62 protein-coding genes and 3 pseudogenes (1 of these 65 running past the window's edge) are annotated in these 54,473 nt (G+C 67.9%); 29 read left to right on the forward strand and 36 right to left on the reverse strand.

The features are described 5' to 3' along the window. Positions 1-76, reverse strand: a pseudogene (locus tag A5692_RS30320) (hypothetical protein); the annotation flags it as partial. Between A5692_RS30320 and A5692_RS03305 the strand changes: the two are divergent. Both A5692_RS03305 and A5692_RS03310 read left to right on the forward strand, forming a co-directional pair. Then, positions 75-1,229, forward strand: a pseudogene (locus A5692_RS03305) (acetyl-CoA acetyltransferase); the annotation flags it as partial. The pseudogenes A5692_RS30320 and A5692_RS03305 overlap by 2 nt on opposite strands. 110 nt (positions 1,230-1,339) lie before the next feature. Beyond that, positions 1,340-3,451, forward strand: a complete 2,112-nt coding sequence (locus A5692_RS03310) for an NAD-dependent epimerase/dehydratase family protein (RefSeq protein WP_068052021.1) — start codon at positions 1,340-1,342, stop codon at positions 3,449-3,451. On the opposite strand, the gene A5692_RS03315 is transcribed toward A5692_RS03310, so the two are convergent. From A5692_RS03315 to A5692_RS03350, 8 genes are all read right to left on the reverse strand, one after another. Continuing rightward, positions 3,440-4,681 (reverse strand): NAD(P)/FAD-dependent oxidoreductase, encoded by a 1,242-nt coding sequence (locus A5692_RS03315; protein ID WP_068052348.1) that lies wholly within the window; start codon positions 4,679-4,681, stop codon positions 3,440-3,442. The genes A5692_RS03310 and A5692_RS03315 overlap by 12 nt on opposite strands. Positions 4,682-4,729: 48 nt before the next feature. After that, the gene (locus A5692_RS03320) at positions 4,730-5,455 is read right to left on the reverse strand and encodes a DUF72 domain-containing protein (protein WP_068052024.1); all 726 of its coding nucleotides are present in this window, start codon (positions 5,453-5,455) and stop codon (positions 4,730-4,732) included. Beyond that, positions 5,452-6,087 carry an endonuclease gene (locus tag A5692_RS03325; RefSeq protein WP_068052027.1) on the reverse strand — a complete coding sequence of 212 codons (636 nt, stop codon included), beginning with the start codon at positions 6,085-6,087 and terminating at the stop codon, positions 5,452-5,454. Before A5692_RS03325 ends, A5692_RS03320 begins: the two co-directional genes overlap by 4 nt. A gap of 44 nt (positions 6,088-6,131) precedes the next feature. After that, positions 6,132-6,464, reverse strand: coding sequence for a TfoX/Sxy family protein (locus A5692_RS03330; protein ID WP_068052030.1), 333 nt, complete (start codon positions 6,462-6,464; stop codon positions 6,132-6,134). An 8-nt stretch (positions 6,465-6,472) separates the two neighbouring features. Beyond that, complete coding sequence (locus A5692_RS03335; RefSeq protein WP_156765908.1) at positions 6,473-6,862, reverse strand: nitroreductase family deazaflavin-dependent oxidoreductase; 390 nt, start codon at positions 6,860-6,862, stop codon at positions 6,473-6,475. Positions 6,863-6,940: 78 nt separating this feature from the next. Beyond that, positions 6,941-7,429 (reverse strand): hypothetical protein, encoded by a 489-nt coding sequence (locus tag A5692_RS29670; protein ID WP_231984165.1) that lies wholly within the window; start codon positions 7,427-7,429, stop codon positions 6,941-6,943. Positions 7,430-7,745: 316 nt separating this feature from the next. After that, positions 7,746-10,067: an endopeptidase La gene (lon, locus tag A5692_RS03345; protein ID WP_068052038.1), complete on the reverse strand. Its 2,322-nt coding sequence runs from the start codon at positions 10,065-10,067 to the stop codon at positions 7,746-7,748. Positions 10,068-10,189: 122 nt separating this feature from the next. Beyond that, positions 10,190-11,449, reverse strand: coding sequence for an alpha-hydroxy acid oxidase (locus tag A5692_RS03350; RefSeq protein WP_156765909.1), 1,260 nt, complete (start codon positions 11,447-11,449; stop codon positions 10,190-10,192). A 19-nt stretch (positions 11,450-11,468) separates the two neighbouring features. On the opposite strand from A5692_RS03350, the gene A5692_RS03355 reads away from it, so the two are divergent. Further along, the gene (locus tag A5692_RS03355; protein ID WP_068052040.1) at positions 11,469-11,906 is read left to right on the forward strand and encodes a DUF1810 domain-containing protein; all 438 of its coding nucleotides are present in this window, start codon (positions 11,469-11,471) and stop codon (positions 11,904-11,906) included. Here A5692_RS03355 and A5692_RS03360 read toward each other — a convergent pair. From A5692_RS03360 to A5692_RS03370, 3 genes are read right to left on the reverse strand one after another with little or no spacing between them, the layout of a single operon-like run. Then, positions 11,892-13,196 (reverse strand): alpha-amylase family protein, encoded by a 1,305-nt coding sequence (locus tag A5692_RS03360; protein WP_068052043.1) that lies wholly within the window; start codon positions 13,194-13,196, stop codon positions 11,892-11,894. The genes A5692_RS03355 and A5692_RS03360 overlap by 15 nt on opposite strands. Before the next feature lie 4 nt (positions 13,197-13,200). Next, positions 13,201-13,737 (reverse strand): alkyl hydroperoxide reductase, encoded by a 537-nt coding sequence (locus tag A5692_RS03365; RefSeq protein WP_067925697.1) that lies wholly within the window; start codon positions 13,735-13,737, stop codon positions 13,201-13,203. A 27-nt stretch (positions 13,738-13,764) separates the two neighbouring features. Continuing rightward, complete coding sequence (locus A5692_RS03370; RefSeq protein ID WP_067925694.1) at positions 13,765-14,352, reverse strand: peroxiredoxin; 588 nt, start codon at positions 14,350-14,352, stop codon at positions 13,765-13,767. 100 nt (positions 14,353-14,452) lie between these two features. Here A5692_RS03370 and A5692_RS03375 point away from each other — a divergent pair, with 100 nt between their 5' ends. Genes A5692_RS03375 through A5692_RS03390 form a run of 4 tightly spaced genes read left to right on the forward strand, consistent with a single transcriptional unit; the run spans position 14,453 to position 17,349 of the window. After that, complete coding sequence (locus tag A5692_RS03375; RefSeq protein WP_068052045.1) at positions 14,453-15,388, forward strand: hydrogen peroxide-inducible genes activator; 936 nt, start codon at positions 14,453-14,455, stop codon at positions 15,386-15,388. A gap of 39 nt (positions 15,389-15,427) precedes the next feature. Next, entirely contained in the window at positions 15,428-16,138 is a 711-nt protein-coding gene (locus A5692_RS03380) for a hypothetical protein (protein ID WP_068052048.1), read from the forward strand. Further along, complete coding sequence (locus A5692_RS03385) at positions 16,135-16,578, forward strand: TIGR03618 family F420-dependent PPOX class oxidoreductase (protein WP_068052051.1); 444 nt, start codon at positions 16,135-16,137, stop codon at positions 16,576-16,578. Before A5692_RS03380 ends, A5692_RS03385 begins: the two co-directional genes overlap by 4 nt. 18 nt (positions 16,579-16,596) lie before the next feature. Then, on the forward strand, positions 16,597-17,349 hold the full coding sequence (locus tag A5692_RS03390) for an enoyl-CoA hydratase/isomerase family protein (RefSeq protein ID WP_068052055.1): 753 nt from the start codon (positions 16,597-16,599) through the stop codon (positions 17,347-17,349). 12 nt (positions 17,350-17,361) lie between these two features. Here the strand turns inward: A5692_RS03390 and A5692_RS03395 are convergent, their stop codons facing one another. Continuing rightward, the gene (locus tag A5692_RS03395; RefSeq protein WP_068052056.1) at positions 17,362-17,550 is read right to left on the reverse strand and encodes a bacterioferritin-associated ferredoxin; all 189 of its coding nucleotides are present in this window, start codon (positions 17,548-17,550) and stop codon (positions 17,362-17,364) included. A gap of 355 nt (positions 17,551-17,905) precedes the next feature. Here A5692_RS03395 and bfr point away from each other — a divergent pair, with 355 nt between their 5' ends. From bfr to A5692_RS29675, 7 genes are all read left to right on the forward strand, one after another. Next, positions 17,906-18,385, forward strand: a complete 480-nt coding sequence (gene bfr, locus A5692_RS03400; protein ID WP_055405255.1) for a bacterioferritin — start codon at positions 17,906-17,908, stop codon at positions 18,383-18,385. A gap of 83 nt (positions 18,386-18,468) precedes the next feature. Then, a complete protein-coding gene (locus A5692_RS03405; RefSeq protein WP_068052058.1) occupies positions 18,469-20,541 on the forward strand; it encodes an MDR family MFS transporter in 2,073 nt (690 codons plus the stop codon). Positions 20,542-20,570: 29 nt separating this feature from the next. Next, entirely contained in the window at positions 20,571-21,065 is a 495-nt protein-coding gene (locus tag A5692_RS03410; RefSeq protein WP_068052060.1) for a carboxymuconolactone decarboxylase family protein, read from the forward strand. A 59-nt stretch (positions 21,066-21,124) separates the two neighbouring features. Beyond that, positions 21,125-22,012 (forward strand): TIGR03854 family LLM class F420-dependent oxidoreductase, encoded by an 888-nt coding sequence (locus A5692_RS03415; protein WP_068052062.1) that lies wholly within the window; start codon positions 21,125-21,127, stop codon positions 22,010-22,012. A gap of 41 nt (positions 22,013-22,053) precedes the next feature. After that, positions 22,054-23,406 carry a glutamine synthetase family protein gene (locus A5692_RS03420; RefSeq protein ID WP_068052064.1) on the forward strand — a complete coding sequence of 451 codons (1,353 nt, stop codon included), beginning with the start codon at positions 22,054-22,056 and terminating at the stop codon, positions 23,404-23,406. 11 nt (positions 23,407-23,417) lie between these two features. Then, complete coding sequence (locus tag A5692_RS03425) at positions 23,418-24,527, forward strand: amidohydrolase family protein (RefSeq protein WP_068052353.1); 1,110 nt, start codon at positions 23,418-23,420, stop codon at positions 24,525-24,527. 201 nt (positions 24,528-24,728) lie between these two features. After that, positions 24,729-24,884, forward strand: a complete 156-nt coding sequence (locus A5692_RS29675; RefSeq protein WP_231984179.1) for a hypothetical protein — start codon at positions 24,729-24,731, stop codon at positions 24,882-24,884. Positions 24,885-24,949: 65 nt separating this feature from the next. Here the strand turns inward: A5692_RS29675 and A5692_RS29680 are convergent. Next, positions 24,950-25,082: pseudogene (locus tag A5692_RS29680) on the reverse strand (hypothetical protein); the annotation flags it as partial. A 411-nt stretch (positions 25,083-25,493) separates the two neighbouring features. Beyond that, on the reverse strand, positions 25,494-25,937 hold the full coding sequence (locus A5692_RS03430) for a limonene-1,2-epoxide hydrolase family protein (RefSeq protein WP_068052066.1): 444 nt from the start codon (positions 25,935-25,937) through the stop codon (positions 25,494-25,496). 79 nt (positions 25,938-26,016) lie between these two features. Here A5692_RS03430 and A5692_RS03435 point away from each other — a divergent pair, with 79 nt between their 5' ends. Further along, positions 26,017-26,364 carry a hypothetical protein gene (locus A5692_RS03435; protein ID WP_068052068.1) on the forward strand — a complete coding sequence of 116 codons (348 nt, stop codon included), beginning with the start codon at positions 26,017-26,019 and terminating at the stop codon, positions 26,362-26,364. On the opposite strand, the gene A5692_RS03440 is transcribed toward A5692_RS03435, so the two are convergent. The 6 genes from A5692_RS03440 to A5692_RS03465 all read right to left on the reverse strand — a co-directional run bounded on the left by A5692_RS03440 (position 26,361) and on the right by A5692_RS03465 (position 30,655). Then, complete coding sequence (locus A5692_RS03440; RefSeq protein ID WP_068052071.1) at positions 26,361-27,692, reverse strand: cytochrome P450; 1,332 nt, start codon at positions 27,690-27,692, stop codon at positions 26,361-26,363. The genes A5692_RS03435 and A5692_RS03440 overlap by 4 nt on opposite strands. Positions 27,693-27,745: 53 nt before the next feature. After that, positions 27,746-28,165: a lipoprotein LpqH gene (locus A5692_RS03445; RefSeq protein ID WP_068052074.1), complete on the reverse strand. Its 420-nt coding sequence runs from the start codon at positions 28,163-28,165 to the stop codon at positions 27,746-27,748. 13 nt (positions 28,166-28,178) lie between these two features. Beyond that, positions 28,179-29,009, reverse strand: coding sequence for an SDR family oxidoreductase (locus tag A5692_RS03450; RefSeq protein ID WP_068052076.1), 831 nt, complete (start codon positions 29,007-29,009; stop codon positions 28,179-28,181). Positions 29,010-29,015: 6 nt separating this feature from the next. After that, positions 29,016-29,489 carry an SRPBCC family protein gene (locus A5692_RS03455; RefSeq protein ID WP_197514342.1) on the reverse strand — a complete coding sequence of 158 codons (474 nt, stop codon included), beginning with the start codon at positions 29,487-29,489 and terminating at the stop codon, positions 29,016-29,018. Positions 29,490-29,527: 38 nt separating this feature from the next. Further along, the gene (gene rpfC / locus A5692_RS03460; RefSeq protein ID WP_068052080.1) at positions 29,528-29,965 is read right to left on the reverse strand and encodes a resuscitation-promoting factor RpfC; all 438 of its coding nucleotides are present in this window, start codon (positions 29,963-29,965) and stop codon (positions 29,528-29,530) included. Between the two features lie 105 nt (positions 29,966-30,070). Further along, positions 30,071-30,655: a chorismate mutase gene (locus tag A5692_RS03465; protein ID WP_068052082.1), complete on the reverse strand. Its 585-nt coding sequence runs from the start codon at positions 30,653-30,655 to the stop codon at positions 30,071-30,073. A gap of 54 nt (positions 30,656-30,709) precedes the next feature. Here A5692_RS03465 and A5692_RS03470 point away from each other — a divergent pair, with 54 nt between their 5' ends. Then, on the forward strand, positions 30,710-31,327 hold the full coding sequence (locus A5692_RS03470; RefSeq protein WP_197514340.1) for a hypothetical protein: 618 nt from the start codon (positions 30,710-30,712) through the stop codon (positions 31,325-31,327). A gap of 86 nt (positions 31,328-31,413) precedes the next feature. Here the strand turns inward: A5692_RS03470 and ag85B are convergent, their stop codons facing one another. Further along, positions 31,414-32,406: a diacylglycerol acyltransferase/mycolyltransferase Ag85B gene (gene ag85B / locus A5692_RS03475; protein WP_068052084.1), complete on the reverse strand. Its 993-nt coding sequence runs from the start codon at positions 32,404-32,406 to the stop codon at positions 31,414-31,416. A gap of 421 nt (positions 32,407-32,827) precedes the next feature. On the opposite strand from ag85B, the gene A5692_RS03480 reads away from it, so the two are divergent. Then, positions 32,828-33,934 carry a hypothetical protein gene (locus A5692_RS03480; RefSeq protein ID WP_068052088.1) on the forward strand — a complete coding sequence of 369 codons (1,107 nt, stop codon included), beginning with the start codon at positions 32,828-32,830 and terminating at the stop codon, positions 33,932-33,934. An 18-nt stretch (positions 33,935-33,952) separates the two neighbouring features. Here the strand turns inward: A5692_RS03480 and A5692_RS03485 are convergent, their stop codons facing one another. From A5692_RS03485 to A5692_RS03495, 3 genes are read right to left on the reverse strand one after another with little or no spacing between them, the layout of a single operon-like run. Next, complete coding sequence (locus A5692_RS03485; RefSeq protein WP_068052091.1) at positions 33,953-34,501, reverse strand: YceI family protein; 549 nt, start codon at positions 34,499-34,501, stop codon at positions 33,953-33,955. A 13-nt stretch (positions 34,502-34,514) separates the two neighbouring features. After that, complete coding sequence (locus A5692_RS03490) at positions 34,515-35,528, reverse strand: alcohol dehydrogenase catalytic domain-containing protein (protein ID WP_068052094.1); 1,014 nt, start codon at positions 35,526-35,528, stop codon at positions 34,515-34,517. A 9-nt stretch (positions 35,529-35,537) separates the two neighbouring features. Beyond that, positions 35,538-36,824 (reverse strand): cytochrome P450, encoded by a 1,287-nt coding sequence (locus A5692_RS03495; protein WP_068052097.1) that lies wholly within the window; start codon positions 36,822-36,824, stop codon positions 35,538-35,540. A gap of 211 nt (positions 36,825-37,035) precedes the next feature. On the opposite strand from A5692_RS03495, the gene A5692_RS03500 reads away from it, so the two are divergent. The 3 genes from A5692_RS03500 (at position 37,036) to A5692_RS03510 (ending at position 38,041) form a co-directional block, all read left to right on the forward strand. Further along, on the forward strand, positions 37,036-37,434 hold the full coding sequence (locus A5692_RS03500; protein WP_068052100.1) for a hypothetical protein: 399 nt from the start codon (positions 37,036-37,038) through the stop codon (positions 37,432-37,434). An 11-nt stretch (positions 37,435-37,445) separates the two neighbouring features. Next, on the forward strand, positions 37,446-37,736 hold the full coding sequence (locus A5692_RS03505; RefSeq protein ID WP_068052103.1) for a hypothetical protein: 291 nt from the start codon (positions 37,446-37,448) through the stop codon (positions 37,734-37,736). Between the two features lie 74 nt (positions 37,737-37,810). Further along, complete coding sequence (locus A5692_RS03510; RefSeq protein ID WP_068052106.1) at positions 37,811-38,041, forward strand: hypothetical protein; 231 nt, start codon at positions 37,811-37,813, stop codon at positions 38,039-38,041. A 10-nt stretch (positions 38,042-38,051) separates the two neighbouring features. Here A5692_RS03510 and A5692_RS03515 read toward each other — a convergent pair whose 3' ends face one another. Together A5692_RS03515 and A5692_RS03520 are read right to left on the reverse strand one after the other, a co-directional pair. After that, on the reverse strand, positions 38,052-39,182 hold the full coding sequence (locus A5692_RS03515) for a nitronate monooxygenase (RefSeq protein ID WP_068052119.1): 1,131 nt from the start codon (positions 39,180-39,182) through the stop codon (positions 38,052-38,054). A 136-nt stretch (positions 39,183-39,318) separates the two neighbouring features. Further along, entirely contained in the window at positions 39,319-39,783 is a 465-nt protein-coding gene (locus A5692_RS03520) for a hypothetical protein (RefSeq protein WP_068052122.1), read from the reverse strand. Between the two features lie 180 nt (positions 39,784-39,963). On the opposite strand from A5692_RS03520, the gene A5692_RS03525 reads away from it, so the two are divergent. Next, positions 39,964-41,895: an NAD(P)/FAD-dependent oxidoreductase gene (locus A5692_RS03525; RefSeq protein WP_068052125.1), complete on the forward strand. Its 1,932-nt coding sequence runs from the start codon at positions 39,964-39,966 to the stop codon at positions 41,893-41,895. Positions 41,896-41,905: 10 nt separating this feature from the next. Further along, the gene (locus A5692_RS03530) at positions 41,906-42,931 is read left to right on the forward strand and encodes an alcohol dehydrogenase catalytic domain-containing protein (RefSeq protein WP_068052128.1); all 1,026 of its coding nucleotides are present in this window, start codon (positions 41,906-41,908) and stop codon (positions 42,929-42,931) included. Here the strand turns inward: A5692_RS03530 and A5692_RS03535 are convergent, their stop codons facing one another. Further along, positions 42,932-43,843, reverse strand: a complete 912-nt coding sequence (locus A5692_RS03535) for a class I SAM-dependent methyltransferase (protein ID WP_068052131.1) — start codon at positions 43,841-43,843, stop codon at positions 42,932-42,934. A 68-nt stretch (positions 43,844-43,911) separates the two neighbouring features. Further along, positions 43,912-44,343, reverse strand: coding sequence for a D-aminoacyl-tRNA deacylase (gene dtd / locus A5692_RS03540; RefSeq protein ID WP_068052134.1), 432 nt, complete (start codon positions 44,341-44,343; stop codon positions 43,912-43,914). Between the two features lie 51 nt (positions 44,344-44,394). Here dtd and A5692_RS03545 point away from each other — a divergent pair, with 51 nt between their 5' ends. Both A5692_RS03545 and A5692_RS03550 read left to right on the forward strand, forming a co-directional pair. Further along, the gene (locus tag A5692_RS03545; protein WP_068052137.1) at positions 44,395-44,700 is read left to right on the forward strand and encodes an MTH1187 family thiamine-binding protein; all 306 of its coding nucleotides are present in this window, start codon (positions 44,395-44,397) and stop codon (positions 44,698-44,700) included. Between the two features lie 47 nt (positions 44,701-44,747). Then, a complete protein-coding gene (locus A5692_RS03550) occupies positions 44,748-46,028 on the forward strand; it encodes a competence/damage-inducible protein A (protein WP_068052140.1) in 1,281 nt (426 codons plus the stop codon). A gap of 5 nt (positions 46,029-46,033) precedes the next feature. Here the strand turns inward: A5692_RS03550 and A5692_RS03555 are convergent, their stop codons facing one another. Beyond that, complete coding sequence (locus tag A5692_RS03555) at positions 46,034-47,386, reverse strand: sialate:H+ symport family MFS transporter (protein WP_369830255.1); 1,353 nt, start codon at positions 47,384-47,386, stop codon at positions 46,034-46,036. On the opposite strand from A5692_RS03555, the gene A5692_RS03560 reads away from it, so the two are divergent. From A5692_RS03560 to A5692_RS03570, 3 genes are all read left to right on the forward strand, one after another. Next, complete coding sequence (locus A5692_RS03560) at positions 47,385-48,449, forward strand: amidohydrolase family protein (protein ID WP_068052154.1); 1,065 nt, start codon at positions 47,385-47,387, stop codon at positions 48,447-48,449. The two genes, A5692_RS03555 and A5692_RS03560, sit on opposite strands and share 2 nt — an antisense overlap. A gap of 124 nt (positions 48,450-48,573) precedes the next feature. Beyond that, on the forward strand, positions 48,574-48,819 hold the full coding sequence (locus tag A5692_RS03565; RefSeq protein WP_068052157.1) for a hypothetical protein: 246 nt from the start codon (positions 48,574-48,576) through the stop codon (positions 48,817-48,819). Positions 48,820-48,880: 61 nt separating this feature from the next. Then, the gene (locus tag A5692_RS03570; protein WP_068052159.1) at positions 48,881-49,273 is read left to right on the forward strand and encodes a phage holin family protein; all 393 of its coding nucleotides are present in this window, start codon (positions 48,881-48,883) and stop codon (positions 49,271-49,273) included. Here A5692_RS03570 and A5692_RS03575 read toward each other — a convergent pair. From A5692_RS03575 to A5692_RS03600, 6 genes are all read right to left on the reverse strand, one after another. Then, a complete protein-coding gene (locus tag A5692_RS03575; protein ID WP_068052162.1) occupies positions 49,270-50,052 on the reverse strand; it encodes an enoyl-CoA hydratase/isomerase family protein in 783 nt (260 codons plus the stop codon). The genes A5692_RS03570 and A5692_RS03575 overlap by 4 nt on opposite strands. Continuing rightward, positions 50,049-51,020 (reverse strand): FAD-dependent oxidoreductase, encoded by a 972-nt coding sequence (locus A5692_RS03580; protein WP_068052165.1) that lies wholly within the window; start codon positions 51,018-51,020, stop codon positions 50,049-50,051. Before A5692_RS03580 ends, A5692_RS03575 begins: the two co-directional genes overlap by 4 nt. A gap of 16 nt (positions 51,021-51,036) precedes the next feature. Further along, positions 51,037-51,618 (reverse strand): hypothetical protein, encoded by a 582-nt coding sequence (locus A5692_RS29345; RefSeq protein ID WP_068052166.1) that lies wholly within the window; start codon positions 51,616-51,618, stop codon positions 51,037-51,039. Positions 51,619-51,721: 103 nt separating this feature from the next. After that, entirely contained in the window at positions 51,722-52,216 is a 495-nt protein-coding gene (locus A5692_RS03590; RefSeq protein ID WP_067924043.1) for an SRPBCC family protein, read from the reverse strand. Beyond that, complete coding sequence (locus A5692_RS03595) at positions 52,216-52,845, reverse strand: nitroreductase family protein (protein ID WP_068052167.1); 630 nt, start codon at positions 52,843-52,845, stop codon at positions 52,216-52,218. The genes A5692_RS03590 and A5692_RS03595 overlap by 1 nt, the downstream gene beginning before the upstream one ends. A gap of 13 nt (positions 52,846-52,858) precedes the next feature. Beyond that, positions 52,859-53,341 (reverse strand): carboxymuconolactone decarboxylase family protein, encoded by a 483-nt coding sequence (locus A5692_RS03600; protein WP_067743627.1) that lies wholly within the window; start codon positions 53,339-53,341, stop codon positions 52,859-52,861. Between the two features lie 127 nt (positions 53,342-53,468). Here A5692_RS03600 and A5692_RS03605 point away from each other — a divergent pair, with 127 nt between their 5' ends. Then, entirely contained in the window at positions 53,469-54,158 is a 690-nt protein-coding gene (locus A5692_RS03605) for a hypothetical protein (protein ID WP_231984174.1), read from the forward strand. A gap of 11 nt (positions 54,159-54,169) precedes the next feature. After that, a protein-coding gene (locus A5692_RS03610; protein ID WP_068052174.1) for a class I adenylate-forming enzyme family protein crosses the window boundary here: on the forward strand, positions 54,170-54,473 show its beginning. It continues 1,133 nt past the right edge of the window; only the first 304 of its 1,437 coding nucleotides appear in the window; the start codon lies at positions 54,170-54,172; its stop codon lies off the right edge, out of view.

The raw sequence follows: 54,473 nt of genomic DNA on the forward strand, positions 1-54,473 counted from the left end.
TGCCCCGCTGAATGTCCAGGCACGCCTGGTTGACCAGTGACTGCGGCACGTTGCCGCCGACGGGGCTGTACAGGGTGCTGCTGGCCGGCGCCGAGACCTGGCGCACACGCCGGGGCCTGCGCGCCAAAGGCGGCAAGCTCGAGTGGACCGCCCAGGACGAGTCCGTCCCGATGGCGCAGGTCAGCGGCGACGACGTCCCGATGGCAGGCGATGCCGAGATCAGGATTCGGCTGGACCGGCCGGCCTACGTGTATCCGCTGTTCGAACAGGCGTTGCGGATCGCGAACGGCGAGTCGGTCGAGCACCATCTCAAGCGCATCGGCGAACTGTGGGCCCGTTTCAACGCCGTCGCGGTCGACAATCCGCACGCGTGGATCCGCAAACGGGCGACCGCCGAGGAGATCCGCGAGCCCGGCCCGCAGAACCGGATGATCAGCTGGCCGTACACCAAGCTGATGAACTCCAACAACATGGTCGATCAGGGCGCCGCGCTGGTGCTGACCTCGGTGGAGCAGGCGAGGCGGCTGCAGGTCCCCGCCGATCGGTGGATCTACCCGCACGCGGGCACCGACGCCCACGACACCTCGGCCATCGCCGAGCGTGACGAGCTGCACCGCTCGCCGGCCATCCGGATCGCCGGCGGTCGGGCGCTGGAGCTGGCGGGCCTGGGCATCGACGACCTCGACTACGTCGACCTGTATTCCTGCTTCCCCTCGGCCGTTCAGGTGGCCGCGGCCGAACTGGGCCTGCCGGCCGATGATCCCTCCCGTCCGCTCACCGTCACCGGTGGATTGACGTTCGCGGGCGGCCCGTGGAGCAACTACGTGATGCACTCCATTGCCACCATGGCGGAGTTGCTGGCGGCCAATCCCGGGCGGCGCGGCCTGATCACCGCTAACGGCGGCTTCCTGACGAAGCACAGCTTCGGCGTGTACAGCACCGAAGCCCCCGCCGAGTTCCGTTGGGAGGACGCGCAACCCGCCGTCGACCGGGAGCCCACCCGGGACGGTTTGGTGGAATGGGAAGGTGTCGGCACGGTGGAAGCGTGGACCACGCCGTTCGACCGCGACGGCCGGCCGGAGAAGGCCTTCCTGGCCGTGCGCACGCCCGACGGTTCCCGCACCCTTGCCCTGATCACCGACAGCGCCGCGGCGGCGGCAACCGTGTGTGAGGACATCGGCGGCGCCAAGGTCGCCGTCGCCGCCGACGGCTCCGCCGCGCTGCAGTAACCCGGCGAACGGCTTTCCGCCAGCTCAGGGTCCCGTTTGGCCGGTAACGGTCGCGTAGGCGATGCCGCCTTGCCTATTGTTTAGTTTGAGGTCGGGGGAGGTGAGCCCAGGTGCAGATCCTGGTTACCGACGCCACCGGCGCACTCGGGCGGCTGGTTGCACGGCAGTTGATTGCTGCCGGCCACACGGTCAGCGGCATTGCTAAGGCCCGGCACCCCTGCCTGGACCGCAACGTCGAGTTGGTTTGCGCCCCGCTGCGCCACCCCGCCTTGCGGGAGCTCGCCGAGGAAGCCGACGTGGTGATCCACCTGGCCCCCATCGACACCACCGCGCCCGGCAGCGCCGATATCGACGGCCTCGCGCACGTGACGGATGTGGCCGCCCGCGCGGGCGCCCGGCTGCTGTTCGTATCGCACGCCGCGGGGCGGCCCGAGCTCTACCGCCCGGCCGAGGAGCTGGTCGCCACCAGCTGGGGGCCCAGCCTGGTCGTTCGCATCGCCCCGCCGGTCGGCCGCCAGCTCGACTGGATGGTGTGCCGGACCGTGGCGACGCTGCTGCACACCAAGGTGTCGGCGGAGCCGATGCGCGTGCTGCACGTCGACGACCTGGTGCGCTTCATGGTTTCGTCGCTGAACTCCGACCGCACCGGTGTGGTGGACCTCGCCTCCCCGGACACCGTCAACGTGGTCACCGCGTGGCGGATGCTGCGCTCCGCCGACCCGCGGTCCCGGATCAGCCGGGTCCGCAGCTGGCACCAGCTCATTCCGGACATGGATATCGCCGCGGTGCAAGAGGATTGGTCGTTCGAGTTCGGCTGGCAGGCGCTCGAAGCGGTGGCCGACACGGCCCGAGGACTCGTCGGGCGCCGGGTCGCGGCGGCGGGGGCGACCGGCGACGGGCGCCGGCTGGCGCTCCCGGTCGAGGTCGCCCCACGCGCCCACCCCTCCGACGGGGGACACAGCGCGGCACCGGAGGGCGTCGAAGGTGAATTCGACGACCGGATCGACCCGCGTTTCCCGATCTTCAGTGCGGGCAACCTCGCCCGGGCGCTGCCCGGGCCGCTCACCCCGATCACCCTGGATGTCCAGCTGAGCGGGCTGCGCACGGCGAATCGGGTGCTCGGTCACGTGTTGGCGCTCGGCGGCGTGGTGGGCGAGGAGTGGAGCAACCGGGCCATCGCGGTCTTCGGTCATCGGCCCTACGTCGGGGTGTCGGTCAACATGGTCGCCGCGGGGCAGCTCCCCGGGTGGGACCAGGACGCCGTCGCTCGCAACGCCCTGGTCGGACGGCCGCATGTGGGAGACCCACTCCCGTTCGGTGAGCCCGCGCTGTCGGGCGGAGCCCTCGGCTCGGTCGCCAAAGCCGTCGTCGCGGGACGATCGCTGGCCCTGTTGCGCCACCTCAAGGCCGACACCCGGGCGTACGGCGCGGCCGCCGAAGCAGAACAGCTCGACGCCGCACAGCTGGCGGTGCTGCCCGATCCCGGGCTCGAAGTTCGGATTCCCTTGCTGCGGGACCGCATTCACCAAGGCTGGATTCTCACCGCGTTGTGGTTGGTCGACACCGGTGTCACCGCGGCGGCGCTGGAGCGCAGCACGGCGGCTCCCGGCGTGCCCGGGGTGGACATGATCATGGACAGCACCCTGGTCGAGGCGGAGACCGCCCAGCTGGCAGCGGTGCTGCGGGCCGATCCGCCGCTGTGTGCGCTGGCCCAGGAAGGCAATCTCGACAGCATCCGCGCGTTGTCGCCCACCACCGCCGCCGCCGTGGACGCCACCGTTGCCCGCATCGGCCACCGCGGGCCGGGGGAGGCGGAGTTGGCCAGTCAAACCTATGCCGACGACCCGGCGATGCTGCTCAGAGCGGCCGGGGAGGTCGCCGTGGCCGCCGCCGCGTCGACGGAGCCGCCGTCGTCGACGCTGGCCCAACGGCTGGCCGCCAGCGCTCGCGACTCCCGCGAGCTCGCCCACGACACGACCCTGCGATTTACCCATCAACTGCGAATGATGCTGCGCGAGTTGGGCTCTCGTCGGGTCGCAGCCGACCTGATCGATGTCGTCGAGGACGTGTATTACCTGACGTGTGACGAGCTGATCACCATGCCGGGCGACGCCAGGCTGCGGATCAAACGTCGCCGCGCCGAACGGGAACGGCTGCAGGCGCAGCGCCCGCCGGAGGTCATCGACGGGGCGTGGACTCCCGTCGAAGGGTCAGCCCAGTAGTTCTGCCAGCGGGCACTCGGGATCGGCCAGCTTCGCGGAGTCGACGGAAGTCCTGGATCTGATCAGCGCCTTGACGTCGTCGAGCACATCCCAGATGTTGACGTTCATCCCGGCCAACACCCGGTTGTTGTCGTCGAGCCAGAACGCGACGAATTCACGCCCGGCCACGTCACCCCGGAAGACCACGCGCTCGACGCCGGCCGTGTGTCCGACATATTCCATCCCGAGGTCGTACTGGTCGGTGAAGAAATAGGGCAGCTCGGCGTATTCACCGGGTGCGCCCAGCATCCCGGCCACCGCCACCGTGGGCTGCTTGAGCGCATTGGCCCAGTGTTCGGTGCGGATCCGGCCGCCGAACAGGGGGTGTTCCGCGGCGGCGATGTCGCCGACCGCATAGATGTCAGGATCGCTGGTGCGCAGGGACGCATCGACCAGCACCCCGCCTTGAGAGCCTGAGCCTATCGCGAGCCCGGCCTGTTCGGCGAGTTCGACGTTGGGTTTGGCACCGACGGCCACCAGCACCGCGTCGGCGGCCACCGTCGACCCGTCGCGCATTTTCAGCCCGGTCGCCTTGCCGCCGGCCGTCGTGATCTCCTCCACCTGCGCCTCGAGCCGCAGGTCCACCCCGTGATCGCGATGCAGTCCGGCGAACACTTCGCCCACCGTTTCGCCGAGCGCGGCCGCCAACGGCTGTTTGGCCGTCTCGACAACGGTCACGTCGACGCCACGCTGGCGGGCGGCGGCGGCCACCTCCAGGCCGATCCACCCGGCTCCGACCACCGCCAGCGAGGACCCGTCGGCGAGGACCGAATCCAGGGCGACGGCATCGTCATAGGTGCGCAGATAGTGAACGGCGGCGGCGTCGGCCCCTGGTATCGGTGGGCGCCGGGACGCCGATCCCGTGGCCAGCAGCAGTTTGTCGTATCGCGCTGTGGCGCCGCCGGGAAGGGCGACGGCGTGGTCGGCGGGGTCCACGGTCGACACCCGCACACCAAGCCTGAGGTCGACGTCGTGATCGCGGTACCAGTCGTCATCCTGCACGGTGAATTCGGCCAGCGTCTTCTTTCCGGCCAGGTACTCCTTGGAAAGCGGAGGTCGCTCGTAGGGCAGATGTTGTTCGTCGGCGAACAAGGTGACCGGTCCGTCGAATCCTTTGTCGCGCAATGCTTCTACGGCTTTCGCTCCCGCGAGTCCGCCGCCGATGATGACGATTCCGCTAGAGCCGGCCATGATCGTCACTCCGTTCCGCCGTCGACATCCCCAGCCTACTCGGGCGGCTCACCGCAAAAGTTCCTGCAACGTCAGCGCATTGCGCACCGCGTGCCCGCCCAGGTCGTTGTTGAAATACATCCACACGTCCTTGCCCGCGTCCCGCCACGCGGCGATCCGGTCGGCCCAGCAGCGCAGCTCGTCGTCCGTGTAACTGCCGGCATAGATGGCGTCCTGATCCGGACCGTGCATGCGGACGTACACCAGATCGGTGGTCGCCCGCGGGACGTAGGCGAGCCCGGCGCCGCTCATCACCACATAGGCGGCGCGCCGGCGTTCCAGCAGGTCGTAGACGGCCTCGTCGTTCCAGGACGGATGGCGCAGCTCGACGGCCACCCGGATCGACGCCGGCACGCTGGCCAGGAAGGCGTCCAGGCGCGCGTCGTCGCGCTGCTGCTCGGGGTGCAGCTGAAGGAGCAGCACCCCGGCGCGATCACCCAGCAATTCCCAGCAGCGCTCGAAGCGCTCGATCCACGGCCCGGCGGACGCCAGGCGGCGGTAGTGGGTCAGCCCTCGGTGCGCCTTGACCGACATCCTGAAGCCGTCCGGCAGCTGTTGACGCCATCCGGCGAAGGTCGAATCTTTCGGCCAGCGGTAGAAACTCGCGTTCAGCTCGACGGTGTCGAACACCTCCACGTAGCGGGCCAGCCGGCGCGCGGCGGGAAGGCCCGGCGGGTACAGCACGTCCGCCCAATGGTTGTAGGACCACCCGGAGGTGCCAATCCGCACGGTCAACCGCTCACCTGCCGGCGTACGTCGTCGCCCAGCGACATCCTGATCAGCGCGGCGGCCAGCCGCGCGTTGGCCTGCGGCGCCAGCGCTCCCAGCTTCGCCGGCTGCGTGGGCAGACCCAGTTGGCCCGCGGCCTTGCTGGCGCGGTCGTCGAAATAGGGCCGCACCCAGGTCCACACGTCTTGCACCTCGCGCAGATAGATGTCCGCGCCGGTATCGCCAATTCCCTTGAACTGCTTCAGCAAACGCTTCGCGGCGGCGATGTCGCGTTGGCTGCGGTTCGCGAGTTCCCGCAGGTCGCCGGAATACTCGTCGCGCACGCGTTCGGCCATCTCGGTGAGCCGGGTGGCCGAGCTTTCGTCGTAGCGCACGTAGTGGGCGCGGCCGAAGGCGTCGATCATGGTCTGCCGATCGGCGGCCAGCACCGCCTTCGGTGTGCGCAAGCCCGCCTTGAACAGTTCACGCCCGGCGCTCATCGCGATCGCGGCGTCGATCGGCTTGCTGGCCAGCATGCAGATGACCAGCAGCTGAAACAGTGGCATTGGCTTGTCGGCGAGCTTGATTCGCGCCTCGGCGGCGTAGGTGGTCCCGGCAACGTCAAGCAGCCGTCGCACCAGTTGCTCGCTTGCGGGCATACCCGATCACGTACCCGCGGCGGGTGCCGGCCAACCGCGCCTGCTCACTTGGGCGGCAGGCCGCGCGCATAACCGACGCCGCGGGTCACCCAGGCCTGGAGCTGGCGCTTGGTCCGCAGTCCGGCGGCGTCCACCCGGACCCAGCCGCGAACGTCGCGGCCCCCCATCACCATCGGACCGACGTGGTCGCGCCGCAGCACTTTGTCGAGGTCCTCCGCCGGCACCCGGACCAGCAGGCCGCCCTGGCCGCTGACGGCCACGGACATGTTGCCGTTGACCAGAAAAGCGAGCCCGCCGAACATGCGTTTCTCTTCCACGCCGCGCTCGGAGGCCACGATCTCGCGGATTTCGTCGGCCAGCTTCTCGTCGTAGGCCATGCCGGGCGTCAGTCCAAGTCCACCCGGATGGTCAGCAGGTCGCTGCCCATCAGGCGCACCAACGCGCTGTTGAGCCGCGGCAGGTTGCCGAGCCGCTGCAGGGGATCGTCGTCGGGCAGCAGATGCGCAGTGCCGCTGCGCCATCGACCGCCGATACGCAGCTGCACCGCGGGATCGGCCTTGATGTTGTGGACGTAGTCGGAGTGTTCACCGTGTTCGGACACCATCCAGAATTGGTTGCCGACCACGCGTCCGCCCACGGCGGTCCGCCGCGGCTTGCCGCTCTTGCGGCCGGTGGTTTCCAGGATGATCCCCGGCATCTGCCGGCCCACCGGGTTGACGAGCAGACGTTGCACGCGGTGGACCACTTGCCGTTTGAGAGTCACGGCTTTATTCAACGCCGAACCCGCCGCCGCTGTCACCGTGCGACGAGAACAGCCGCCCCCTGTCGGGGGCGGCTGCCTCGTTATGCCGTTTTAGGTCCCGGGGTTGATCCCGCCGCTGACCTGGCCTGAACCAGAAGTCCCGCCCGCGGGCGTGAGCACCTGGAAACCAGTGGACGTGTTGACACCCCACTGACCCAGCTGCGGGTTGAATACGACGGGAAGCTGGGTCCCGTCGGGGTCACCCACTGGCGGAACCCAGGTGGCCGGGAGCCCGTAGCGGACCGGGTCGTTGTACTGCCCCGGCGGCGGGAACCCGTTGTGTCCCGGAGGAAGTGGGCTGCCCGGCGCGTTGCAGTTGACGCCCGGCGCACCGGGGTTGCAGATCGGCTGTCCCGGCACGTACTGGCCGGGGCCCGGCACATCCCGGTCGCCGCCCGGCACGTTCGGGCCCGGCACGTTCGGGCCGGGAATATTCGGCCCATTCGGATCGGCCTGCGCCATCCCGGCACCGATTCCGAAGGCCGCGGACGTGATGGTGCCGGCCATGACCGCGCCGGCTGCGATTCTGTTCAACTTCATGGTGAACCCCCTTGTCGAGCAGTTTGGCTGCCTTCGCAGCTGAACCATTGACTTGGTGATTCGCTCACCCCATCGCCCTCACGGGCAGTCGAACCTCCAACCACTCAATACCCGGGGATCCGATGCGGAAAACCTCTGCGCACTATTTGCTGCGTCCGCGCAGGTCGGGTCCCATGGTTAACGAATCGCGGCCCGGGGAGCTCAGCCGGGCGGGGCACAGGAACCCCCAGGGCACGTAACACCCGCTCGCGCGGCAACGCCGAACGCCTTTGCCGGGATGCGAGCGAGTCTGCTGCGCATCCCGGCCAGGCTCACATCACGCAGCGACTGTAGCGGCCTTCGCCACCGGTTCCAGCGCCTGCGCGATGATGTCGGCGACGTCGGTCATCGGCCGCACGTCCAGCGCGTCCAGCACCTCGGCGGGCACGTCATCCAGGTCGGGCTCGTTGCGCGCCGGGATGAACACCGTTGACAGGCCGGCCCGTTGCGCCGCCAGCAGCTTCTGCTTCACTCCGCCGATCGGCAACACGCGGCCGTTCAGCGTGACCTCGCCGGTCATGCCGACGTCCGAGCGCACCTGACGTCCGGTCGCCATCGACACCAGGGCGGTCACCATGGTCACCCCGGCCGACGGGCCGTCCTTGGGCACCGCGCCCGCGGGCACGTGCACGTGGATGCGCCGGTCGAGGGCCGCCGGATCGAGGCCCAACTCGTGAGCGTGGGAGCGCACGTAGGACAGCGCGATCTGCGCCGACTCCTTCATCACGTCACCCAGCTGACCGGTCAGCTGCAACCCGGGTTCACCGTCGGTGGCGCCGGCTTCGATGTACAGCACGTCGCCGCCCAGGCCGGTGACGGCCAGGCCCGTCGCCACCCCCGGCACCGCCGTGCGCTCGGCCGATTCCGGCGTGAAGCGGGGGCGGCCGAGGTAGTCGACCAGATCAGGCTCGTCGATGCTGATCGGCTCGGGCGTTTCCGCCAGCTTGGTGGTCACCTTGCGCAGCGCCTTGGCCAGCAGCCGCTCGAACTGCCGGACCCCGGGTTCCCGCGTGTAGTCCGCGGCGATCTTGCGCAGCGCCGCGTCCGTCAGCGTGACTTCGTCCTCGGTCAGGGCAGCCCGTTCCCGCTGCCGGGGCAGCAGGTAGTCGCGGGCGATCGCGACCTTGTCATCCTCGGTGTAACCGTCGATCTGCACCAGTTCCATGCGATCCAGCAGGGCCGACGGGATGTTCTCGATCACATTCGCGGTGGCCAGGAACACCACGTCGGACAGATCTAGGTCCAGATCCAGGTAGTGGTCGCGGAACGTGTGGTTCTGCGCCGGGTCGAGCACCTCCAGCAGCGCCGCACTCGGGTCGCCCCGATAGTCAGAGCCGACCTTGTCGATCTCGTCCAGCAGCACGACGGGGTTCATCGAGCCCGCCTCACCGATGGCCCGCACGATCCGGCCCGGCAACGCGCCCACATAGGTGCGCCGGTGCCCGCGGATCTCGGCCTCGTCGCGCACACCGCCCAGGGCGACACGCACGAACTTGCGGCCCAGCGCCCGGGCGACGCTCTCACCCAGCGACGTCTTGCCGACGCCGGGGGGACCGGCCAGCACCATCACCGCGCCCGAGCCGCGGCCTCCGACGACCTGCAGGCCGCGTTGGGCGCGGCGCGCCCGCACGGCCAGGTATTCGACGATGCGGTCCTTCACGTCGTCCAGCCCGTGGTGGTCGGCGTCCAGGACGCCGCGCGCGGCTTTCAGGTCCGTCGAGTCCTCGGTCCGCGCGTTCCAGGGCAGGTCGAGCACGGTGTCCAGCCAGGTGCGGATCCAGCCGCTCTCCGGGCTCTGGTCGCTGGAGCGTTCCAGCTTGCCGACCTCGCGCAGCGCGGCCTCGCGCACCTTCTCGGGCAGGTCGGCGGCCTCGACGCGGGCGCGGTAATCGTCGGAGCCGTCGGGTTCGCCCTCGCCGAGCTCCTTGCGGATGGCGGCCAGCTGTTGGCGCAGCAGGAACTCCTTCTGGGTCTTCTCCATGCCCTCGCGGACGTCCTCGGCGATCTTGTCGTTGACCTCGACCTCGGCGAGGTGGTCGCTGGTCCAGTCGATCAGCACGCGCAGCCGCTCGGCGACATCCTCGGTCTCGACCAGCTGCCGCTTCTGCTCGCTGGACAGGTAGGACGCGTAGCCGGAGGTGTCCGCCAGCGCCGACGGGTCGGTCAGCCTGTTGACATAGTCGACGATCTCCCAGGCCTCGCGCCGTTGCAGCATGGCCAGCAGCAGCTTCTTGTACTCGGCCGTCAGCGCCTTGATCTCGTCGGTCGCCTCGACCTCGGGGACCTCGGTCACCTCGACCCACAGCGCCGCGCCGGGACCGGATGCTCCCGCCCCGATCTGCGCCCTGCGCTCACCGCGCACGACGGCCGCGGTGCCGCCGCCCGCGATGCGTCCGACCTGCAAGATCTTGGCGATCACGCCGTGCGACGGGTAACGGTCGTCCAGCCGGGGCGCGATCAGCAGCTGCCCGGATTCGCTCGCCTGGGCGGCGTCGATCGCCGCCCGCGCGGCCTCGTCGAGCGCGATCGGCACGACCATGCCGGGCAACACGATGGTGTCGGTGACGAACAGCACCGGCATTGATTTGGCTTCAGCCATCAATCCTCCAAAAACTGAGTCTGATGCGCTCAACCCAGGCCGGGGCCGGTTTGTTCCCGGGGAGTGAGGCCGTCACGAGTGTGCGGCCGGGCTCACATTCGGTGCCGAGTGTGCGGCCAGCGTCACGCTGGCGAAATCGGCCCCAGCCGCCGCAGTTGCGTCACGTGTTTGGGCGACAGCTCTTCGAGACAGGTGACGCCCAGCAGCCGCATGGTCCGGATCACGCCTTCGGCCAGGATGTCGATCGCGCGGGTGACACCGGCCTCGCCGCCGGCCATCAGGCCGTACAGGTAGGCCCGGCCGACGAGCGTGCAACGCGCGCCCAGCGCGATGGCCGCCACGATGTCGGCGCCCGACATGATGCCGGTGTCCAGCAGGATCTCGGTGTGCTTGCCGACCTCCCGGGCGACCGACGGCAACAGGTGAAAGGGCACCGGGGCCCTATCCAGCTGGCGCCCGCCGTGATTCGACAACACGATGCCGTCGACCCCGCGGTCGACGACGGCGCGGGCGTCGTCGAGCGTCTGGATGCCCTTGACAACCAACTTGCCCGGCCACTGGGCCTTGATCCACTCCAGGTCGTCGAAGGTGAGGCTCGGGTCGAACATGGTGCTCAGGTACTCGGCGACGGTCCCCGGCCAGCGGTCCAGCGACGCGAACGCCAGCGGCTCGGTGGTCAACAGGTCGAACCACCATTTCGGGTGCGGCACCGCGTCGAGCACGGTGCGCAGCGTCAGCGTCGGCGGGATCGTCATGCCGTTGCGGTTGTCGCGCAGCCGGGCGCCGGAGACCGGGACGTCGACGGTGGCCAGCAGGGTGTCGAAACCCGCGTCGGCCGCCCGCCGCACCAGCGCCATCGACCGCTCGCGGTCGCGCCACATGTACAGCTGAAACCACATCCTGCCCTGCGGAACAGCGGTCACCAGGTCCTCGATCGAGCAGGTGCCGAGCGTGGACAGCGAGAAGGGGATCCCGGCCTTGGCCGCTGCCGCCGCGCCCGCGATCTCGCCCTCGGTGTGCATCAGCCGGGTGAATCCGGTGGGCGCGATGCCGAACGGCAGCACGACCGGTTGACCCAGCACGTTCCAGCCGGCGGTGACGTTGGTGACGTCGCGCAGGATGGTCGGATGAAACTCGATGTCGCGGAAGGCTTGTCGGGCGCGTGCGATGGAGATCTCGTCCTCGGCGGCGCCGTCGGTGTAGTCGAACGCCGCCCTGGGCGTGCGCCGTCGGGCGATGCACCGCAGATCGTCGATGGTGTACGCGGTGTCGAGGCGGCGCTTGGTCGCGTCGAACTGCGGCCTCTTGAATTTGATCAGCGGCGCGAGATCGCGCACCTTGGGCACTCGTCGTTTGGCGGCCTTCCGTCTTTTGGATTCCACAGTGTGCAACCGTAGTCACATGCAACCGGACAGCGACCCGTTCGGCCTCGAGCGCTTCGTCGAGGCGCAGGACCCGGTGTACCCCACCGTGGTCGAAGAGTTGCGCGCCGGGCGCAAGCGCAGTCACTGGATGTGGTTCGTCTTCCCGCAGTTACGCGGCCTGGGCGGCAGCCCCACGGCGGTGCACTACGGCATCTCGTCGCTCGACGAGGCCCGCGCATACCTGCGGCACGAGGTGCTCGGGCCGCGCTTGCACGAGTGCGCCCGGCTGGTCAACGAGGTCCACGGCAAATCGGTCGGGGACATCTTCGGCTCGCCCGACGACCTCAAGTTGCGCTCGTCGATGACGCTCTTTGCGCGCGCGACCGACGATAACGAGGATTTCCTTGCGGTTCTGGACAAGTACTACGACGGTCGGCAGGATCAGCTGACCCTGGCGCGCCTAGGCGGGGCCTAGAATCCGCCAACCGTGCGGTTCCACGATCAGCGTGTCCACCACCTCTTGGGGGTGCGCCGCCGATCCGCCGATGACCTTCCGGCGAGCCGTACCCAGCTCCGGCACCGCCAGGCTCATCGGCTCGTCGTCGATGTTCAGCGCGACCAGCAGCGCATCGTCCCCGCTGCGGGTCTCGTACACGTAGTGCCGGTTTTCCAGCCGCACCGGGCTGGTCGTCGCCCTGTGCAGCCACGGGTGACGGCGACGCAGCCCCACGAGGAACTGGTGCAACGCCCACACCTGCGCGCCGAAGGCATCCAATGTCAATGGGGGAGAGGAAAACTCGGGCCGCACGGCGTCGTCGCCGCCATAACGTTCCTCTTTGACGCCGCGGAATCCCAGCTCGTCGCCGGCGTACACGCTGGGCACGCCGCCGACGGTCAGCAGGATCACCAGCGCGTGTGCCACGTGGTCGGGGCGCTCCAGCCGGCTCGCGATGCGGGTGACGTCGTGGTTGCCGATGAAGGTGAGCGGGGCGAAGCCGGCCAGAAACTCGCCGTGTCGCTGCAGCGCCCAGTCCAGCTCGAAGAAGTTGCCGTCGTTGAGGCTGCTCCAGATCGCCTTCCACAATTCGTATTGGGTGGCCGAGTCGAACGTGGCGGCGCGCACCACCGCGGCGTAGTCACCGTGGATGAGCTCGCCGACGAACCAGCAGTCCGGGAACCGCTCGCGCACCCGCGGCAGTGTGGACGCCCAAAAACGCTCTGGCACCGTGTAAGCCGCGTCGAGGCGCCAGCCGTCGGCGCCCCGCTGCAGCCAGTGCGTCATCACCTCGACGGTGTAGTCGACCACGTCGGGATTGTCGTGATTGAGCGTGATCAGCTCCGAGTGGCCCTCGAACGTGTGGAAGTGGCCGGGGCGCCCCCGAAACCAGCGCGCGGCCGCATCGTCGTTCGGCGCCTCGCGGTAGCGGGGGAAATCCACACCGACGTGGTTGAACACGCCGTCGAGCAGGATGCGCAGACCGCGGCGGCGGGCCTCGGTGACGAGATGGTCGAAATCGTCGTCGTCACCGAGCCGGGGATCGATGCGGTAGTGGTCGGTGGTGTCGTAACCGTGTGTGCGCGAAGCGAAGATCGGTCCCAGCGCGACGCCCGAGGCGCCCAGCGCGATGGCGTGGTCGAACCAGTCGACGAGCCGCCGCAGCCGGTGTTGGTCCGGCTGCGGCGGCTCCGACGACGCGGGAAAGGCGCCGACGAACCCCAGTGGGTAGACCTGCCACCAGATCGCGTGCTCTACCCAGGCCGGCACCGCGTCAGCCGACGGTGGCCGGCGTCTGGGAGGCGGCGAGCGCTTGCGCCACGCCGGAGACGATCGCCGCGGCCTTCAGCGCCTCGTGGATGGTCTCCCGGCTCACGCCCGCCTCGCGCAGCGTGTGCTCGTGGGAGGCGACGCAGTCCGGGCATCCGTTGATCGCCGAGACCGCGAAGCACCACAGCTCGAAGTTCGCCTTCGCCACGCCGGGATTGGCGATGATGTTCATCCGCAATCCCGCGCGCAGGTCGTCGTACTTGCCGTCGAGGAAGCCCCGGCCACGGTAGAACACGTTGTTCATGGCCATGATCGATGCGGCCCCCAGCGCCGCGGTGTATGCCTCGGCGGACAGAATGTCGGCCGCCTCGGCACCGATCTCGCTGATCACCTGGGTGTTTCGCGTCGCCGCGGCGGTGGCCAGCAGGGTGCCCCACAGCTGTTCCTCGTTGAGCTCGGTCGTGCGCGTGATCGAGCCCAGGTTGAGCTTGAGGTCCTTGGCGTACTCAGGCAGTGCCTCTTTGAGATTCTCTACGCTCATCTCGCCTCCTCGTCAGACCTTAGGCGACTAGGCCGAGGCCTTGAGCAGCTCGGTGGCGTTCAGCGTCGGGTCACCCTTGCGCCAGTTGCAGGCGCACAGCTCGTCGGACTGCAGCGCGTCCAGGACCCGCAGCACTTCCTCCACATTGCGTCCCACGGAACCGGCGGTGACCGAAACGAATTGGATCTCGTTGTTGGGGTCCACGATGAAGGTCGCGCGGTCGGCCACGCCGTCGGCGTTGAGGACGCCGGTGGCCAGGCTCAGCTCACGCTTGATGTCCGAGAGCATGGGGAACGGCAACTTCTTCAGGTCCTCGTGCTGGGCGCGCCAGTTGAAGTGCACGAATTCGCTGTCGATCGACACGCCCAGGACCTGCGCGTCGCGGTCGGCGAACTCGTCGTTGAGCTTGCCGAACGCGGCAATCTCGGTCGGGCAGACAAAGGTGAAGTCCTTGGGCCAGAAGAAGACAACGCGCCACTTGCCCTCGTAGTCCTCGTTGGTCACGGTGGTGAAGTAGTCCTCGGGCTGTTGGGCGTCGACCTTGGACAGGTCGCCCGCGATCAGCGCGGTGAGCTCGTAGGCGGGGAACTGGTCACCGATGGTCAGCAGAGGCATGTCGCTCCTTATTGGATTTACTCAAGATTAGCGGTCATCGCCCATAGTGCCGTTCGCCCTGGCTGAAGTAAAGGTGATATTTCCCACTATACTTATCGGTATGCCCGATAGGATTTATCAGCCGACGATCGCCGGGCTCCGCGCGTTTGTCGCCATCGCAGAAAAACGTCAGTTCAGTGGTGCCGCAACCGCTCTCGGTGTCAGCCAGTCCACGTTGTCGCAGGGGCTGGCGGCGCTGGAGGCCGGGCTCGGCACCCTGCTCATCGAGCGGTCGACCCGGCGTGTCCTCTTGACGGCCGAGGGCGCGGAGCTGCTGCCGCGGGCCCAGGCCGTGATCGAGGCGGTGGACGCGTTCTCCGCCGCCGCCGCCGGCTCGTCCGACCCGCTACAGGCCGGGATGCGGCTGGGGCTGATCCCGACGGTGGCGCCCTACGTCCTACCGACCGTGCTGGCCGGCCTCGCCGAGCAATTTCCCGGGATGACATTGCGGGTAACGGAAGACCAGACCGAACGGCTGTTGACGGTGCTGCGGGAAGGGGCGCTGGATGCGGCGCTGATCGCGCTTCCCGCCGACGCCGGCGGCGTCACCGCGATCCCGATCTACGATGAGGATTTCGTCCTCGCGCTGCCGCCCGGACACCCGCTGTCGGGAAAACGGCGGGTGCCGGCCACGGCATTGGCCGACCTGCCCTTGCTGCTGCTTGAAGAGGGGCACTGCCTGCGCGATCAGGCGCTGGAGGTGTGCCACAACGCGGGCGTGCGAGCGGAGCTGGCCAACACCCGCGCAGCCTCGTTGGCCACCGCCGTGCAATGCGTGACCGGCGGGCTGGGGGTCACGCTGATCCCGCAGAGCGCGGTGCCGGTCGAGGCGACCCGCAGCCGCCTCGGCCTGGCGCAGTTCGCCGCACCCCGCCCCGGACGGCGCATCGGTCTGGTGTACCGCTCGTCCAGCGGCCGCGACGATTCCTACCGGCAGCTGGCCAAGACCATCGGCACCTTGATCAGCGGCGAGCACCAGGTGCGGCTCGTCAAATAGCCCGGCTCAGGCCGTCCACCCGGCAGGTAGGTTCTGCCTATGGAAAAGGTCATCGCCGTCCTCATGCGTTCCGATTCGGACGAACAGTGGTGCGCCCGCCAACGGGGCCCCGTGGCCGACGCCCTGTTGGGGTTGGGTCTGCCGGGGTTGTCGGTCAACGTCCGCGACGACGCGGTGCGCCATTCGCTGATGACGCTCACGACGCTGGATCCGCCGGTTGCAGCGGTGGTGAGCATGTGGACCCAACAGTGCTATGGCGAGCAGATGGCGGCGGCTTTTACGCTGCTCGAGGCCGAATGCGAGCAGCTTGCCGCGTACCTGGTGACGGAGTCGGTCCCGCTGAAGGCGCCGGTAACCGAATCAGGCGCTCGAACAACGGGTTTGGCCAACATCGCGCTGCTGCGCCAGCCCGACGGCCTGAACCAGGCGACCTGGCTGAACCGGTGGCAGCGCGACCACACCTCGGTGGCCATCGAGACGCAGTCCACCTTCGGCTACACCCAGAACTGGGTGGTGCGCACCCTCACCCCGGACGCGCCGGGAATCGCGGGCATCGTCGAAGAGTTGTTTCCCGCGGAGGCGATCACCGATCTCAAGGCGTTCTTCGGTGCCGCCGACGACGCCGACCTGCAGGACAGGCTTGGCCGAATGGTCGCGAGCACCACGGCATTCGGCGCCAACGAGAACATCGACACCGTGCCCACCAGCCGCTACGTCTTCAAGACACCATTCATCGAGGAACCCACATGACAACACTGCGCGACGCCGTCGCCTTGGCCGCGGCGGAAAACGGGCTGGCGGTCGTCTCCACCGTTCGTGCCGACGCGACGGTGCAGGCGTCGCTGGTCAACGTCGGCCTGTTGCCGCATCCCCAAAGCGGTCGGGACGTGTTGGGCTTCACCACCTACGGCAAGGTCAAATTGGCCAACCTGCGGGAGCGACCGCAGCTGGCGGTCACCTTCCGCAACGGATGGCAGTGGGCGACCGTCGAGGGCCGCGCGGAGCTGGCCGGCCCGGACGACACGCAGCCCTGGCTGACCACCGACGACCAGCTGCGGCTGTTGCTCCGCGAGGTTTTCACCGCCGCGGGCGGCACCCACGACGACTGGGACACCTACGACCGCGTCATGGCCCGGGAGTGGCGGGCCGTCGTGTTGATCGCGCCTACCCGCGTCTACAGCAACGGCTGACGTCGTTAGGCTGCAGCCGTGACGCTGCAGATCGATGATGACCAACGGGTGCGCACCCTCACGCTGAACCGGCCCGAGGCGCTGAACGCATTCAACGAAGCCCTGTACGACGCCACCGCGGACGCGCTGCTGGCCGCCGCCGAGGATCCCGGCGTCGCCGTGGTGCTGCTGACCGGGGCGGGCCGCGGCTTCAGCGCCGGCACCGACCTCGCCGAGATGCAGGCCCGCATCACCGATCCCGACTTCACCCCGGGTCGTCACGGCTTCACCGGGCTGATCGATGCCCTCAGCGCGTTCCCCAAACCGCTCGTCTGTGCGGTCAATGGCGTCGGCGTCGGCATCGGTGCCACGATCCTGGGCTACGCCGACCTGGCCTTCATGTCATCGACGGCCCGCCTGAAGTGTCCGTTCACCAGCCTGGGCGTGGCGCCGGAGGCGGCCTCCTCCTATCTGCTGCCACAGCTGGTGGGCCGGCAGAACGCCGCCTGGCTGTTGATGTCCTCGGAATGGGTGGACGCCGAGGAGGCGCTGCGGATGGGGCTGGTCTGGCGGGTGTGCGATCCCGAGGATCTGTTGCCCGCAGCCCGCCGTCACGCGGAAATCCTTGCCAGCCGCCCCATTTCGAGCTTGATGGCGGTCAAGCACACGATGTTGGAACCGGTGCGCCCGGAGATCGCTGCGGCCAGCGCGCGGGAGAACGCGCACTTCGCCGAACTGATGGGTGCGCAGGCCAACGCCGCGGCGCTGGCGGACTTCAACAAGGCCCGCTGAGCGGGCGGCGCCTCAATGCGACGGGGCGGCGGTCTCCAGATTCGCCGACGCGGCGATGATCGCCCGCAGGGTCCTCTTGCAGCGGCCGCAGTCGCCCCCGGCGCCACACGCGGCGGCGACCTCTTTGGAGGTGGAGGCGCCGCGCGCGACCAACTCGGACACCGTGTGGTTGGTCACGCCGACACACAGGCACACGTACATCAGCGCATCCCCCGCAGGGGGGCGGCGTTCCCTTCGTCGACGGCGTGGCCAACCGCGCGCACTTCGTCCTCCTTCTCGGCGTCCCCTGTGGTGGGGTGGCCGGAAAAGTACCGAACCGAGACCCAGTATTAGTTGAGTCTAACCTAAGTTCATTAGCGCAGTCTAACCTTACCCGCTAGCAACATCGACCCTCCGGGTTCCGCACGACACACTCTGAGCACAGCCATACCTTGCTGGCAGATTGCAACCCGCCGTGGCAAAGTGCGAGTACGACCCGGCACGGCGTGTGCGCCCAGCGCACACGGCCGGGCGCCGAGAATGACCACCGATTACACGTCACCGCAGGGGAGTGATCATGCAAGGGGATCCGGATGTTTTGCGCTTGCTCAACGAGCAGCTGACCGGCGAGCTCACCGCGATCAACCAATACTTCCTGCATTCCAAAATGCAGGACAACTGGGGCTTCACCGAGCTCGCCGAGCACACCCGGGCCGAGTCCTTCGATGAGATGCGGCACGCCGAGGCGATCACCGACCGCATTCTGCTGCTCGACGGGTTGCCCAACTACCAGCGGCTCTTCTCCCTGCGCATCGGCCAGACGCTGCGCGAGCAGTTCGAGGCCGACCTGGCCATCGAGTACGAGGTGATGGACCGGCTCAAGCCCGGCATCATCATGTGCCGCGAGAAGCAGGACACCACGAGCGCCAACTTGCTGGAAGAGATCGTGGCGGACGAGGAGAAGCACATCGACTACCTCGAGACGCAGCTGGAGTTGATGGACAAGCTCGGTGTGGAGCTCTACTCGGCGCAGTGCGTCTCGAGGCCGCCGAGCTAACACCGCGCACGCCTTTCGCGGTTTTGGTTGCCACGGGTTGACCGTGGGCACTCAATACCATCGAAATCCGTGGGAAGGCGGGCATGACGAGGGCGACACCAGCGGCGGCTCCGGCCGGCCGTGCTTCGGATTCCGGGCCCGGGGACGTCGCGGTCGACTTGCGGCGGCGCAATTTCATCTTCGTGGCGGTCCTGCTCGGCATGCTGATGGCCGCGCTGGACCAGACGATCGTGGCGACCGCGTTGCCCACCATCGTCGCCAATCTTGGTGGCGCAGGCCATCAATCGTGGGTGGTCACCAGCTACCTGCTCGCCTCGACCGTCAGCACCGCCCTCGTCGGCAAGTTCGGTGACCTGTTCGGCCGCAAGCGGGTGTTCCAGTCGGCCGTCGTGTTCTTCGTCGCGGGATCGGTGCTGTGTGGGCTCTCGAGCTCGATGGGCATGCTGGTCGCGTCACGCGCGCTGCAGGGCATCGGCGGCGGGGGACTCATGGTGACCGCCATGGCGCTGATCGGCGAGGTGATCCCGCTGCGGGACCGCGGCCGATACCAGGGCGCGATGGGCGCGGTGTTCGGCGTCACGACCGTGATCGGTCCCTTGCTCGGTGGCTACTTCACCGACCACTTCACCTGGCGCTGGGCGTTCTGGATCAACGTGCCGATCTCGGTCGTGGTCTTCTTCGTGGCGGCCGCCGCCATCCCGGCGCTGTCCGACCGCACCAAGCCAGTCATCGACTACACCGGCATCGTGTTCGTCGGCCTGGGCGCCGCCGGGCTGACACTGGCGACCAGCTGGGGCGGGACCACCTACCCGTGGGGATCGCCCACGATCATCGGCCTGTTCGTCGGCTCGGTGATCGCGTTGTGCGTATTCGCCTGGGTGGAAAGCCGCGCCGCCGCGCCGATTCTGCCGACCCGGCTGTTCGGCAGTCCGGTGTTCACGGTGTGCTGCGTGCTGTCCTTCGTGGTCGGTTTCGCGATGCTGGGCGCCCTGACGTTCCTGCCGACGTACATGCAGTTCGTCGACGGCGTCTCGGCCACCACGTCGGGCCTGCGCACGTTGCCGATGGTGATCGGGATGCTGACCACGTCGATGGGCAGTGGTGTCATCGTCGGCCGCACGGGCAGATACAAGGTCTTTCCCGTCGGCGGCACCGCCGTCATGGCGGTGGCGTTCTTTTTGATGTCGCGGATGGACCCGTCGACATCGGTATTGGTTCAGTCGCTGTTCCTCGTCGTCCTCGGCACCGGCATCGGGATGTGCATGCAGACCCTTGTGCTGATCGTGCAGAACACCGTGGACTTCGACGATCTCGGCGTCGCGACCTCCGGCGTCACCTTCTTCCGCACGATCGGCAGCTCGTTCGGCGCCGCCATCTTCGGTTCACTGTTCACGAATTTCCTGCACAGCCGGATCGGCCCGGCGATGGTGGCGAGCCATGCGCCGGCCGCAGCTGCCGCGTCGCCGGAGGCGTTGCACCGGTTGCCCCGCCAGGCGGCCGCTCCGATCGTCTCCGCCTATTCCGAGTCGCTCACCCAGGTGTTCGGATGGGCGGTTCCGGTCGCGCTGGCGGGGTTCGTCCTGGCGTTGTTCCTGCGGGAGGTCCCCCTGCGGGAAATGCACGACAGCACAATCGATCTCGGCGATGCGTTCGGCATGCCGAACACCGAGACACCGGAACAGATGCTGGAAGGCGCCGTCGAACGCATGCTGCGCGGTGCGCCCGGCATGCGATTGCGCAGCATCGCCATGCGACCCGACTGCCGACTCGACGTGGCCGGATTGTGGGGCGTCCTGCGCATCAACCGCTTCGGACAGATGTACGGCACCGCCCGGCTCACCGACATCGCCGACTACCTACGGATACCGTTCGAGGTCTTGGAGCCCACCTTCTCGCGCCTGATCGCGACCGGATACGCCCGGGGCGACGGCGACCAGCTGTGGCTGACACCCGCGGGGGCCCAGCAAGTGGACTACGTGCACTCGCTGCTGGTGGGCTGGCTGGTCGACAAGCTCGCCCGGTCACCGAAATTCGACGGACGACCGGATCGTCGCGCGGTCGAAGCGGCGCTGAATCGAGTCGCGGGCCGCGTTCTCGCGCAACAGGACTGGAGCGACGACCGGCCCACCACGAAGATCCCGGTGCCCATACCCTGAAACGGGTGGCGCGGGCGTACCATCACGCCATGAGCCGAATCGGAACATTTGCTGACGACGACCTGGCCGGCTGGTTTGCGAAGTCTCCTGACATCGGCGGCGCCCTCGGCGGCTTCAGCAACGCGGTCTACACCAAGAACCGGTTGCCGCTGCGCACCCGCGAGTTGGCCCGCGCCGTGATCGCCCATCGGAATGAATGCGTCGTCTGCGTCAACACCCGCGACGAGGACGGGCCCGCCGCCGGCGTCGACGAAGAGTTGTACGACCACGCCCTGCAGTGGCGTACCTGGCCCGGCTACAGCGATCAGGAGCGGCTGGCGGCCGAGTTCGCGGACCGCTTCGCCACCGACCACACCGCCCTGCGCGACGACGAAGACTTCTGGAGCCGGTGCTCCGAACACTTCTCCGACGAGCTGCTGGCCGACTTGGCCCTGTCTTGCGCGCTGTGGGTCGGCATGGGCCGCGTGTTGCGGACCCTCGACATCGGCCAAGCCTGCAAGCTGACCATTCCCAGTCGCGCATAGCCGCTCCCGCGCGGGCGATTCGCGGGCACAAACCCCGACACCACGGTGTTGCTCCACGAGTGAAGGTTCGCTTCGGCGTCGGCCTGGGTGTGGATACCGCTCCGGATCGATTGGCCCCCATCGTCGATCACCTGGAGGCCAGCGGGGTCGACTCGCTGTGGTTCTCCGAGCTGGTGTACACCCCGGCGGTCGATCCCGCGGTAGGGATGGCCTACGCGCTGGCCCGGACGACCCGGTTGAAGGTCGGCACCTCGGTGGCCGTGCTTCCGGGGCGGCATCCGGTCCTGGTGGCCAAACAATTGGCGTCGTTGGCGGCCCTGGCGCCGAAGCGGGTCCTTCCCGTCTTCGGCCTGCGGTCGGCGTTGCCGGCCGAGCGCGAGGTGTTCGTGGTTCCCAACGGGGAACGGGCCGCGGTGTTCGACGAGTCGCTACGGGTGCTGCGCTCGGTGCTGGTCGAAGAGTCGGCGAGTTACAGCGGCCGGTACTTCGCCTTCAGCGAGGCCGCGGTCAAGCCCAGGCCGGACCCTCCGCTCGACCTTTGGCTCGGCGGCTCGGCGCCGGCGGCGTTCCGGCGCATCGGCGCGCTGGCTGACGGCTGGCTGGGAAGTTTTCTGACGCCGGCGGAGGCGCGGGCGGGCCGGGAGGCGATCGAACGCGCGGCGGAGCAAGCGGGCCGGCAGATCGACCCCGATCACTTCGGGATCTCATTGGCCGTGGTGGACGGGTCCGACGAGTTACCTGCCGGACTGGCTGCGGCGGCCCGGACGCGCCGCCCCGACGTCGATCCCGCCGAGCTGATCGCCGCCGGGTGGGACCAGCTGCATCGGCAGTTGGACGCCTACATCGACGCGGGATTGACCAAGTTCGTCATTCGCCCGGCGGGTGGCGCGCCGGTGGACGGCTTCCTCGATCGGTTCGTCACCGAATTGACCCCCCGGCAGAACTGAATTCGCGAGCCGTGGCGTCGCGACCCTGCACAATGACTGCCATGACCGGCACACCGCTTGCCGCCGCCTCGATCGCCGAGCTGGAGGCCCAGGGCGTCGACACCGTGGTCGGCACCGTCGTGAACCCCGCCGGGCTGACCCTGGCCAAGACCGTTCCGATCCGGCGGACTAACGCGTTCGCCGATCCCGGCCTCGGCGCCAGCCCCTCGTGGCACGCGTTCGCGATCGACCAGAGCGGCATCGCCTTCACCCGTGATGTGGGCGTGATCGGCGACCAACGCCTCCGCATCGACCTGGCGGCCCTGCGCATCGTCGGCGACGGGCTCGCGTGGGCGCCGGCCTCGTTCTTCACCCAGGACGGCGCGCCCGTCCCCGCCTGCGCGCGCGGCACGCTGAGCCGGATCGAGACCGCGCTCTCAGAGGCCGGGATCGAGGCGATCGTCGGCCATGAGGTCGAATTCCTTCTGGTAGCCCCCGACGGTGGCCGGCTCCCGTCGACGTCGTGGGCGCAATACGGCCTCGCCGGCGTGCTGGAGCACGAGGCGTTCGTCCGTGAGGTCACCCGGTCGGCGGCCGCGGCGGGCATCGCGATCGAGCAGTTCCACCCCGAGTACGGTGCCAACCAGTTCGAACTTTCGCTGGAGCCACGAGCCCCGGTGGCCGCGGCCGACCAGCTGGTGCTGTTGCGGCTCATCGTCGGGCGCGTGGCCCGCCGCCACGGGGTTCGCATCAGCTTGTCGCCGGCGCCGTTCGCCGGTGGCGTCGGATCAGGTGCGCACCAACATTTTTCGTTGACCATGCCGGAGGGGCCGCTGTTCTCCGACGGTTCGGGCACCCGGGGTATGACGGCCGCGGGGGAGAGCGCGGTCGCGGGGGTGGTTGCGGGACTGTCCGAGGCGCAGGGCGCGCTGTGCGGGTCGATCGTGTCCGGCTTGCGAATGCAGCCCGGCAATTGGGCCGGGGCGTACGCGTGCTGGGGAACCGAGAACCGCGAGGCGGCGGTGCGATTCATCACGGATGGGCCCGCCAACCCGCGCGGCGGAAACGTCGAGGTGAAGATCATCGACCCGTCCGCGAACCCCTACTTGGCGTCGGCGGCGATCCTGGGGCTGGCCCTGGATGGGATCAACCGCCAAGCCCCGCTGCCACCGGAGATCACCACCGACCCGGCTTCCCTGTCCGATTCCGACCGCGATCGCGACGGCATCGTGAGCCTGCACCGGGGACAGGCCGAAGTGATTGCCGCACTGGACCGTTCCGAGCTACTGCGGCGCATTTTGGGCGACCCGGCGGTCGACATGGTGGTTGCGGTCCGCCGTCTGGAACACGAGCGGTACGGCGATCTTGACACCGAGCGATTGGCGGAAAAGTTCCGCATGGCGTGGAGCCTGTGACGGGTCCCGCCATGGTGACCGACCGTTCCGCGCTGGCCCGGCACATCGGCGCAGTGACGCTGATCGATCAGCACGTCCACGGTTGCTGGTTGGCGGCGGGGGACTTGCCACGATTCGAGAACGCGCTCAACGAGGCGAACACCGAACCGATCACGGGCCCGGGTTTCGACTCCCAACTCGGCTTTGCGGTGCGCGCTCACTGCGCACCGGTTCTGGGCCTGCCCAGACACGTTGATCCGCAATCCTATTGGGAGCGCCGCAGCCGGTTCAGCGAGACCGAACTGGCCCACTTGTTCCTGCCGGCCGCGGGAGTGAGCGACTGGCTGCTGGACACCGGCATCGGCGCCGAGACCGCCGGCCCGGCCGACGTGGGTGAACTGTCCGGTGGCCGCGCACACGAGGTGATCCGCCTCGAGCAGGTGGCCGAACAGGCCGCGCAGGCACCGGGCGACTACGCGGCGGCGTTCGACGACATCCTTCAGCGGCGCGCAGCGACGGCCGTCGGCACCAAGTCGATCCTGGCCTACCGAGGAGGGTTTGACGGCGACCTGAGCGAGCCGCCGGCCGCGCACGTCGCCGAGGCCGCGGACCGGTGGCGCGACAGCGGCGGTACCCGGTTACGGGACCGGGTGCTGCTGTGTTTCGGGTTGCACCGGGCGCTGCGGCTGGGCAAGCCGCTGCAATTCCACGTCGGCCTCGGCGACCGGGACTGCGACCTGCACAAGGCCAACCCGCTGCTGCTGCTCGACTTCCTGCGGCAGTCGGGGGACACCCCGATCGTGTTGTTGCACTGCTACCCGTATGAGCGTGAGGCCGGGTATCTGGCGCAGGCCTTCAACAACGTCTATGTCGACGGCGGGTTGAGCGTGAACCAGCTCGGAGCGCGCTCACCGGCGTTCGTGGCCCGGCTACTCGAGCTGGCGCCCTTCCGGAAGATCCTCTACTCGTCGGACGGGTTCGGTCCCGCGGAACTCCACTTCCTCGGCGCGGCCCTGTGGCGCAAGGCGATTCACCGCGTGCTAGATGGTTTCGTGGCCGACGACGAGTGGAGCGAGCGCGACGCCATCCGCGTGGTCGACCTGATCGCCCACGGCAACGCCGCCGGACTTTACGGGCTCTGACCCGGTCGCTCGCGAACCCGACAGGCCAGCCTCGAGGTGAATAGCGTCCGGCCACGCACCACCATAAAATCCTGCAGGTGGAAACGGGTGAGGTGCAGGTCGTACCCGACCGCCTGAGGGGTGCGGCCGGTCGATGGCGCAACCGCAGCACCGACCTGACCGCCGTTACCGGGGCAGCCGTTTCAGGCCACCGCCGCGGCGGTGGCTGGAGTCAACCAGGCGATCACCAATGCGGCGACGGTCTTGAGTGACCGGGCTCGAGCAACGGCCTTCGGCGTCGAGAAGGCGGCCACCGGTTACGCCAGCCAGGAACCCGCTGCGGCCGAAGAGATGGCCGCCGTGACGCCGGGCCGGTGAAGTCGTGACGGCCACGCTGTCGCAGATTCGGGCCTGGGACACCTGGGGTGAGGCGCCGTGCAGATACGCAGTGACTGAAAGGTCTTCCCCCACATTGAAGCTTGCGTTCTCAGCTTCTTCGACGGCATATAGAACGCGCTGCCGGGCGGAGCTGATGTCGCTGGCACCGTTGCGCGCGACCCCGGCGGCCTCGCGCAATCCGCGACCACGGCTGACTTCGTCTGGGACGCTTTGCGAAATAGCGTCAGGGCATATCTCGGTTCGTCAGGCTATGCACTGAAGGACAAGGGTTGGTCGTCCAACTACGAAGTCACGTATGACCTTTACCGACACGACGGGCCCCGTCAATGGTTCAACAACGACGCCATCGTCGTGGCTGGGCTCGTAAAGCAGACCATCGGGACATCGGCGGGGGATCAGGCCCACCTCTACGGCTACTTCAGGCTCACTCCGCGATGACGGCGCTTGAGCTCCGATTCCGAACCCCGTGCCGTCCACTGCGTTCACGTCGAATCACCAACGGCATTCCCGGAACGACCGAACGCTTGAGCGCGACACCGACCCCCTGATGATCGAGGAATGGCCGGCCGTCGTTGGCGACACGACTCGTCAGACCAGCCCCGAAGCGTCGAATACCCAGCTGGTGTCCGCGTTTGCGAGGTTCTCGAAGTGGTTCGGGGGAGCGAAGGCCACCAACGAGTTCATGTCCCAATAGTCTTTCCAGACGGTGATCTTGCCGTCTAAGACCTTGTGGACCGTCACGAACCGCAGCACGCCTTGCTCGCCCGACGCGAACGTCCATGTCTCGGAATGCTCATACATCACGTCGGAACCGTTGGACACCAGCACTCCGTCGTGATTCTCGTAGCCCGCCAGGGGCTCGAGACCCATCTTGAGCCGCTTGACGATGTCTTCCGGTCCGCGCGCCGACAGCGCGGGCACCGGCATGTCGACGTACAGGCAGTCATCGGACAGGAACGTCTTGACCGCGTCCCAATCCCGCCGCGAAAGCGCCCGCCACAACCCGAGTACGGCGTCCTCGACCGAGATCATAGAGGTTTCTGTCATAGCGCAAATAAACTCGGTAACCGCACAGGTGTCAACACCCACCGGACCCTGAAGGATGAGATCCATGAGCGGACGGGCAAAGATCCTGATCGCGATCGCCGTGGCCGCGATGCTGGCCGGGATATGCGGGGCCATCGCTTACGGATACTGGGGCACCAGCCAGGATTGTCGCGACTGGGTGGCCGCCAACGGCTACCGGCTGACACGCGACGACTGGTGGGCGAAGACACGCGGCTGCGCGGCCAGGACACCGGCCGGTGACGAGGTGATCCACAGCGAAGGCTTGGCCCGTAAGGCGGTCGGGTGGGTCTGGCAGGTGGCGATCTTCGCGGCGGGCGCCCTGCCGACGGCGATCATTCTCGCGCTCTTCGCTTTTCGATGGCGCGGCGATTCCCTCGGCGGGAAGCCCTAGCCGTCCACGCGAGCCATCGACCGCGCCGGCCCCAGCGCCACCGGTAGAGACGACCAGCCCCGCAGTACACGCGTGTCGCGCCTGCTTCCCGCACCCGCCGCGCGCACCTCGGGAAAACGGTCGAAGAAGGTTCGGAGCCCGACTTCGCCCTCGGTGCGCGCCAGCGCCGCGCCCAGGCAGAAGTGCCGGCCGCCGGAAAACGCGAGATGCCTTCCCGCGTTGGGCCGTTCGATGTCGAAGCGGTGCGGGTCGTCGAAGACCGACGGGTCGCGGTTGGCGGCGGCGAGATAGACGATCACCAAGTCGCCCGGGCGCAGCTGTTCGCCGGCCAACTCGACGTCGTTCAGCGCCACCCTCCCGGTCAGCTGCACCGGCGACTCCAGCCGCAATATCTCCTCGACGGCGTTGGGCCACAGCTCGGGCCGTTGGCGCAAGGCGTCAAGGCGGCCCGGCGCGTCCAGCAGCATGCGGATCCCGTTGCCCAGCAGATTGACCGTGGTCTCGAACCCGGCCGCCAACACCAGTCCGGCGATCGCTTGCAGCTCGTTCTGATCCAAATATGTTTCGGCCGAACCGCTTTCGGCTATCTGGATCAGCTGGCTCATCAAGTTGTCGCTCGGGGTGCGCCGCAACTCGCTCAAATGCTCGGCGAGCCAGGAGCTGAAGCCGGCGAGCCCGCGCTGCACGCTGCGGTACTGCCGCCACGTCAGGCCGATGTCCAGGCTCGGTGCCGCGAGCTCACCGAATTCCAAGACGCGCGGCCGTTCTCGTTCGGGGACGCCGAGGATGTCGCTGATGATCGCGACCGGAAGTTGCGAGCAATATCGCCCCACGATGTCAACGACGTCGGAGGCGCCGGACTCGGCGGCCAGCTGATCGAGCAGGCCGGCGGCGGTCTGCTCGACGCGATCTCGTAGCGCGGCGACCGCCCGGGGAGTGAATACCGCCGACACCGTCTTGCGGTAGCGGGTGTGGTCCGGCGGCTCGACGGCGAGCAGTGACGGGGCGCGCAGCGGATGCAGCAGATCGTCGCGGGTGCGGCCCTCCAGCCACCGCAGCGGCCGTGGCAGGTTCGCTCCGAACACCAGCACGCGGAAGTCGTCGGACCGCAACAGCTCGTGGGCGAGGGCGTGGTCGACGGTCAGGTAACTGACGCGGCCCTTGACCAACGGCCCCGCTGCCCGCAGTTGGTCGTAGAACGGAACCGGATCGGCGGCGACCCGCGGGTCGGCGATCAGCCTGGCGTGCAGGTCACCCCGCCGGACCCCGAGCGTCGCGACGCCCCGGATGAAACCGTGCATCGCAAACCAGTGCAATCGCTCCTTCACCGGCGCCTCCCTCGGTCGATGTCACCGAGCCTAGGCCCGGACGCCCCGCCGGGTCAGCACTCGGCGATGATCTTGAACTCTGTCGTCACCACTTTGTCGGGGTTGCTGCTGTTGATGCCGTACGCGCTGCCGGTGATCGTGTACGCGTCGTTGGTGATGTCGGCGTGCGCGTCGCCCACCCCGCCTTCCCAGAAGCTGCCGGTGAACCCGTCGACGTTGCGGATCTTCACCCACTGGGGCATCGCTCGGTAGCCGCTGGTCAGCACCACCGCCTCGACGCCGCCGTCACGGTCCTTGATGTCGATCGTGCGGTACTGCTGGTTCTGGCTGCATGCCGGCGGGCGTGTCGTGTGGGTGGCGCCGTCGATGGTCAGACGGGCCGCCTTCCGGGGTACCGTCGGCGCCGCGCCGCAACCCGCGACGCCGACACCGGCGATGAGAACGAGAACAACCGCGTGTAACCGGTGTCGCACCGGTTCACCTCCTTCACTGCCGCTTGGGCATCAGCGCGGGTAGGGATTTGACGATGCTGCGTCGGACGAACTCCGGGCTCAGACCCTTGAACAAGTCGATCAGGCGAATGCTCTTGGGCACGTACCAGTGCAACCGCTTCGGGTGGTGGTAAGCCTGCCACGCCGCTTCCGCCACACTGCTTGCCGGCATCAACCGCAGCATGCCCTTCTTCGGCGCGACGGCCTGCAGTTCCTCCGCCGTCATCGGCGCCGCGCGGTCGTCGGAGTGGTTGGTCGTCGTGGTCAGGATCGCGGTGTCGATCAGGCCCGGGAGAACGTCCGCGACGCGGACGCCGTGCCGGCCCCATTCGACGCTCAGCGCCTCGGTCAGCCCTTTGACCGCGTGCTTGGTCGACGAATACACGGCCAGGCGCGGCATGCCGTAGGTCGCCGACGAAGACGACGTCGAGAACATCAGGCTGCCCGGCGTCTTCTTCAGATACGGCAACGATGCGTAGGCGCCGGTGAGCACGGCCTTGTAATTGATGTCGACGAGGCGCATCGCGGCCTCGTACGGCACGTCCTCGAACCACCCGGATTCACCGATGCCGGCGTTGTTCCACATCATGTCGAGCCCGCCGCCGCTGTTGCCGGCGCAGAAGTCGGCCAGGGCGCCCTCGAGCGCCGCCTTGTCCGTCACGTCAACCCGGCGGGTCCACAGCCGGTCGCCCAGTTCTTCTCGCAGCGTCGTGAGGCCGTCGTCGTTGCGGTCCACGGCGCCGACTCGCCAGCCCTTGGCGTGGAACAGCTTTGCGCCCTCCCGGCCCATGCCGCTGCCCGCGCCGGTGATGAAGATCGATTTCACGGCGCGTCAGTCCGCTTCGACCACGTCTTTGATGCGGTTCAGCGTTTTCGTCATGTCCCGAACGTTGCGCCGCTTGCGCAGAAAACCACCGAGCAACCAGTAGATGCCCAGCCATGGCGCCGGGTTGAGCCGGAACGATTCCGTGACGTCCGTGCCGCCGCCGCTTGGCGCCAATCGGTAGTGCCAGTTGTTGACCGCCCGATCGCCGAGCAGCACCGCGAAGCCGAATTCGCGGCCGGGCTCACACGCGGTGATCTCGCACGTCGTCCAATACACCGGCCCGATCTCGTTACGCCGCACGTGACCGCGGAATTTGGCGCCGAGAGCGGGACCATTCGCGTCGCCCAGCCACTCGGCCTCGAACACTTCGGGGGAGAACCGTCCGATATTGCCGACGTTTGCGATCAGATCCCAGATCTTGTCCGCGGGCGCCGCCATGTGAACAGTCGCCGAACCTTCCATGGCCTGATCCAAACACAGCTTGCTGTCCGGTCATAGACCGCGACGGTGGTTGATCGTCAGCGCGGGACCGCCGCCTGGATCAGCCCGTTGATGATCTCCTTGATGCCCTGCGCCGGGTGCGAGTACCAGCCGATCGGCAGGCCCGAGGCGGCGCCACACTTGGGCCAAGCCTCCACACCCTGGTCGGCGAAAACCCGGTTGGCTACGGCGATTTGCTGCTCCCTGGACGCGGCCGCCGGGTTGCCGACACCGCCGTAGCGTTCCCAGGTGCCCGGTTTGAATTGGAGCCCACCGTATTCGCCGTTTCCGGTGTTGGCGTGCCAGTTGCCACCGGATTCGCACTGGGCGATCGCGTCCCAGTTGGGGGTGGGGGCCGAGGTGGCCACACCGGTGGACGAAGCTATCGACGCTGCAACGAACCCGCCGACCGCCAGGGACTTGACGAGAGGCTTGCAGAGAATTTTCATGTCCTGGATTTCGGCCGCCGTGGCCAAAGCGTTACCTATTCGAAAATGCCACGAGATTGGCCTTCTATCTGCGGATATGCGCTTATTGCGAAGGCGAAAGAAAGTGTTAGAAAGCGATGAGGAAAAACTAAATTATTGCTGGCAATATGACCGAGTCGCTAACGCCAGCGCCCGTTGATAGAGACCGTCGAGCCGGCGCGCGCCGGTGACCTCGCGGCTGGCGAGGTCGAGCTGCCCGGGGCATGCCGGCGAGTGCAGCAGGTCCCACCCGGTCACCACCTGGGACAGCATCGTCTGATTGAGGGTGTCGATCGACGATCGGGACGCCGACAGATCCTCCGCCCCGGTGGGGGCCGCCGCGGGGTCGAGCTTCCAATCCGCGAACCGGGCGTATTCGATGCCCTCGGTAGCGCTGATCTGGTCGCCGAAGATCCGGGTGACGTAATCGGGATCGATCTGCCGGGCGGCGGCCTGGGCGGCCATGTTCGCGAGTTCTTGCCGGACGCGGACCTGGTCTTCGATGGCCCCGTGGGTGGTCCACTTGAAGGCGGCCACCGGCTCGGCGATCTGTAACCGCTGCGCCGCGGCGTCGACCAAATCGTGCAGTGGACTGGTCTCGTCCGCCCGCACCGGCGCTGCGACCAGGATCGCCATCCCGCCGATCACGCCGCCGCAGCAGCGGGCGATCCGGGTGATGCGGCGGCTGTTCATAGCCATGATTCTGCGGCAGCCCCGGGCATCCGGGCCTTTCGGCGTTAGCCTGAATTGCTGATGTCGTCGACCATGGACAGCCGCGGCCCACGCCGCGTTGGCGGAATGCGTGGGAAGACGTTGCGCTCGAAGCAGATTCGCGCGCTGATCGCTGTTGCGCTGGCGATCCCGCTGCTGCTGGGCGCACTGTTCCTGCTGGTCGATCGCCTCCATTCGACGCCGGCCGAGGCCCTCGAGCATCCCGTCAGCCCGGTCAGCGACGGCCAGTCGAGGGCTCAGGCCGTTCAGGCGGCCCAGAGCGTCGTGGCCGTGACGGGCCTGCAGACGTCGTCGGCCGGCTACGCGCTGATGTCCTGCAAAGACCGCGACAACCCGCCGTATCAAGGCTCGGTCTACCTGACGTTCGCGGTGCCCGCGGAGGCACCGGCCGACGCCTACTTCGCCCGAATCGCCGCGACGCTGGCCGGGCACGGCTGGGCCGAGGGCCTGCCGCCCAACAATCATGCGTGGGCCAGGACGCTCACCAAGGACAGCGTCACCGTGATCATCTACCGCCACGACGACGAACCGGGGCTGGGCGTCCTACGGGTCTACGGCGAATGCCGGAACATGAACGACCATCGCCGCGACGCCACGACGTGGACCGATGTCACCGACCAATTCCCCCGGCCGAGGTGAAGGGCTCAGACCAAGGGACCACGACGTGCTACTGCGCCCGACGGCGTCGTCGTCAGGCGCAGTAGCGACCTCGGGTCAGGTGGTGGTTATCCGCCGCCGCCGGGCGTGGCACCCAGGGTGCCCTGCAGGTCCGGCTTCATGGCGTTCAGCTGAGCTCCCCAGTATTCCCAGCTGTGGGTCCCGTTGGCGTTGAAGTTGAACACCGCGTTGTGGCCGCCGGCCGCGTTGTAGGCGTCCTGGAACTTCAGGTTGCTGCTGCGCACGAAGTTCTCCAGGAACTCGGCGGGCATGTTGGCCCCGCCCAGCTCCGACGGTGTGCCGTTACCGCAGTAGATCCAGAGGCGGGTGTTGTTGCCCACCAGCTTCGGGATCTGTAGTGAGGGGTCGTTGCGCTGCCACGCGGGGTCGCTCGACGGGCCCCACATGTCGCTGGCCTTGTAGCCGCCGGCGTCGCCCATCGCGAGGCCGATCAGCGAGGGACCCATACCCTGCGAGGGGTCCATCAGGGCCGACAGCGAACCCGCATAGATGAACTGGTTCGGGTGGTAGGCGGCCAGGATCAGCGCTGAAGAACCGGCCATGGAGATGCCGACCGCGGCGCTGCCCGTCGACTTGACGCTCTTGTTGGAGGCCAGGTATTGCGGCAGCTCACTGGTCAGGAAGGTCTCCCACTTGTACGTCGAGCAACCGGCCTTACCGCAGGCCGGGCTGTACCAGTCGCTGTAGAAGCTGGACTGGCCGCCGACGGGCATGACGATCGACAGGCCGGACTGGTAGTACCACTCGAACGCCGGGGTGTTGATGTCCCAGCCGTTGTAGTCGTCCTGGGCCCGCAACCCGTCGAGCAGGTACACCGCGGGGGAGCCGTTGCCGCCGCTCTGGAATTGGACCTTGATGTTGCGGCCCATCCCCGCCGACGGCACCTGCAGGTATTCGACGGGCAGACCGGGGCGGGAGAAGGCTCCCGCGGTCGGCGCGCCGCCGGCAAGACCGATCAGGCCCGGCAGGGTGACAGCCGCTGCCACACCGACTAAAAGCCGGCGCCCCCAGGCCCGGACCATCTCGCTCAGATCTGTCATACCTGCCCCTTGTCGTATGTGATCGACGTCTCAGGCAGGAATTTACCGTGCGAATAGGCAGAATGTCGATCGGGACGCGAGGTGATCTCGGTTTGATATCGCTTTTCCCGCGTCATTTCACCCCGGGATAACAGCGCGGCGACATTGACGCCGCTTGACCCGCGGACGTCCGTTGCCTCACCCGCCCGTCCAGTCGGCGCATCCGCTGCGCGTGATCCGGCCGGTTGGCCGGTGACGGGCGACCGGGCAGCCGGGGCAGCCGGACTTGCGCCGACCGCGTAGGCTCTCACGAAGCAAGCCGATGGAGACCACGTTTTCTCGGTCCGTTCCGGCTCTCACGAACCACCTCACCAGGGATTTCTGGTGCGCGTCGGTGCGGGTGAGGGTGTCGGAGGCCCGGGACCGATTGGGGCAATGAGTTTTGGACACGGTACTTGGGCTATCAGTGACGCCGACCGCCATCGGCTGGGTCCTCGCTGAGGGACACGGCGCGGACGGCACCATCCTGGATCATCAGGAGCTGGCCCTGCACACCGGCCGCGGCGCGCGCGCCGCCAGTACCGCGGAACAAGTGGTGGATGAGATCGCGCGGGTGGAAGCCCAGGCGGCCGCCAGCGAGCATCGCCTGCGGATCATCGGGGTGACGTGGAACGACGAGGCAGCCGCGCAGGCCGCGCTGCTGCTGGAAGCGCTGACCGACGCCGGCTTCGACAACGTCGTGCCGGTCCGCCAACTCGAGGCTATCGAGACGCTGGCGCAGGCCATCGCACCGGTGATCGGCTACGAGCAGACCGCGGTCTGCATCCTCGAACACGATTCGACGACCGTCGTCATGGTCGACACCCACGGCGGGGAGACGCAGACGGCTACCAAGCAGGTGCGCGGCGGCTTCGACGGACTGACGCGCTGGCTGACCGGCATGTTCGACCGCAACGGATGGCAACCCGGCGGGGTCGTGGTCGTCGGCGCGCACAGCGACATCGACGGTTTCTCCTGGCAACTTGAAAATGCGCTGCCGGTACCGGTTTTCGTGCAAGCGATGGCTCAGGTGACAGTCGCGAGAGGCGCGGCGCTCACCGCCGCCCGCAGCACCGAGTTCACCGACGACCAGCTGGTGGTGGACGGCGGGGAACCCGCGGCCACGCCCGCGGCACCCCGGAAGCTGCCGTACACCGGCGCCGTGACCACTCTGGCCGCCGGTGTGGTCACGTTCGTCTCCTCGATATCGCTCGCGGTGGGCTTCCAGCTGGCCCCGGCGAGCAACTCCGCCCCACGGCACCCGGTGCATGCGCCGACCCCACAGGTCGCCGAGGCCGTGGCGCCGCCGCCGGCCGTCGCGCCTTTGACCCCCCAGGCGAAAGTGCCCGCGGGCGAACCGATCACGGAACCGACCGCGCCGGAGGTGCAGCAGCCGGACCTCAGCGGCCGGCAGCCGTACTTGACGCGGGTGCTCGAGCACATACCGGCCGACACCGGCGACCAAGCGGGCGACTCGGCAGCGCCTGCGCCCGCCCAGCCGCAACCCTGACGCCGACGGCCCCGTCGTTCAGACGTCTTTCGGGTGGGTTGCGGTGAAGGACACCACCACGTCGTCGGCGACCTTGAGCGAACCCATCAGCAGTGAGTACGGCTTGACGCCGTAATCGGTTTGGCGGACGGTCGATTCGGTGGACATGCGCCACGCATCCCCGAGATCCTCTGTGCGCAGTTCGATGACGTGATCGCGTGTCTTTCCCCGAATTTCGAGTTGGCCGGTGAGCCGGTACCCGTCGCCTGTCTTCTCGATGTTTTGTGCGGAGAAGCGGATCCCGGGAAACCTGGCCGCGTCCAACGACTTCAACGCGTTGGACCGCACCAAACCCTTTTCCGGCCCGGTCAATCCCTTCACGCCGCCCTCGCCGCGCAGCACCTCAAAGGAATCGACCTCGACGGCCAACTCGGCGGTGACGGGGTCGACACCGGCCCACGCCACCGTGGCTTCCCAGCGCGTCATCGCGATGGTGAGCCGGTGGCCCATCCGTGCGGCCCTGCCGGTGACGCCGGTGCGGATCAACAACTCACCGTCGGATGGGGTGAGGGTCCATAGCTCGGTCACGGACCGACTGTAGTCACATCGTCAAGACGGTGCGGTAGTGCGCTCGCCCCTGCTCCAGCGCCGCATAGCCTTCGGCCGCCTGCGACAGCGGCAACTCCTCGATCCAGGCGCGGACACCGGACAGGACCGCGAAATGCATCGTGTCCTCGATGTCTTTGGCCGTGCCGGAGGGGTGGCCGACGATGCTCACTCCCGGCGTGATCAGCTGCACGGGACTGATGGGCAGCGGGTCCGGGGTGACGCCGATGGTCACCAACTCGCCCTGTGGCGCCAGGCCGCCGACCGTGTCGGCCATGGCCTGGGAGTTGCCGGCGGTGCCCAGGACGACCGTTGCGCCGCCCAGGGCCTGCAGTGCGGCGGAGACGTCATCGCTGGTGGAGTCGATGTAATGGTGCGCGCCCAATTTCTTTGCGTCCTCGGCTTTGCCCGCGCCGCGCGCGATCGCGATGGTCTCGAACCCCATCGCGCGGGCGAACTGCAGGCCAAGATGGCCGAGGCCGCCGACGCCCAGGATCGCCACCCGGTCACCGGGCAGCGCCTTCGTGTGGCGCAGCGCGTTGTAGGTCGTGACGCCGGCGCACCCCATGGGGGCGGCTTCAGCGTCCGTGAGCTCCGATGGAATCCGGGCCAGCGCACTAGCCGGCACCGTCACCGATTCCGCGTAGCCGCCGGGGTAGTGCCAGCTGGGAACCTTGCCGTTGACGCAGTGGATGAAAATGCCTTTGCGGCAGGGGTCGCACTGATAACAGCAACCGCCGAACCAGCCGACCGCGACGCGGTCGCCGACGGCGAAGTTGTCCACGCCCTCGCCGAGTTCGGCTATGGTCCCGGCGATTTCGTGCCCCGGGGTCAGCGGCCAGGACATGTCCGGAAAACCGCCGTGCACGAAGGCGCGGTCGGTGCCGCATATCCCGCACGCGGTGACCGCGATGCGGACCTCGTCACGCCCGGGTGGGGGCGTTTCTACGTCGGCGAGCTCCAAAGGGCCGCCCACGGATTGAACCCGGACGGCTTGATGTGTCGGCATCGGCTTAGCCTAATGCGCGACAGGCTCTTTCGCCGCCCCGTCGGTGTGGTAGTCGACCTGCCAGTGCTTGATCCCGTTGAGCCAGCCCGACCGCAGCCGTTCGGGCTTCCCGATCGATTCCAGGTTCGGGATGCCGTCGGCGATCGCATTGAACATCAGGTCGATGGTCATCCGCGCCAGGTTAGCCCCGATGCAGTAATGCGCGCCGGTGCCACCGAATCCCACGTGCGGGTTGGGGTCACGAAGAATGTTGAAGGTGAACGGGTCCTCGAACACGTCCTCGTCGAAATTGGCCGAGCGGTAGACCATCACCACGCGCTGGCCCTTCTTGATCTGCACGCCGGACAGTTCGTAGTCCTCCAGGGCGGTGCGCTGGAATGACGTCACCGGCGTGGCCCAGCGGACGATCTCGTCAGCCGCGGTGGCAGGGCGCTCCTTTTTGAACAGCTCCCACTGATCGGGAAAATCGGTGAAGGCCATCATGCCCTGGGTGATGGAGTTGCGGGTGGTCTCGTTGCCGGCCACGGCAAGCAGGATGACGAAAAAGCCGAACTCGTCGTCGGAAAGCTTGTGGCCGTCGATGTCGGCCTGGACCAGCTTGGTGACGAGGTCTTCCCCCGGATTCTTCGCCCGATCGGCGGCCATCTGCATGCCGTACATGATGAGTTCGACGGACGCGGTCATGGCGTCGTTGGTGGCGAACTCGGGGTCCTGGTCGCCGACCATCTCGTTGGACCAGTGGAAAAGCTTCTTGCGTTCTTCCTGCGGCACGCCCATCAACCCGGCGATCGCCTGCAGCGGCAGCTCGCACGAGACCTGCTCGACGAAGTCACCGCGACCCTGGGCGGCCGCTTCCTCGACGATGTGCCGCGCCCGCTCGGCGAGGTCGCCGCGAAGGCGCTCGATGGCGCGCGGGGTGAAGGCGCGCGAGATGATCTTGCGCAGCCGGGTGTGCTGCGGCGCGTCCATGTTGAGCAGGACGTACTTACCCCGTTCGACCTGCTCGCCGACCGTGCCGTCCTTGTAGCGCGGCAGGGCGGTGTTCTTCAGGCTGGAGAAGACGTCGCTGCGCAGTGAGATCTCTTTGACGTCCTTGTGCTTGGTGACCACCCAGAAGCCGCCGTCGTCGAAGCCGCCCGCCCCGATCGGCTGCTCGTTCCACCAGATCGGCGCCGTCCGCCGCAGTTCGGCCAGTTCCTCCACCGGCAGCCGCTCGGCGTGGATGTCCGGATCGGTGAAGTCGAATCCGGGCGGGAGATTAGGGACCGGCTTGGCGGTTGGCTCGACGGTTGGCATGGCCCGCTCCTCGATGACGAAGTGGTCTAGTCGTCTTTGTGCAAATAAACCATTGCCGCACCACGGTTGGGAAGCGTTGACACAAGATCGCCGGATGGAAATTGGAACGTGTTCCTCGTTGCCCGACGGTCCGGCGGATACGGTCTTGTGGCCCGGGCCCCGATGGATATGCTTTGGTGCAGGTCACCGGCGACGACAGGCGGGGTGGAACATGATTCGGGAACTGCTCAGCGCCGCTGCTGCAGCGGGCATCGCGATTGGCGTGGCGCCGTGCGCGGCCGCCGGGTACGACGGCGACGTGCCGGGCATGAATTACCAGGCGTCGCTGGGCGCGCCGTGCGACAACTACGAGCGGTTCATCTTCGGCCGGGGCCCCAGCGGCCAGGCCGAGGCGTGCCACTTCCCGCCGCCCAACCAGTTCCCGGCGGCCACCACCGGGTACTGGGTCATGTCGTATCCGCTGTACGGGGTGCAGCAGGCCGGCGCGAAGTGCCCCGGGCCGCAGGCCGCCGCGCAGTCGGATCGCGGGCTGCCCATGCTGTGCCTGGGGGAGCGGGGTTGGCAGGAGGGATGGTTCACCGGGGCGGGGTTCTTCCCTCCGGCCGAATGAGCGGCTGAGCCATGAACGACGGCCGGTCCGGTGCGACGCCGATCCCGCGCTGGCTGCGGTTCGTCCTCGCGTCGGATCGCGCCGGCTCCGCGTGGTACATCGGGACCGGGTTCTTTTTCGCGCCGGTCCTGGCCGCGCTGTCGCCCTGGCCCGTCGTCACCGCCGTGCTCTGGGCGATCATCGGGCTGGCCGGGCTGTGGCTGGGTCTACTGGGTATCGCGATGGCCGTGGGCCTGGCCCGAGTGTTGCGGTCGGGGGCCGAGATCCCCGAATCTTATTGGCGCACTTTGGTGAACTACTGAGGCGGTGAACGACTGAGGCGCAGCGCCCGGGCTAGAGTCATAGCAACTGGTCCTGCGACAAGAGGAGACTCGAGATGGGCTTCAATCCGAAAGATGCGGTCGACGCGGCCAGGGACATCGCGACCAACGCGGTCGAGAAGGCCTCCGACATCGTCGAACACGCCAGCGACATCATCCGCGGCGATATCGCCGGCGGTGCCAGCGGGATCGTTCAGAACTCGATCGACATCGGCACGTACGCGGTGGACCGGACGAAGGAGATGTTCACCGGCCGCGGCGACGACGACGTCGACGACGAGGTCTAGCTAGCGCTCGTCAGACCGAGGCGGCCTCGTTGAGCTCGTCGAGCCTGTTGGTCGCTTCCAAGTACTCCTGCACCCAGCGCTCGATGACGGTGGCCGTCTTCTCCACCTTGGTGAACTGGCCGACGACCTGACCCACCGGGTTAAACGCGACGTCCACGCTCTCGTTCGGGTACCGATTGGTCGCCCGCACCGCCATCCCGGACACCATGTACTGCAGCGGCATACCGAGCGGCTTGGGGTTGTCCGGCTGTTCCCACGCCTCGGTCCAGTCGTTGCGCAGCATGCGAGCCGGCTTACCGGTGAACGACCGGCTGCGGACGGTGTCGCGGCTCCCCGCCTTGACGTATGCCTGCTGCTGGATCGGCGTGTTCGAGGATTCCTCGACCATCAGCCACTGCGAGCCCGTCCACGCACCTTGGGCGCCCAGCGCCAGCGCCGCCGCGATCTGCTGGCCGCTGCCGATACCGCCCGCCGCGAGCACCGGCACCGGGGCGACCTCCTTGACCACCTGCGGCCACAACACGATGGAGCCCACCTCGCCGCAGTGGCCGCCGGCCTCCCCGCCCTGGGCGATGATGATGTCGACGCCGGCATCGGCGTGCTTGCGAGCCTGCGAGGGGGAGCCGCACAGCGCGGCCACCTTGAGTCCCGCCTCGTGGATGTGCTTGATCATGTCGGCCGGCGGGGTGCCGAGTGCGTTGGCGATCATCTTCACCTTGGGGTGCTTGAGCGCCACCTCGACCTGCGGAGTGGCGGTCGCCTCGGTCCAGCCGAGCAGCTGCAGGCTGTCGCCGTCGCTGTCCTCGATGGGCACGCCGTGGTCGGCGAGGATCTTCTTGCCGAAGTCCAGGTGCTCCTGGGGCACCATCTTGCGCAGCGTCTCGGCGAGCTCCTCGGCGGACAGGTGCGAGTCCATGCCCTCGTACTTGTTGGGGATCACGATGTCGACGCCGTACGGGTGGTCGCCGATGTTCTCGTCGATCCAGTTGAGCTCGATTTCGAGCTGCTCGGGAGTGAAGCCGACCGCGCCGAGCACGCCGAACCCCCCGGCCTTGCTGACCGCGACCACGACATCACGACAGTGGGTGAACGCGAAGATCGGAAACTCGATGCCGAGCTCATCGCAAATGGCGGTGTGCATGCCTACTCCTGTGGGGCGCGGACCGATGCCAACAAATTGAAACGTGTTCTAGTTTAGTACGTACCTCATTGACGTGGCCAGCGGGTCCTGACCTGCGTTTTGTCACTACGACCCGTCACGGGGGCGCACAGGCCACTCAGATCGCCACACTGCGGGCGACCCACAGCGCCAGGAACGCCAACATGCAACCGGCACACACCAGATGATCCCGGCAGACCGACCGCGCCAGACGAGTCTGCTCGGGCGGGTCATCGGTCCGGCGCCCAAGTCGCACCGCGTCCGGAACCGTTTGCGTCAAAGCCACCATGACCGGGACCCCGGCGAGAACGGCCGAGAACACCAGAACCCACCACGGCTCCGGCCCGCGCACGAACTCGTAGGTCAACGCCCCCAACAACGCCACCATGACAACGGCGATCAGCCGGCTCATCGGGCGCGACGTGGTCGTCGCACGATGGTAGTAGGCCGCGATGGAATCGAGCACCGCATCGGGCAGACCGGTTGGGGCAGAACGGAACCGGAGAACCTGAACGTCGAATATCAAATCCATCCACAAGACGGCGAACAGGAATCCGCCGCAGGCCGTGAGCAACGAGGCCATGACGCTCCTCCATCTCCGACTCGCCGGGAGCACAGGTCGACGTGGACCCATTGTTTCGCAGCGACGCAAGCACGGTCAGGCTATTGATCCCTTCCCTCGCCAGCGGGTAGCGTAGTGCTGCCAATTACGACACGGCACGTAGCGTAATTAGAGCACCCGTCCGCCGAGAGGATCCGCTTGATGCGCAGCGCCTATGCCGGCGTTCCCTTCACCACGTCCACGGCGGAGATCCAAGCCGCCCTCGCGGACGTCAGCATTCCGACGCTGCTGCTTTCACTCGTGCACATCACCGGCGACCCCAGGTTCATCCGCGAGTTCAAGCAGATGGGCGTCTTCCTCAACGAGATCCAGGGCTTCATGTCCGAGGAGGACAAGGCCCGGGCCCGCGCCGCGGCCTTACCGGTGATCGCCGACTATCGGGACCGCGGTTGTCCCGAGCCGAAGCCACTCAGCCTTGACCTCATTCGGGAAATGATGGACTGGGCGGCCTGTGAGCACGTGACCGACGACTACCTGCCGCTGGTGCTGGAAGAGATGGACCTCGACGGCGTCGACCCGCGCCGCCCGCCGGCCGTGGCGGCCGAAATCGCGGCCGACACCCCGGTCCTGGTCGTCGGCTGTGGCGAATCGGGCATCCTGGCCGGAATCCGGCTCAAGCAGGCCAACATTGCCTTCACCATCGTGGAGAAGAACGCCGGCCCGGGCGGAACGTGGTGGGAGAACAGCTATCCCGGCGCCCGCGTCGACGTGGCAAACCATTTCTATTGCTACAGCTTCGAACCCAACAACGACTGGACGCATTTCTTCGCCGAACAGCACGAGCTGCAGGACTACTTCACGAAGGTCATGCACAAGCACGACCTGGCCGAGCACGTGCTGTGGAACACCGAAGTGCTGGCCGCCGAGTGGATCGACGAGGACGGCACCTGGAGCGTTCGGCTGCGCGGCGCAGGGGGCCAGACCAGGACGGTACGCGCCCGGGCCCTGATCACCGCGGTCGGTCAGCTCAACCGGCCCAGCATCCCCGACTTCGACGGGGCTGAGACGTTCGCCGGCCCGGCGTTCCATTCCGCCGCCTGGGACCACTCCGTCGACCTGAGCGGCAAGCGGGTGGCGCTCGTCGGCGCCGGCGCCAGCGGATTCCAGATCGCACCCGCTATCGCCCCAGAAGTCGAGCACCTCACCGTGTTTCAGCGGACGGCGCAGTGGATGTTCCCCAACCCGATGTACCACGACCAGGTCGGCGAGGGCATGCGCTGGGCGATGCGCCACCTGCCGTTCTACGGACGGTGGTACCGCTTCCTGGTGCTCTGGCCCGGCTCCGACAAGGGCCTGGACGCCGCGGAGAGCGACCCGGACTATGCCGACCAGGAGCATGCCGTCAGCGACATCAACGCCGCCGCCCAGATGATGTTCTCCCAATGGATCACCAGCCAGATCGGCGAGGGAGGCGAACTGCTGAGCAAGGTGATGCCCGACTATCCGGCCTGTGGCAAACGGACCCTGCAGGACAACGGCAGCTGGCTGCAGACGCTGCAACGGGACAACGTCGATCTGGTGCGCACACCGATCCGGCGGATCACCCCCCTCGGCATCGTCACCGAAGACGGTGTGACGCACGAGGCCGACGTCATCGTGTACGCCACGGGTTTCCGGCACACCGACGTGCTCTGGCCGCTGAAGATCACCGGCCGCGACGGCGTCGACCTGCACGAGTTGTGGGGGAGCCGGCCGTACGCCTACCTCGGCATCACCGTTCCGAAGTTCCCCAACCTGTTCATCATCTACGGACCGGGGACTCACCTGGCGCACGGGGGCAGCCTGATCTTCCAGTCCGAACTGCAGATGCGCTACATCGACCAGTGCCTGGCGCGGCTGACCGACTCAGACGTGCACTCGCTGGAACCGAAGCCCGAGGCCGCCATCGATTGGCACCAGCGCACCCAGACCCAGATCAAGAAGATGGTGTGGGCGCACCCCGCGGTCAAACACTCCTACTTCAAGAACGCCGACGGCGAGATCCACACCGTCAGCCCCTGGCGCCTCAACGAGTACTGGGCCGCCGTGCGCGAGCCCGACTGGTCACAGTTCGTCGTGCGACAAAGGAAGTGAGCGCCTCACCATGCGTACGGTAGTCGTCGACGGGCGGCACAGCGTCGGGCTCGAGACCCGGCCCGATCCCGCCCTTCCCGGCCCCGACGGGGCGATCGTCGAGGTCACCGCCGCCGGCATCTGCGGCTCCGATTTGCACTTCTACGAGGCGGATTTCCCGATGCCGGCCCCGATCGCGCTCGGCCACGAAGCGATCGGCACCGTCGTGGAAGTCGGCCGCGACGTGCGCACGATCAGAGTGGGTGACCCCGTCATGGTCTCGTCGGTGACCGGATGCGGCGCCTGCGCGGGATGCGCCACCCGCGATCCGGTCATGTGCCACAACGGCTTCCAGATCTTCGGCGGGGGCGTGCTGGGCGGCGCGCAGGCCGACCTGCTGGCCGTGCCGGCGGCCGACTTTCAGCTGCTCAAAATGCCGGAAGCCATCAGCACCGAACAGGCGTTGCTGCTCACCGACAATCTCGCCACCGGCTGGGCGGCGGCCCAACGCGCCGACATTCCGTTCGGGGGGACCGTTGCCGTCATCGGCCTGGGCGCTGTCGGCCTGTGCTCCCTCCGTAGTGCCCTATTTCAGGGCGCCGCAACGGTTTTCGCCGTCGATCAGGTCCAGGGACGGCTGGACCGCGCAGCGCGGTGGGGGGCGACGCCCCTGCGGGCCCCCGCGGTCGAGGCGATCCTCGAAGCCACCGGGGGCCGCGGCGCCGACGCGGTGATCGACGCCGTCGCCACCGACGCGTCCCTGACCGACGCGCTCAACGCGGTGCGGCCCGGCGGCACCGTCTCGGTTGTCGGCGTGCACGACATGAACCCGTTCCCGCTGAACGCCCTGGGGTGCCTGATCCGCAGCATCACGCTGCGGATGACCACGGCGCCGGTGCAGCGCACCTGGCCGGAACTGATCCCGCTGCTGCAGTCCGGGCGCCTCGACGTCGACGGCATCTTCACCACCACGCTGCCACTGGAGGAAGCGTCCAAGGGCTACGCCACCGCGGCATCCCGCTCGGGCGACGATGTGAAGATCCTGCTGACGCCCTAGCTACCGGGTCGCCGTGATGTATTGGGACCGCATGAAACCGTCGATCTTGACGTCGACGTCCGGCGGGGTCATGCCATAACCGGCCTGCAGATCGAGCGTGTTGCGGACGGGTTCAACCGCCCATCCGTGCGCGGCCAGCCGTTCGGCGGGGTCGGTCCGCGGCTCGTATGTCAGGGCGGAGAAGTCGACATCGCCGGACAGGTTGACGCCGGGATGAGCCGCCTCCAAGGCCTCGAGTTGGTCGTGATCCAGGCGGGACCCCAGCGCCCCGATGGCGATTCGGCTGCCGGGTGCACTGAGCCCGCTGATCCGGGTGAGGAGCGTGTTCTGGGCCTCGTCGGTGAGGTAGGGCAGCACTCCCTCCACCGACCAGGCGCTGGGGCGTTCCACGTCGAAGCCGGCGGCCTCCAGCGCCCTCGACCAGTCGGTGCGCAGGTCGGCGGCGACCTCGACCCTGGGGGCCTTGGGTTTGGCGCCGTGCTGGGCGAGCACGTGCGCCTTGAATTCCAGCACCTTCGGCAGATCGATCTCGAAAACCTTTGTGCCCTGCACCCATTCGAGTCGATATGCGCGGGAGTCCAGGCCGGCGGCGACGATCACCGCCTGGCGGATTCCCGCGGCGCCGGCCGCGAGGAAGAAGTCGTCGAAGAACCGGGTCTGCACCCCGTAGAGGCGGGGGAAGGCCATCTCGTCTTCGGACGTTCCTGGGTTGGCGATCAGGCCCGCCAGATACGGGTCGCCCGAGGCCTCGATGAAGGCTTTGGCGTAGTCGTCGCGGACCAGCGGTTGCGGGCTCAGCGCATGCAGCGCCCGCCAGCCGGCCACCAGCAACGCGGTGTAACCCACGCCGCTGACGATGTCCCAGTGGTCGTCGTCGGAACGCAGCGAGCCGAATTCGGGCGTCGCGCTCATGGTCGGGCCTCCCGTCAAAAATCCGGCCAACAAAAGCCGGAGTCGTCAACGTACCCGCAGTTCCTGTGTCAGAGCTCCACAAACACCGTGACCGGGCCGTCGTTGACCAATTCGACCTGCATGTTAGCGCCGAACACCCCGGTCTGGACCTCGGCGCCCAGCCGCCGCAACGCCTCGGCGAACGCGTCGACCAGCGGCTGGGCGACCGCACCCGGGGCGGCCGCGTTCCACGACGGTCGCCGACCCTTGGCGGTGTCGGCGTACAGGGTGAACTGACTGACGACCAGAATCGGAGCGTTCACGTCCGCCGCCGACCGTTCCTGGTCGAGAATCCGTAAATACCAAACCTTTTCGGCGAGCCGCCGCGCCTTGTCCGAATCGTCGGTGTGGGTCACGCCGACGAAGGCCAACAGGCCCTGACCGGCCGGCCGGATGGCGCCCACCACTTCGCCTTCGACCGACACCGTCGCCGACGTAACCCGCTGCACCAAGACCCGCATGAGGCTCGATGCTGCCAGCCCGGCCCGGGAAACGTTCGGTAGGCTCGTCGGGTGTCTGTACTCGTCGCCTTCTCCGTCACACCGATGGGTGTCGGTGAGGGGGTGGGCGAGATCGTGGCCGAAGCGGTTCGGGTCGTTCGTGATTCCGGCCTGCCCAACGAGACGGATTCGATGTTCACCGTGATCGAGGGCGAAACCTGGGAAGAAGTGATGGCCGTCGTGCAGCGCGCGGTCGAGGCGGTGGCCGCCCGCGCGCCCCGGGTCAGCACGGTGATCAAGGCGGACTGGCGGGCCGGGGTCAGCGACGCGATGACGCAGAAGGTCGCCGCCGTCGAGCGTTACCTGCAGGACGGCTAGCCCGTCCCCGTGGCTCGGCTCCGCCTTCCCGCCCTGCCAGTAGGCTCATGGCGGTGAGCGCACGCGCAGGCATCGTCGTCACCGGAACCGAAGTCCTCACCGGGCGAGTCCAAGACGCGAACGGCCCGTGGATCGCCGACCGACTGCTGGAGCTGGGCGTCGAGCTCGCGCACATCACCATCTGCGGCGACCGCCCGGCCGACATCGAAGCTCAGCTGCGCTTCCTGGCGGAGCAGGGCATGGACCTGATCGTCACCAGCGGCGGCCTGGGGCCCACGGCCGACGACATGACGGTGGAGGTGGTGGCGCGGTTCTGCGGTCGCGAGCTGGTGTTGGACGACGAGACCGAGAACAAGATCGCGGACATCCTCAGGAAGCTGATGGGGCGCTTCGAGGGCGTCGACTTCGAAGCGGTGCGCGCCGCCAATCGCAAGCAGGCGATGATTCCCGCCGGAGCGCAGGTGCTCGACCCGGTCGGCACCGCGCCCGGCGTCGTCGTCCCCGGTAACCCGACGGTCATCGTGTTGCCGGGGCCACCGCGCGAGCTCCAGCCGATGTGGCGCCGGGCCATCGAGACGCCGGCGGCGCAGCAGGCGATCGCCGGCCGGACGCCCTACCGCCAGGACACCGTGCGCATGTTCGGGCTGCCCGAGTCGGGTCTGGCCGAGACGCTGCGCGACGCCGAGGCGTCGGTTCCCGGCTTCGAATCACTCGAGATCACGACCTGTCTCCGGCGGGGCGAAATCGAGATGGTCACGCGCTACGAGCCGGACGCCGCGGCAAGCTACGCAAAGCTGATGCAGCTATTGCGCGACCGGCACGCACAGCAGCTCTTCTCCGAAGACGGTTCCACGGTGGACGATCTGGTCGCCCGGGCGCTGGCCGGCCGCCGGATCGCGACGGCCGAATCCTGCACCGCCGGGCTGCTGGCCGCGCGGCTGACCGACCGGCCCGGCTCGTCGGACTACGTGGCCGGCGGGGTGGTGGCCTACGCGAACGACGCGAAAGCCGAGCTGCTCGGCGTCGACCCGGCGCTGATCGAAGCGCATGGCGCGGTGTCCGAGCCGGTGGCCGAGGCGATGGCGGCCGGCGCGCTACGCCGGTTCGGCGCCGACACCGCCGTCGCGATCACCGGTATCGCCGGCCCGGGCGGAGGGACCCCGGAAAAGCCCGTCGGCACAGTGTGTTTCACGGTGACGCTGGCGGACGGCTTCAAGGACACGCGCACGTTGCGGCTGCCCGGGAACCGCTCCGACATCCGGGAGCGCTCGACGACGGTCGCGATGCACCTGCTGCGCCGCGCCCTCACCAGCACCGAGCAGGCGTAGCAAACTCACCTCGGATCGGTTGCCAGGAAGGCGGTTTGCGCGGTGCCGAAACGAATCCCGGTGGCGTCCTTGCCGATCAGCGTCAGCAATGCGACAGCGATCAGCACCGGAACGATCGTCGCCGCCAGCGCGAAGGGATAGCCGTGCGACTCGGCCAGTCGCTCCTGAATCGGCAGATTGAACGCCGCCAGTAGGTTGCCCAGTTGGTAGGTCACGCCGGGATACAGCCCGCGGATGGCGTCCGGCGACATTTCGGTCAGGTGGGCCGGGATGACACCCCACGCGCCCTGCACGAACAGCTGCATCAGAAACGAGCCGAGACACAACATGGCCGCGGTCCGCGAGTAGGCGAACAACGGCACGATCGGTAGCGCCAACAGCGCGCAGAAGATGATGGTGTGGCGGCGGCTGAACCGCTGCGACAGCGTGCCGAAGAACAGTCCGCCGATGATGGCGCCGACGTTGTAGACGATCACGATCCACTTGACCGTCGCGCTGGACAGGCCGGGGCCGTGGTTGGCAGTGGCCGTCAAAAATGTCGGGTAGACGTCCTGGGTGCCATGACTCATCCAGTTGAAGGCGGTCATCAGCAGCACCAGGTAGACGAACCGGCGGATGATCTTGGCGTCGCGCAGCACGTCGCGGATCCTGGTGCTGGTGAGCTTCATCTGGTCCTGGGTGGCCTCCCAGACCTCGGATTCCTCCACCCGGTACCGGATGATCAGGCTGACCAGCGCCGGAATGATGCTCAGCGCGAACAACCACCGCCACGACAGGCCGAGCCAATTCATCACGACCAGCGATGCGACGCTCGCCAGCAGATAGCCGAACGCATACCCCTCCTGCAACAGGCCGGAGAAAAAGCCGCGCCGCTCGACGGGAACCTTCTCCATGGCCAGCGCGGCGCCCAACCCCCACTCGCCGCCCATGCCGATGCCGTAGAGCAGCCGCAGGATCACCAGCACGGTGAAGTTGGGGGCGAACGCGCACAGGAAGCCCACCACCGAGTAGAACATCACGTCCACCATCAACGGCAGCCGCCGGCCGACACGGTCGGCCCACAGCCCGAACAGCAGCGCGCCGACGGGACGCATGATCAGGGTGGCGGTGGTGACGAACGCGACCTCGGCCTTGCTGTGGTGGAACGTCTTTGCGATGTCGGCGTAGACGAGCACCACGATGAAGTAGTCGAAGGCGTCCATCGTCCAGCCCAATAGGGCCGCGACGAACGAGTTCCGCTGATCGGCGGTCAACTTCTGCCGGGGGCTTTGAGTGGTCACGTCAGCATCGTGGCGTACCGGGGACCGTAAAGCGAGCCGTTTCGGCATGCAATCGGCGAGAGTAAGTTGCGAATACATGCGGATCATCGACGCCGACGGACATGTTGCCGAGAACCCCTCGCTGGCGACCGAAGCGATCAAACGGTGGCCGCAATACGTCAAGCCCGCGGCCGACGGCAGCCGGTTGATGTTCGAGGGGCGCAGCTACCCGGAGGACCGGGGCCCTGGTGCGGGCTGTCCGCCCCAGCACGGCATCAGCAAGGCGCCCGACATCAACTGCCGCTCGACCGAAGGCGTGCTGGGCGACGCCGATCGCGACCACATCGACACCATGGTGTTGTATCCGAGTCTCGGCCTGTGCGCGCCCACGCTCGAGGACCCGGAGTTCGCGGCGGGATTCGCCCGGCTCTACAACCAGTGGATCGCGGACTACTGCGCCCCGTCGGGCGGGCGGCTACGCGGCGTCGCGGTGACCCCGATCGAGCACGGCCGAGCGGCCATCGACGTCATGACCGAAGCGAAAGACCTTGGGCTGGTGGCGACTTTGGTTCCGCCGGCGCTCAAGACCCGCAACCTCGACCACTCCGACCTCGACCCCTTCTACGCCGCCGCGGTCGACCTCGAGATGCCGCTGGGGATTCACGGCGCCCCGGGCATCCACCTGCCGAAGATCGGCGTGGACCGCTTCACCAACTACATCCAGGTGCACTGCATCAGTTTCCCGTTCGACCAGATGACCGCGATGACGGCGCTGGTCTCCGGTGGCGTCTTCGAGCGCCACCCGCGGTTGCGGGTTGCGTTCCTCGAGGCGGGCGCGGGTTGGGTCCCGTTCTTCATGGATCGCCTGCATGAGCACTACGAGAAGCGCGGTGACTGGGTCGAGGACGGCTGGCGCCGCGATCCGCACGAGTACCTGGCCGCCGGCAACATCTGGGTGACGTGCGAGCCGGAGGAGCCGATCCTGCCCGGGGTGATCGACGTTCTCGGCGCCGACTTCATCATGTTCGCCAGCGACTACCCACACTGGGACGGCGAATGGCCGGAAAGCACCAAGCATTTGCGCACCCGCTCCGACATCAGCGAGGATGCCCGCGAAAAGATCGGCGGGCTCAACGCGCAGCGCTTCTACAACCTGAACTAGGCTGTCGCGGCACACCGCCCGGACGACTCGGCCGCTTTCATCGCCCGGATTTCAGCCCGCATGACCCTCCTGGCCGGCGACCCGATAGCCTCGTGACACCTTTTTTGGGAGGCGATGATCTGACATGACCGACAAATGGTTCTCCGATTCCAGCGCGCCGGGACAGCTGACCCTCGCGGACCTGTGCGACCAAATCGAGCAGAAGATCCACGTGAACGCGGACAACCAGAAAGCCCCGCAGGAGTTTCCCGATTGGCAGACGTGTGTGGCAGATCGGGACGCCACCATCCAGAAGTTGAGCGCGGCTGTTGTCAACCTGTGCCAGATGGTGAAGTACCTGGCGGCGGAAGGCCAGCGCGGCAACGCGTAGCGACGAATGTCGACACGAAGGGGCTGCCCTTCGCCGACGGCCGGTGGCAGGATCTTGGACCATGGGCCCTTTTCTGCTTCGCGCCGCACTGACCGGTTTCGCGCTGTGGCTGGTCACGAAGTTCGTCCACGGGATCACGTTCGTCGGCGGTGACACGAAGCTACAGCGGGTCGGCATCATCTTCGTGGTCGCCGTGATCTTCGGTCTGGTCAACGCGTTCATCAAGCCGATCGTCCAGTTCCTGTCGATCCCGCTGTACATCCTGACCCTCGGCCTGTTCCACGTCGTCGTCAACGCGCTGATGTTGTGGATCACCGCGTGGATCACCGAGCACACCACGCATTGGGGTCTGCAGATCGATCATTTCTGGTGGACGGCGATCTGGGCCGCGGTCGTCCTGTCGATCGTGAGCTGGCTGCTGTCGCTGATCATTCGCGACGTCAGCCGCCGCTAACGTCCCTGCCAGCGCGGCGGTCGCTTCTCGGCGAAGGCGCGCGGCCCCTCCTTGGCGTCCTCGGTCTCAAAAATGCGGTCGCTGTGCCGGGTTTCGTTGTCGTACGCCGACTCGAGATCGAGCGCCAAACCCTCGACGGCGGACTGCTTCGTCGCGAACACCGCGAGTGGCGCGTTCAGCGCGATGCGCTCGGCATAGTCGTAGGCGGTGTCCATAAGCCGCTCGGGGGGGACCACGCGATTGATCAGTCCCATCGCCAGCGCCCGCTGCGCATCCACCATGTCGGCGGTCAGCAACAGCTCCATCGCAAGCGGGTAGGGCATCTGACGCGGCAGTCGCACAGTGCTCCCACCGCCGGCGAACAGGCCGCGCTTGGGCTCCATCACCGCGAATCGCGCGGCCGGCACGGCGACCCGAATATCGGTCGAGCTCAGCATCTCGAAGCCGCCGGCGACGCAGGTGCCGTTGACCGCGGCGATGACCGGCTTGTAGACGGGGAAGCGGTGCAGGACGGCGTGGATGGCGTCGTCCTTGTTCCAGCCGTCCGGTTGCGGCAGGTCGCCGGTGAGCTCCGGGATGAACTTCTTGAGGTCGGCGCCGGTGCAAAAGTCTTGCCCCACACCGGTGATCACGGCCACCCAGGCGCTGGTGTCGTCGCGGAACGCCGCCCAGGCGTGGGCCAGGTCGCGGAAGTGCTGCATGTCGAGCGAGTTGCGGGTTTCGGGACGGTTGATGGTGATGGTCACGATGTGGGCGTCCAGCGCGTAGTCGATGCTCATGGTGCCTCAGGCTGACCGGCCAGGCGGACCACGTCGCCTGCGCAACCCCACGACAGGGTCACGCCGTTGCCGCCGTGGCCATAGTTGTGGATGCAGAGCGCCCGCCCCAGCGGCTCGACCGCCACCCGCACCGACGGGCGGTCCGGACGCAGCCCGGTGATGGTCTCCACCACCTCGGCTTCGGCGAGCCGCGGCTCGATCCGGCGGCAGCGGTGCAGGATTCGCTCGGTCACGTCGGGGTCCGCGGTGGTGTCCCAGCGGTCGGGGATGCTGATCCCGCCGCACACGATGCGCTGGGGATGGGGGAAATAGCAGGTCCATTCCGGGCCGCCGTTGATCTCCAGAAACAGTTGCCGCAGACCGGGATTGGTGAGCACGATGTGCTGGCCGAACAGGGGGCGCACGGTGTCGTCTCCGGCCAGGCGTCCCGCGGCGAGACCGGCGCAGTTGACCACGATCGGCGCGGCGTCGGCGACCTCGGCGAGTGACCGCACCGGATGCTCCTCGATTTCACAGCCGGCCGCGGCCAGCCGGCGCGTCAGATAGTCGAGATAGTGCGGCATGTCGATCATCGGCAGCGTGGCCCGGAAGCCGTTGTCGAAGCCGTCCGGCAGGTCGGTTGGGTCGGCCGACCGCAGGTCGGGAATCAATGCCGCGGCGGACGCCATCGCCTCGGTCGCGGTCAGCTCGCCGGCGGCCAGCGCGGGCGCCAGTTGAACGCCCGAGCCCGCAACGGTGGCGAGTTCGCGAAAGACCCCCAGGGAGTGTTCGGTCCAGCCCAGTGTGTCGCTGGCGCGTTCGGCGGGACGCGGTGGCAGCCATACCGCGCCCGCCACCTTCGAGGTGGTGTGCTGTGGCAGGGCGGCGGTCCAGACCCGCACCGGCCAGCCGGCCTCGGCCAGGCACACCGCGGACGTCAGCCCGCTGACACCGGCACCGACGACGACGATCTGTTGCGCACTGGCCACGGCGCGTCGGGACTTGTCAGTTGTGCGGGGGCGGCGGCGAAGGCTGCTGCCCGCCCTGGCCGCCGAGCAACCCGTTGAGCAGGCCGAGGGTGCCCTGCACACCGGCGGGGGGCGTGGTGGGCGGCGGGGTGGCGTCCGGCGTCAGCTGCCAAGGCTGGCAACCCGAGGTCTTGAACGCCTTGTCCGTCGGGTCGATCTGCACCACCTGCGGCTTCTTGCTCATGCTGTTGTCGATGATGTTGCCGTCGGGATTGCCCGTCCGCTTCCAGTAACAGGTGCCGTTGTTGACGGGCCCACCCGAGCTGTAGATCCCGGGGACGATGTCGGTCCCGACGTTGTAGATGCCGTCCTTGTCGATGCTCGTCTTGGGTCCGGGCGCCGGCGAGGCCGCCGGTGAGGCACCCGGTGACGGCGCCGGTGAGGCGGACGACGGCGGGGGGCCCGGAGGGGGTCCCTGCGACGCCGCAGGCGACGGCGACGGTGCCGGCGTCTGGTCCGGGTCGGCCCCCGCGAAGCCCGCCGACGCCGTCCAACCCGCGATCACCAGTCCCGCGACGGCCAACCGCGCCGCGGTAGGAACACCAGCCTCAAACCCCATAGCACGCCAGCGTACCGGGACGAGCAGCCTAAATCACGTGAGGCGCCAGGCGCAGGCTGTCGCTTCCGGACGAATAACCCCTGGTCGCGGCTGGCCGTGGGCCCTACGCGAGCCGGCGCACCCGACCGGCGTAGCCGAGCGCATGCTCATATGTTTTGAGGTTGTCGCGAGAGATCTTCGCGTGCACCGGGCGTTCGAGAAGGAAGCGCAGCACCGGGTTGTAGGCGCGGTAGGTCTCGTGGAAGGTCAAAACGGTGGTCCCGTCCGGCTGTTCCTCGAGCCGGTGGTAGCCCTCGGCCCGGGACCACAGCGGCGCGCCGACGGCCACGTAGCGCGACAGCTTGTTCTTCTCGGCTTCCGTGACGGTCTCCCACGACCGTGCCCGGCCGCCCGACAGCAGGTACTTGGGCACCTCGTAGACGCAGGTGCGGACCAGACCCTCACCGGCCTCGTTGCCCTCGTTCAGGATCTCCATGCTGCCGCCGGGCCATTCGAGGACTCGCGGCCGCGGCGCGTCGGGCGGGGCGGGAGGATGCAGGACCCGCCACACCTTCGCCGGTGGCGCATCGACGTGAAACCGCACGGTGTAGGACTGCATCAGCCGTCTCCCCAGCTATCCCAGAATGTGACGGTCTCGGCGGGCGGCCGCGCGGCCGGCCGGAAGTCGGTGCCGATCGTGTAGGCCACCGGAAACAGCGCGGCCTGCGTAACGGTGTCCGGGATGCCGAGCAGCTGGGCCACCTCCCGCTCCTTGGCCAGATGCATCGTCGTCCACACTGAACCCAGCCCCCGGGACCGCAGGGCGAGCAGGAAGCTCCAGCCGGCCGGGATGATCGACGCCCAGGCCGACGCGGCGGTCAACAGGTTGGAGTTGTCGATGCGACTCTCCAGGCACGGGATGACATGCACCGGGACCTTGCCCAGCGTCTCGGTCAGCGCCAGGGCGCCCGCGTACACCCGCCGGGTCTGCGGGTCGGACGCCTCCTTGGCCGCGTGCGCCAGATAGTCGGCGCCGACACTGCGGTAGATCTCGGCGATGGCGGCACGCTTGTCGGCATCGGTGATCACCAGCCAGCGCCAGTCCTGCGCGTTGCTCGCGGTCGGCGCCTGCATCGCCAGCCGGATGCACTCGAGGATCACCTCGCGGCCCACCGGCCGGTCCAGGTCGAGGCGCCTGCGCACCGACCGCGTCGTCATCAGCAGTTCGTCGACGGTGGCCAGATCCATCCGGTGTTCCTCCCTAGAGATCGATTGCGCAGGACTGGTCGACGCCCAGCACGGTCAACGAGCGCCCCAGGCCCAGGAAGACCGCGACACAGAGGGTGAGATCGAGGATCTCGGGGTCGGAGAACGACTCCCGCAGCCGCCCGAAGAAGGCATCGTCGAGGGAAGCGTGGTCGGTGGCGAACCGCTCGGCGTACTCGATGGCGAGCCGCTGCCGCGGCGTATAGCCGGGGTAGCTCGCGTACGCGGCGACGTTGTCGTAGAGCTCCGGCGCGACCCCGGCGTCCAGCACCGACTGGGCCCGGAAACCGGAGCAGGCGACGCAGTCGTTGATCTGCGCGATGCGCATCCTGGCCAGCTCCCGCTCGTCGGCCGGCAGCACGCTCTGCTGGTACGCGCCGCGGATCATCCGCTCCACCATGTCACCGAGTTGCGGCCGCAGCGTCCAGATCATGGCGGCTTCGCCGCCCGGGCCATCCGGCACGTTGAGGCGGGCCATCGGCGACTCCTGCGGTGAGGTAGTTACTGAGTCGAGCAAACCAGTTCGCCACCGGGCTGTCCAGGGCATGATTGCGCACCCGTAGACCCGACAACGCGTTCGGAGTTACCGTCTCGACGTGCTGTTCATGCACGAGGTGCACAAGGTACGCGGGCGCTGCGAGGACGATTTCGAGGCCGCGTTCCGGCAGGGCTGGATGCCCATGGTCGCCGCCGGCGATGATGCGCGACTGCTCTGGTACGCCGACCATGCCCAGGGCAGCGGCCCGTCCTACACCGTCGTGACCGTCACGGCGGTCCGGGACGGCGCGGCGTGGGAGCGTCTGGCGCTGCGGGTGCAACGGGGTGATCTGCAGGCGTGGATGCGCGGGCTGGACGAACTGCGCTACGACGTCGAAGCCAAGCTGCTCGCGCCACTACCGTGGTCGCCGTTGCAAGAGATGCCGCTGCAGGAGGTGCCGGTCGACGGGCGGGAGCACGAATTGAGCCTCTACATGGAAGACACCATGTGGCCCTTCCCGGACAGGTTCGAGGAATACATCGAGCGCAGCGGCGACGTGTACGCCCAGAGCCTGGAGCGGCCGTCGTCAATGCTGTTAATCCAGGCGGCTTTTCAGCCCGCCCTGGGCAGTCACCTACACCGCGAGGTCATCCTGATGCAACGCATTGAGCAGCCCGAGCAACTGCTCGCACTGCTCCGCACCCGGATCCCCCACGAATTTCGCGCCCCGGGGACCTGGATGCACGACGCCCTCGAACTGCGGGACCAGTGGACCAGTCGGCTGCTGCGCACCTCCGCGTGGTCACCCCTGCACTGAGCCTGGATCCCATGAATATCGGAACGATCCTCGAAGCCGCCGCGACGGACGATCCCGCTCGCGTCGCGCTCATCATCGAGGGGCGCTCGATCGGTTACGGCGAGCTGGCCGCGACCGTGCGCCGGTGCGCCGCCGGCCTGGCCGACCGCGGCGTGGTGGCCGGCCAGCGCGTAGCGGTCGTCGATGGCGGAAGCGTGCTCTCGATCGCGGCCGTGCTGGGGGCGGCCCGCATCGGCGCCGCGGCCGCGCTGATGAACCCGGCGCTGACGCCGCACGAGCTCCGCGGCCTCTTGACGGGCGCCGGCTGTGCCGAGG

Origin of the sequence: Mycobacterium sp. E342, assembly GCF_001667665.1 — a bacterium.
Lineage (GTDB): Bacteria > Actinomycetota > Actinomycetes > Mycobacteriales > Mycobacteriaceae > Mycobacterium.

What these genes read in the sequence shown, in the direction of transcription:
- A5692_RS03515 (WP_068052119.1), bottom strand. Translation starts at nt 39,182, where the DNA reads ATGCACACCGCCATTTGCGATGAGCTCGGCATCGAGTTTCCGATCTTC.
- A5692_RS03410 (WP_068052060.1), top strand. Translation starts at nt 20,571, where the DNA reads ATGAGCCGAATCGGAACATTTGCTGACGACGACCTGGCCGGCTGGTTT.
- A5692_RS03570 (WP_068052159.1), top strand. Translation starts at nt 48,881, where the DNA reads ATGGGCCCTTTTCTGCTTCGCGCCGCACTGACCGGTTTCGCGCTGTGG.
- A5692_RS03525 (WP_068052125.1), top strand. Translation starts at nt 39,964, where the DNA reads ATGCGCAGCGCCTATGCCGGCGTTCCCTTCACCACGTCCACGGCGGAG.
- A5692_RS03425 (WP_068052353.1), top strand. Translation starts at nt 23,418, where the DNA reads ATGGTGACCGACCGTTCCGCGCTGGCCCGGCACATCGGCGCAGTGACG.
- A5692_RS03375 (WP_068052045.1), top strand. Translation starts at nt 14,453, where the DNA reads ATGCCCGATAGGATTTATCAGCCGACGATCGCCGGGCTCCGCGCGTTT.
- ag85B (WP_068052084.1), bottom strand. Translation starts at nt 32,406, where the DNA reads ATGACAGATCTGAGCGAGATGGTCCGGGCCTGGGGGCGCCGGCTTTTA.
- A5692_RS03395 (WP_068052056.1), bottom strand. Translation starts at nt 17,550, where the DNA reads ATGTACGTGTGCCTGTGTGTCGGCGTGACCAACCACACGGTGTCCGAG.
- A5692_RS03520 (WP_068052122.1), bottom strand. Translation starts at nt 39,783, where the DNA reads ATGGCCTCGTTGCTCACGGCCTGCGGCGGATTCCTGTTCGCCGTCTTG.
- dtd (WP_068052134.1), bottom strand. Translation starts at nt 44,343, where the DNA reads ATGCGGGTCTTGGTGCAGCGGGTTACGTCGGCGACGGTGTCGGTCGAA.
- A5692_RS03470 (WP_197514340.1), top strand. Translation starts at nt 30,710, where the DNA reads ATGTCGTCGACCATGGACAGCCGCGGCCCACGCCGCGTTGGCGGAATG.
- A5692_RS03325 (WP_068052027.1), bottom strand. Translation starts at nt 6,087, where the DNA reads ATGCCCGCAAGCGAGCAACTGGTGCGACGGCTGCTTGACGTTGCCGGG.
- A5692_RS03465 (WP_068052082.1), bottom strand. Translation starts at nt 30,655, where the DNA reads ATGGCTATGAACAGCCGCCGCATCACCCGGATCGCCCGCTGCTGCGGC.
- A5692_RS03385 (WP_068052051.1), top strand. Translation starts at nt 16,135, where the DNA reads ATGACAACACTGCGCGACGCCGTCGCCTTGGCCGCGGCGGAAAACGGG.
- A5692_RS03490 (WP_068052094.1), bottom strand. Translation starts at nt 35,528, where the DNA reads ATGCCGACACATCAAGCCGTCCGGGTTCAATCCGTGGGCGGCCCTTTG.
- A5692_RS03560 (WP_068052154.1), top strand. Translation starts at nt 47,385, where the DNA reads ATGCGGATCATCGACGCCGACGGACATGTTGCCGAGAACCCCTCGCTG.
- A5692_RS03590 (WP_067924043.1), bottom strand. Translation starts at nt 52,216, where the DNA reads ATGCAGTCCTACACCGTGCGGTTTCACGTCGATGCGCCACCGGCGAAG.
- A5692_RS03550 (WP_068052140.1), top strand. Translation starts at nt 44,748, where the DNA reads ATGGCGGTGAGCGCACGCGCAGGCATCGTCGTCACCGGAACCGAAGTC.
- A5692_RS03355 (WP_068052040.1), top strand. Translation starts at nt 11,469, where the DNA reads ATGCAACCGGACAGCGACCCGTTCGGCCTCGAGCGCTTCGTCGAGGCG.
- A5692_RS03510 (WP_068052106.1), top strand. Translation starts at nt 37,811, where the DNA reads ATGGGCTTCAATCCGAAAGATGCGGTCGACGCGGCCAGGGACATCGCG.
- A5692_RS03575 (WP_068052162.1), bottom strand. Translation starts at nt 50,052, where the DNA reads ATGAGCATCGACTACGCGCTGGACGCCCACATCGTGACCATCACCATC.
- A5692_RS03535 (WP_068052131.1), bottom strand. Translation starts at nt 43,843, where the DNA reads ATGAGCGCGACGCCCGAATTCGGCTCGCTGCGTTCCGACGACGACCAC.
- A5692_RS03380 (WP_068052048.1), top strand. Translation starts at nt 15,428, where the DNA reads ATGGAAAAGGTCATCGCCGTCCTCATGCGTTCCGATTCGGACGAACAG.
- A5692_RS03505 (WP_068052103.1), top strand. Translation starts at nt 37,446, where the DNA reads ATGAACGACGGCCGGTCCGGTGCGACGCCGATCCCGCGCTGGCTGCGG.
- A5692_RS03555 (WP_369830255.1), bottom strand. Translation starts at nt 47,386, where the DNA reads ATGTATTCGCAACTTACTCTCGCCGATTGCATGCCGAAACGGCTCGCT.
- A5692_RS03605 (WP_231984174.1), top strand. Translation starts at nt 53,469, where the DNA reads ATGCACGAGGTGCACAAGGTACGCGGGCGCTGCGAGGACGATTTCGAG.
- A5692_RS03370 (WP_067925694.1), bottom strand. Translation starts at nt 14,352, where the DNA reads ATGCCTCTGCTGACCATCGGTGACCAGTTCCCCGCCTACGAGCTCACC.
- A5692_RS03365 (WP_067925697.1), bottom strand. Translation starts at nt 13,737, where the DNA reads ATGAGCGTAGAGAATCTCAAAGAGGCACTGCCTGAGTACGCCAAGGAC.
- A5692_RS03500 (WP_068052100.1), top strand. Translation starts at nt 37,036, where the DNA reads ATGATTCGGGAACTGCTCAGCGCCGCTGCTGCAGCGGGCATCGCGATT.
- bfr (WP_055405255.1), top strand. Translation starts at nt 17,906, where the DNA reads ATGCAAGGGGATCCGGATGTTTTGCGCTTGCTCAACGAGCAGCTGACC.
- A5692_RS03495 (WP_068052097.1), bottom strand. Translation starts at nt 36,824, where the DNA reads ATGCCAACCGTCGAGCCAACCGCCAAGCCGGTCCCTAATCTCCCGCCC.
- A5692_RS03565 (WP_068052157.1), top strand. Translation starts at nt 48,574, where the DNA reads ATGACCGACAAATGGTTCTCCGATTCCAGCGCGCCGGGACAGCTGACC.
- A5692_RS03600 (WP_067743627.1), bottom strand. Translation starts at nt 53,341, where the DNA reads ATGGCCCGCCTCAACGTGCCGGATGGCCCGGGCGGCGAAGCCGCCATG.
- A5692_RS03405 (WP_068052058.1), top strand. Translation starts at nt 18,469, where the DNA reads ATGACGAGGGCGACACCAGCGGCGGCTCCGGCCGGCCGTGCTTCGGAT.
- A5692_RS29670 (WP_231984165.1), bottom strand. Translation starts at nt 7,429, where the DNA reads ATGAAGTTGAACAGAATCGCAGCCGGCGCGGTCATGGCCGGCACCATC.
- A5692_RS29345 (WP_068052166.1), bottom strand. Translation starts at nt 51,618, where the DNA reads ATGGGGTTTGAGGCTGGTGTTCCTACCGCGGCGCGGTTGGCCGTCGCG.
- A5692_RS03595 (WP_068052167.1), bottom strand. Translation starts at nt 52,845, where the DNA reads ATGGATCTGGCCACCGTCGACGAACTGCTGATGACGACGCGGTCGGTG.
- A5692_RS03530 (WP_068052128.1), top strand. Translation starts at nt 41,906, where the DNA reads ATGCGTACGGTAGTCGTCGACGGGCGGCACAGCGTCGGGCTCGAGACC.
- A5692_RS03420 (WP_068052064.1), top strand. Translation starts at nt 22,054, where the DNA reads ATGACCGGCACACCGCTTGCCGCCGCCTCGATCGCCGAGCTGGAGGCC.
- A5692_RS03315 (WP_068052348.1), bottom strand. Translation starts at nt 4,681, where the DNA reads ATGGCCGGCTCTAGCGGAATCGTCATCATCGGCGGCGGACTCGCGGGA.
- A5692_RS03430 (WP_068052066.1), bottom strand. Translation starts at nt 25,937, where the DNA reads ATGATCTCGGTCGAGGACGCCGTACTCGGGTTGTGGCGGGCGCTTTCG.
- lon (WP_068052038.1), bottom strand. Translation starts at nt 10,067, where the DNA reads ATGGCTGAAGCCAAATCAATGCCGGTGCTGTTCGTCACCGACACCATC.
- A5692_RS03330 (WP_068052030.1), bottom strand. Translation starts at nt 6,464, where the DNA reads ATGGCCTACGACGAGAAGCTGGCCGACGAAATCCGCGAGATCGTGGCC.
- A5692_RS03435 (WP_068052068.1), top strand. Translation starts at nt 26,017, where the DNA reads ATGAGCGGACGGGCAAAGATCCTGATCGCGATCGCCGTGGCCGCGATG.